The 57,671-nt window shown below is 44.0% G+C and carries 48 protein-coding genes (2 of these 48 cut by a window edge); 18 read left to right on the top strand and 30 right to left on the bottom strand.

Going from position 1 to position 57,671, the window contains the following annotated elements:
- The 8 genes from mutS to BN3912_RS12155 all read right to left on the bottom strand — a co-directional run.
- On the bottom strand, positions 1-2,452 hold the 5' portion of the coding sequence (mutS, locus tag BN3912_RS03800; protein WP_023984172.1) for a DNA mismatch repair protein MutS. It extends 212 nt beyond the left edge of the window; the window shows 2,452 of its 2,664 coding nt (coding positions 1-2,452); the start codon lies at positions 2,450-2,452; the stop codon falls past the left edge of the window.
- Positions 2,453-2,780: 328 nt separating this feature from the next.
- Positions 2,781-3,605 (bottom strand): DUF4886 domain-containing protein, encoded by an 825-nt coding sequence (locus tag BN3912_RS03795; protein ID WP_023984171.1) that lies wholly within the window; start codon positions 3,603-3,605, stop codon positions 2,781-2,783.
- 38 nt (positions 3,606-3,643) lie between these two features.
- Entirely contained in the window at positions 3,644-5,482 is a 1,839-nt protein-coding gene (locus BN3912_RS03790) for a 4-hydroxy-3-methylbut-2-en-1-yl diphosphate synthase (RefSeq protein ID WP_036859370.1), read from the bottom strand.
- A gap of 36 nt (positions 5,483-5,518) precedes the next feature.
- On the bottom strand, positions 5,519-6,028 hold the full coding sequence (gene purE / locus BN3912_RS03785; protein ID WP_004369148.1) for a 5-(carboxyamino)imidazole ribonucleotide mutase: 510 nt from the start codon (positions 6,026-6,028) through the stop codon (positions 5,519-5,521).
- Between the two features lie 96 nt (positions 6,029-6,124).
- Entirely contained in the window at positions 6,125-6,736 is a 612-nt protein-coding gene (locus BN3912_RS03780; RefSeq protein ID WP_004369147.1) for a phosphatase PAP2 family protein, read from the bottom strand.
- 40 nt (positions 6,737-6,776) lie between these two features.
- The gene (gene rpoN / locus BN3912_RS03775; RefSeq protein ID WP_004369146.1) at positions 6,777-8,276 is read right to left on the bottom strand and encodes an RNA polymerase factor sigma-54; all 1,500 of its coding nucleotides are present in this window, start codon (positions 8,274-8,276) and stop codon (positions 6,777-6,779) included.
- 2 nt (positions 8,277-8,278) lie between these two features.
- A complete protein-coding gene (locus BN3912_RS03770; protein WP_023984169.1) occupies positions 8,279-8,926 on the bottom strand; it encodes a hypothetical protein in 648 nt (215 codons plus the stop codon).
- Between the two features lie 339 nt (positions 8,927-9,265).
- Positions 9,266-9,418 carry a hypothetical protein gene (locus tag BN3912_RS12155; protein WP_004369144.1) on the bottom strand — a complete coding sequence of 51 codons (153 nt, stop codon included), beginning with the start codon at positions 9,416-9,418 and terminating at the stop codon, positions 9,266-9,268.
- 152 nt (positions 9,419-9,570) lie between these two features.
- On the opposite strand from BN3912_RS12155, the gene BN3912_RS03765 reads away from it, so the two are divergent.
- The 9 genes from BN3912_RS03765 (at position 9,571) to BN3912_RS03725 (ending at position 16,962) form a co-directional block, all read left to right on the top strand.
- Entirely contained in the window at positions 9,571-10,857 is a 1,287-nt protein-coding gene (locus BN3912_RS03765) for a histidine-type phosphatase (RefSeq protein WP_023984168.1), read from the top strand.
- A 204-nt stretch (positions 10,858-11,061) separates the two neighbouring features.
- Complete coding sequence (locus tag BN3912_RS03760) at positions 11,062-11,544, top strand: DUF4252 domain-containing protein (RefSeq protein WP_023984167.1); 483 nt, start codon at positions 11,062-11,064, stop codon at positions 11,542-11,544.
- Positions 11,545-11,546: 2 nt separating this feature from the next.
- Positions 11,547-12,011, top strand: a complete 465-nt coding sequence (locus BN3912_RS03755; RefSeq protein ID WP_023984166.1) for a DUF4252 domain-containing protein — start codon at positions 11,547-11,549, stop codon at positions 12,009-12,011.
- 5 nt (positions 12,012-12,016) lie between these two features.
- A complete protein-coding gene (locus BN3912_RS03750) occupies positions 12,017-12,535 on the top strand; it encodes an RNA polymerase sigma factor (protein WP_023984165.1) in 519 nt (172 codons plus the stop codon).
- Positions 12,516-13,004 (top strand): hypothetical protein, encoded by a 489-nt coding sequence (locus BN3912_RS03745; protein ID WP_023984164.1) that lies wholly within the window; start codon positions 12,516-12,518, stop codon positions 13,002-13,004. The genes BN3912_RS03750 and BN3912_RS03745 overlap by 20 nt, the downstream gene beginning before the upstream one ends.
- Positions 13,001-13,450 (top strand): DUF4252 domain-containing protein, encoded by a 450-nt coding sequence (locus BN3912_RS03740; protein WP_004369138.1) that lies wholly within the window; start codon positions 13,001-13,003, stop codon positions 13,448-13,450. Before BN3912_RS03745 ends, BN3912_RS03740 begins: the two co-directional genes overlap by 4 nt.
- A gap of 266 nt (positions 13,451-13,716) precedes the next feature.
- The gene (gene trxA, locus BN3912_RS03735) at positions 13,717-14,142 is read left to right on the top strand and encodes a thioredoxin (protein ID WP_374188044.1); all 426 of its coding nucleotides are present in this window, start codon (positions 13,717-13,719) and stop codon (positions 14,140-14,142) included.
- Positions 14,143-14,156: 14 nt separating this feature from the next.
- Positions 14,157-16,586, top strand: a complete 2,430-nt coding sequence (locus BN3912_RS03730; protein WP_023984163.1) for an FAD-dependent oxidoreductase — start codon at positions 14,157-14,159, stop codon at positions 16,584-16,586.
- Positions 16,587-16,602: 16 nt separating this feature from the next.
- The gene (locus BN3912_RS03725; RefSeq protein ID WP_004369135.1) at positions 16,603-16,962 is read left to right on the top strand and encodes a MarR family winged helix-turn-helix transcriptional regulator; all 360 of its coding nucleotides are present in this window, start codon (positions 16,603-16,605) and stop codon (positions 16,960-16,962) included.
- Between the two features lie 23 nt (positions 16,963-16,985).
- Here the strand turns inward: BN3912_RS03725 and BN3912_RS03720 are convergent, their stop codons facing one another.
- The 8 genes from BN3912_RS03720 to BN3912_RS03685 all read right to left on the bottom strand — a co-directional run bounded on the left by BN3912_RS03720 (position 16,986) and on the right by BN3912_RS03685 (position 27,563).
- Complete coding sequence (locus BN3912_RS03720; protein WP_023984162.1) at positions 16,986-17,798, bottom strand: DUF3108 domain-containing protein; 813 nt, start codon at positions 17,796-17,798, stop codon at positions 16,986-16,988.
- A gap of 50 nt (positions 17,799-17,848) precedes the next feature.
- The gene (locus BN3912_RS03715) at positions 17,849-19,927 is read right to left on the bottom strand and encodes an Ig-like domain-containing protein (protein ID WP_023984161.1); all 2,079 of its coding nucleotides are present in this window, start codon (positions 19,925-19,927) and stop codon (positions 17,849-17,851) included.
- 35 nt (positions 19,928-19,962) lie between these two features.
- A complete protein-coding gene (locus BN3912_RS03710; protein ID WP_023984160.1) occupies positions 19,963-21,477 on the bottom strand; it encodes a GH3 auxin-responsive promoter family protein in 1,515 nt (504 codons plus the stop codon).
- 267 nt (positions 21,478-21,744) lie between these two features.
- A complete protein-coding gene (locus BN3912_RS03705) occupies positions 21,745-23,250 on the bottom strand; it encodes an IPT/TIG domain-containing protein (RefSeq protein WP_023984159.1) in 1,506 nt (501 codons plus the stop codon).
- 48 nt (positions 23,251-23,298) lie between these two features.
- Positions 23,299-24,432, bottom strand: a complete 1,134-nt coding sequence (locus BN3912_RS03700) for an endonuclease/exonuclease/phosphatase family protein (protein WP_023984158.1) — start codon at positions 24,430-24,432, stop codon at positions 23,299-23,301.
- 428 nt (positions 24,433-24,860) lie between these two features.
- Positions 24,861-25,946, bottom strand: coding sequence for a ribonuclease III (rnc, locus tag BN3912_RS03695; protein WP_064972266.1), 1,086 nt, complete (start codon positions 25,944-25,946; stop codon positions 24,861-24,863).
- Positions 25,936-27,198: a beta-ketoacyl-ACP synthase II gene (fabF, locus tag BN3912_RS03690; RefSeq protein ID WP_023984156.1), complete on the bottom strand. Its 1,263-nt coding sequence runs from the start codon at positions 27,196-27,198 to the stop codon at positions 25,936-25,938. The genes rnc and fabF overlap by 11 nt, the downstream gene beginning before the upstream one ends.
- Before the next feature lie 128 nt (positions 27,199-27,326).
- Positions 27,327-27,563, bottom strand: a complete 237-nt coding sequence (locus BN3912_RS03685; RefSeq protein WP_016665433.1) for an acyl carrier protein — start codon at positions 27,561-27,563, stop codon at positions 27,327-27,329.
- Between the two features lie 462 nt (positions 27,564-28,025).
- On the opposite strand from BN3912_RS03685, the gene BN3912_RS03680 reads away from it, so the two are divergent.
- The 4 genes from BN3912_RS03680 (at position 28,026) to nadA (ending at position 31,584) form a co-directional block, all read left to right on the top strand.
- Positions 28,026-28,631 carry a DUF4254 domain-containing protein gene (locus BN3912_RS03680; RefSeq protein WP_004369125.1) on the top strand — a complete coding sequence of 202 codons (606 nt, stop codon included), beginning with the start codon at positions 28,026-28,028 and terminating at the stop codon, positions 28,629-28,631.
- A 44-nt stretch (positions 28,632-28,675) separates the two neighbouring features.
- Positions 28,676-29,731 carry a glycosyltransferase family 9 protein gene (locus BN3912_RS03675; protein ID WP_023984154.1) on the top strand — a complete coding sequence of 352 codons (1,056 nt, stop codon included), beginning with the start codon at positions 28,676-28,678 and terminating at the stop codon, positions 29,729-29,731.
- 36 nt (positions 29,732-29,767) lie between these two features.
- A complete protein-coding gene (rd, locus tag BN3912_RS03670; protein WP_023984153.1) occupies positions 29,768-29,932 on the top strand; it encodes a rubredoxin in 165 nt (54 codons plus the stop codon).
- 662 nt (positions 29,933-30,594) lie between these two features.
- Entirely contained in the window at positions 30,595-31,584 is a 990-nt protein-coding gene (gene nadA, locus BN3912_RS03665; RefSeq protein WP_023984152.1) for a quinolinate synthase NadA, read from the top strand.
- A 14-nt stretch (positions 31,585-31,598) separates the two neighbouring features.
- Here the strand turns inward: nadA and porZ are convergent, their stop codons facing one another.
- From porZ to BN3912_RS03640, 5 genes are all read right to left on the bottom strand, one after another.
- Entirely contained in the window at positions 31,599-33,881 is a 2,283-nt protein-coding gene (gene porZ, locus BN3912_RS03660; RefSeq protein ID WP_023984151.1) for a type IX secretion system anionic LPS delivery protein PorZ, read from the bottom strand.
- Positions 33,878-34,489 carry a non-canonical purine NTP diphosphatase gene (locus tag BN3912_RS03655; protein WP_023984150.1) on the bottom strand — a complete coding sequence of 204 codons (612 nt, stop codon included), beginning with the start codon at positions 34,487-34,489 and terminating at the stop codon, positions 33,878-33,880. The genes porZ and BN3912_RS03655 overlap by 4 nt, the downstream gene beginning before the upstream one ends.
- 70 nt (positions 34,490-34,559) lie before the next feature.
- Positions 34,560-35,510, bottom strand: a complete 951-nt coding sequence (locus BN3912_RS03650) for a YitT family protein (protein WP_023984149.1) — start codon at positions 35,508-35,510, stop codon at positions 34,560-34,562.
- Positions 35,511-35,598: 88 nt separating this feature from the next.
- Positions 35,599-38,451 carry a leucine--tRNA ligase gene (leuS, locus tag BN3912_RS03645; protein ID WP_004369116.1) on the bottom strand — a complete coding sequence of 951 codons (2,853 nt, stop codon included), beginning with the start codon at positions 38,449-38,451 and terminating at the stop codon, positions 35,599-35,601.
- 238 nt (positions 38,452-38,689) lie between these two features.
- Positions 38,690-39,349, bottom strand: a complete 660-nt coding sequence (locus tag BN3912_RS03640) for an HAD family hydrolase (RefSeq protein ID WP_023984148.1) — start codon at positions 39,347-39,349, stop codon at positions 38,690-38,692.
- A 177-nt stretch (positions 39,350-39,526) separates the two neighbouring features.
- On the opposite strand from BN3912_RS03640, the gene BN3912_RS03635 reads away from it, so the two are divergent.
- On the top strand, positions 39,527-40,315 hold the full coding sequence (locus BN3912_RS03635) for a class I SAM-dependent methyltransferase (protein ID WP_023984147.1): 789 nt from the start codon (positions 39,527-39,529) through the stop codon (positions 40,313-40,315).
- A 99-nt stretch (positions 40,316-40,414) separates the two neighbouring features.
- Here the strand turns inward: BN3912_RS03635 and BN3912_RS03630 are convergent, their stop codons facing one another.
- The 9 genes from BN3912_RS03630 to BN3912_RS03590 all read right to left on the bottom strand — a co-directional run bounded on the left by BN3912_RS03630 (position 40,415) and on the right by BN3912_RS03590 (position 52,971).
- On the bottom strand, positions 40,415-41,512 hold the full coding sequence (locus tag BN3912_RS03630; protein ID WP_023984146.1) for a C1 family peptidase: 1,098 nt from the start codon (positions 41,510-41,512) through the stop codon (positions 40,415-40,417).
- A gap of 171 nt (positions 41,513-41,683) precedes the next feature.
- Positions 41,684-42,664: a hypothetical protein gene (locus tag BN3912_RS03625; RefSeq protein ID WP_023984145.1), complete on the bottom strand. Its 981-nt coding sequence runs from the start codon at positions 42,662-42,664 to the stop codon at positions 41,684-41,686.
- 21 nt (positions 42,665-42,685) lie between these two features.
- Positions 42,686-44,056, bottom strand: a complete 1,371-nt coding sequence (locus BN3912_RS03620; RefSeq protein ID WP_023984144.1) for a BT_3987 domain-containing protein — start codon at positions 44,054-44,056, stop codon at positions 42,686-42,688.
- Positions 44,057-44,075: 19 nt separating this feature from the next.
- A complete protein-coding gene (locus BN3912_RS03615; RefSeq protein WP_023984143.1) occupies positions 44,076-45,224 on the bottom strand; it encodes a DUF1735 and LamG domain-containing protein in 1,149 nt (382 codons plus the stop codon).
- A gap of 6 nt (positions 45,225-45,230) precedes the next feature.
- On the bottom strand, positions 45,231-46,274 hold the full coding sequence (locus tag BN3912_RS03610; RefSeq protein WP_064972265.1) for a glycoside hydrolase family 18: 1,044 nt from the start codon (positions 46,272-46,274) through the stop codon (positions 45,231-45,233).
- 46 nt (positions 46,275-46,320) lie between these two features.
- The gene (locus BN3912_RS03605) at positions 46,321-47,886 is read right to left on the bottom strand and encodes a RagB/SusD family nutrient uptake outer membrane protein (RefSeq protein WP_023984141.1); all 1,566 of its coding nucleotides are present in this window, start codon (positions 47,884-47,886) and stop codon (positions 46,321-46,323) included.
- An 11-nt stretch (positions 47,887-47,897) separates the two neighbouring features.
- Entirely contained in the window at positions 47,898-51,254 is a 3,357-nt protein-coding gene (locus BN3912_RS03600; protein ID WP_023984140.1) for a SusC/RagA family TonB-linked outer membrane protein, read from the bottom strand.
- A gap of 89 nt (positions 51,255-51,343) precedes the next feature.
- A complete protein-coding gene (locus BN3912_RS03595) occupies positions 51,344-52,351 on the bottom strand; it encodes a FecR family protein (RefSeq protein WP_023984139.1) in 1,008 nt (335 codons plus the stop codon).
- A 50-nt stretch (positions 52,352-52,401) separates the two neighbouring features.
- Positions 52,402-52,971 carry an RNA polymerase sigma-70 factor gene (locus BN3912_RS03590; RefSeq protein WP_023984138.1) on the bottom strand — a complete coding sequence of 190 codons (570 nt, stop codon included), beginning with the start codon at positions 52,969-52,971 and terminating at the stop codon, positions 52,402-52,404.
- 364 nt (positions 52,972-53,335) lie between these two features.
- Here BN3912_RS03590 and BN3912_RS03585 point away from each other — a divergent pair, with 364 nt between their 5' ends.
- From BN3912_RS03585 to BN3912_RS03570, 4 genes are all read left to right on the top strand, one after another.
- Positions 53,336-54,598 carry a peptidase U32 family protein gene (locus BN3912_RS03585; RefSeq protein WP_023984137.1) on the top strand — a complete coding sequence of 421 codons (1,263 nt, stop codon included), beginning with the start codon at positions 53,336-53,338 and terminating at the stop codon, positions 54,596-54,598.
- A gap of 89 nt (positions 54,599-54,687) precedes the next feature.
- Positions 54,688-55,125, top strand: coding sequence for a SufE family protein (locus BN3912_RS03580; protein WP_016665425.1), 438 nt, complete (start codon positions 54,688-54,690; stop codon positions 55,123-55,125).
- Positions 55,126-55,134: 9 nt separating this feature from the next.
- Positions 55,135-55,665: an RNA methyltransferase gene (locus BN3912_RS03575; protein WP_023984136.1), complete on the top strand. Its 531-nt coding sequence runs from the start codon at positions 55,135-55,137 to the stop codon at positions 55,663-55,665.
- 758 nt (positions 55,666-56,423) lie between these two features.
- A protein-coding gene (locus BN3912_RS03570) for a hypothetical protein (RefSeq protein WP_051403442.1) crosses the window boundary here: on the top strand, positions 56,424-57,671 show its 5' portion. It continues 849 nt past the right edge of the window; only the first 1,248 of its 2,097 coding nucleotides appear in the window; its start codon is at positions 56,424-56,426; its stop codon lies off the right edge, out of view.

Raw genomic sequence — 57,671 nt, 5'->3', positions numbered from 1 at the left:
CCTCCAATTCCTTTAATACCGTATTGGCACGCTTCACGATGCTTTTGGGCATGCCCGCTATATCGGCCACATGAATACCGAAGGAGTGCTCGCTACCGCCTTTCTCCAGCTTTCTGAGGAAGATAACCTTTCCGTCTATCTCCTTTACAGATACGTTGTAATTCTTTATTCTGGCGAAATTCTTCTCCATTTCGTTCAGTTCATGGTAATGAGTTGCAAAGAGTGTCCGCGCTCGAGCCTTGGGTTGTTCGTGCAAGAACTCCACTATAGCCCAAGCAATTGAAATTCCATCGTAGGTAGACGTACCGCGTCCCAGCTCATCGAACAGCACCAACGAGCGCTGCGACACGTTGTTAAGGATGCTGGCTGCCTCGGTCATCTCTACCATAAACGTAGATTCGCCCAGCGAGATGTTATCGCTGGCGCCGACACGAGTAAACACTTTGTCTACTAAACCCACCTTTGCACGCTCCGCAGGCACATAGCTACCCATCTGAGCCAGCAGCACTATCAGCGCCGTCTGGCGCAGCAAAGCCGATTTACCGGCCATGTTCGGTCCGGTAATTATCACGATCTGCTGCTTTTCCGTATCAAGATAAATGTCGTTGGGCACGTATGTTTCGCCCACAGGCAACTGGTTTTCAATCACCGGATGGCGCCCTTGTTTGATATCGAGCACATCGCTATCGTCGACAACCGGCCTCACATAACGATTTTCTTCTGCCGTCTTGGCGAACGAGAGCAGGCAATCGAGGTTCGCAACCACATTGGCATCCGTCTGTATATATGGTATGTAAGCCTGCATGTCGGCAATCAGCTCGCCGAAGAGACGCTCTTCAAGCGACTGAATTTTCTCGTCTGCGCCGAGTATCTTTTCCTCATATTCCTTCAATTCCTGCGTTATATACCGCTCAGCTTGCGCTAAAGTCTGCTTACGTATCCACTCTACCGGCACTTTATCCTTGTAAGTGTTGCGTACTTCCAAGTAATAACCGAACACATTATTAAAGCCTACCTTCAACGAAGCGATACCCGTCTGCGCTATCTCGCGCTCCTGTATCTCGAGCAAGAAGTCTTTACCGCTGCGAGAGATATGGCGCAACTCATCCAGATCGGCGTTATATCCGTCGGCAATTACATCGCCTTTGCTCAACAACTGCGGTGGATCGGGCTGTATTTCCTTAGCTATACGATCGCTAAGCTCCTCGCACAAGTTCAACTGACTGCCCAAACGTTTCAGACTCTCGTTATCTGTTTCGAGACAAGCCACCTTGATCGGCACCAATGCCTGCAGTGCATTCTTCAACTGCACCACCTCTCTGGGCGACACTCTCCCTGCGGCCACCCTCGATATAATGCGTTCGAGATCGCCTATGTTATGGAACTTCTCATCGATAAGTTGCCTGAACTGCGGCTCTCGGAAGAAGAAATCCACCACATTCAGACGACGTTCGATGGCTTTCTCATCACGCAACGGAAACACTACCCACCGCCTCAACATGCGCCCTCCCATAGGTGTAGAGGTGCGATCTATCACGCTCAGCAGCGACGAACCTCCCTCCTGCATCGGCTGTATCAACTCGAGAGAGCGGATAGTGAACTTGTCTAAGCGCACATAACGTTCTTCCTCGATGCGCGATAACGAGGTGATATGCCCAATCTGTGTATGCTGTGTAATCTCCAAATACTGCATGATAGCGCCCGAGGCGATAATACCGTTATGCAAATGCTCAACGCCGAAGCCTTTCAGAGACTTGGTTTCGAAATGACGGAGCAACTTCTGACGGGCCGTTTGCTCGGTAAATACCCAGTCTTCAAGTTCGAAAATGCAGTAACGGGTACCGAAGAAACGTTCGAAATCTGCCTTGTGTTCCCTATCGTAAAGCACCTCCTTGGGCGAGAAGTTGCCCAGAAGTTTCTCCACATAGTCATAACTTCCCTCGCCTGTAAGGAACTCCCCCGTGGATATATCGAGGAAAGAAACGCCGCAAGAGCTCTTGCCGAAGTGCACTGCAGCAAGGAAATTATTCTCTTTGTAGTTCAGTACGTTATCGGTCATTGCCACGCCCGGCGTTACTAACTCTGTAATACCGCGCTTCACCATCTTATCCATTTCGGTAAGACCTTTCATGCCTTTAATGGCTTCACGCTTCTTCTTGGGATCTTCCAGCTGGTCGCAAATGGCGACACGCATACCGGCTCGTATCAGTTTAGGTAAGTAAGTATCGAGCGCATGATGGGGAAAACCGGCCATCTCCGTACTTCCCGACAGTCCTCCATTGTTGCGTTTAGTGAGCGTTATGCCGAGAACACCTGCGGAACGCACGGCATCTTCGCCATACGTTTCGTAGAAGTCGCCGCAACGAAACAGCAGCAAAGCATCGGGATGTTTTGCCTTCATCGAAAAAAACTGTTTCATCATCGGTGTCTGCCCGTTATCTTTCGCAGCCATAGAGTTTGCTTGTTTATGAATTAGCAAAGGTAACGAAAAATGACAGACCGCCCAAATAATTAATTTATTTTAAGGGCATGTCATAAACGCGCAATACCTTTGTCCGGCGAGACCGACGGATGTGTTTGCAACAGGCTGCTTTCCTATCGGCAATAGGGATATGGTCTACGGTCGTTTGGCGGTATTCCTACCGGCAATAAACAGTATATGTAAGGACAGAAACACAAACAGATAGAAACGATAACAGCCCTCAGGCAGCAAATCAGGTATGCGATATAACATAACAGTCTGCTGCCTGAAGGCTGATTGCAGCGTATCTCCAAATGTGCTATTTAAATAGTCTGCGGCTCATTTTCATGGCCTTATGCGCTGCTTCCTGCGCCAGTCGCGCCATATGGTCATCGATAGTGTCGGGCTTATACGGATTGCCTACCACGTTTTTGCCCGTAAGAAATTCGCACCATGTGCAGGCTGCAGTATAGCGACCATAGGTAAGTTGCAGATGAAAACCATCGCGATTAAGCACGTCGCCCATCGTTTCACGGGCGTTCTGAATAGCAACTCCCGAAGGTATCACCCGCTTTATGCCTGTCTGTTCGATGGCTTTGTTCACGGCAGAGAGTATCATTCGGTACATTTGTTGCTGGTCGTTACCGTAGTTTTTGAAGCCTCCGTGGCTGGAATCTTTAGCATATGCCCACGTCATGTGGAACACAATCTCTACATTCTTGTTGGTTGCCGTGGCCATAACGTAGCGTTTCAGGTCCGCCAAATGGCCATACGTTTCGGGCAGACCGGAGAAATGACTGGCCTGTTGCAAGCTGATAATATCCCAATCATCGTCCTTTATCGCCCGTTCGAGTGTAACGTGCGGCTGCGTAACCATCTTTCCGTCAACGATCTTCCGGTAACCATAGTCGGCTTTACCCGTCTGCGAATTGTCCCAGTGGCGGTCTATAGAGCAGCCGCCTATATAGGCATTGCCTATTATAAGGCTGTCTCCCTGCGCTAAAGCAAGCTCATAAAGGTATTGTTCTACGGCATCTTCCGAGAAACTATTACCGATTGCGAGTACTCGAATTACCCTTCCTGCCTCGCACACCACGCTGACAAACAGCATCAGCGCAATAAGTAGTAATGATTTTCGTTTCATATTCTTTTTATTTATATAAGAGTTATCGGGAGTCTGTCTTATAAAATCCCGTTCTCCCTATCTTCTCTTATCAGCTTCAGAAGTCGTTCTACGGCATCTTCTTCGGGGATATTCTTCTCCACACACTGCTGTTTACGGTAAAGAGACACACGCTTCGGGCCTGCTCCCACATAACCGTAATCAGCGTCGGCCATCTCTCCCGGACCGTTGACGATACACCCCATGATACCAATCTTGAGCCCCTTCATCTCTTCAGTAGCCTCTTTAATCTTGGCAATGGTTTCGCGTAAATCGTACAGCGTGCGCCCACAGCCCGGACAACTGATATATTCGGTCTTGGAAGTCCGTAGACGTGCCGCCTGCAGAACGCCGAATGCCGTCTCTTCTACTACACTCTGCGGCAGGTCTCCATTGTTCATAAGCCAGATACCATCGGCAAGTCCGTCGATCATCAGTGCTCCCATATCGGCCGAGGCATCAAGCTGAAAGCAGCTCTTATCGCTATGTCGGTACATTTGAGCGAACACCAACGGGTTACAGATGCCGTGGATCATCATCTCGTGTGCCAAAGCCCGCTGGTCTGCAAGGCGGTTTTGGTGGTTGCTTACGCACACTACAACGATCTCAGGATGCTGCTTTAAGCATGCCAGATACTCTTCCGAGGGCGTTCCGAACTGCAAAACGAGGAATTTCAGATCGGCTTCAACGGCCGTAATAAAGGGCATTGCCGATGACGGGAATATGGGATAAAGATGCAAGGCAGGATGTTCGGCAGCGACAGACGCATGCACGTTGTAGTCTACAATATAGTTCTTCCGCTCGTCAATGTCCTTCGGAAGCTCCGATCCTATATATATATAATCGGATTTCGCACCCTCTTTCGAGGTTATCACCACCGGAACATTGCCGCCGCCTATATTCCTAACAGGCACGGTTCGTCTGCGTTCGGGGCGCAGATAGTCGAAATTGGCGTATCGTTCGGCAGGAACAACGAGATGACCTTGCCGTTTTGTAACGTATTCCACTAAGTGTTGTGCCACCGGTATCTCCATTTCAGGCTCTTCAGAGAGCGATACTCTTACGGTATCTCCTATGCCATCGGCCAACAGAGCGCCTATGCCTACGGCACTCTTGATACGTCCGTCTTCGCCCTCTCCGGCCTCTGTAACGCCGAGATGCAAAGGGTAATGCATGTCTTCCTTATCCATACGGTCTACAAGCAGGCGCACCGAGCGCACCATTATTACCGTATTCGAAGCCTTTACCGATATGACAACGTCGCTGAACCGCTCTTTCTTACAGATACGCAGAAACTCCATGCAGCTTTCCACAATGCCCTCGGGCGTGTCTCCATAGCGGTTACGGATTCTATCCGATAGTGAACCGTGGTTTACACCTATACGGATGGCCGTATGGTTTTGCTTGCAAATATTGATAAACGGTACAAATCGGGCTTCTATCTTATGCAATTCCTGCGCGTATTCCTCATCCGAATACTCTTGTTTGATGAACCTACGGGCGGGATCCACGTAGTTTCCCGGATTAATGCGCACCTTTTCGGCATACAAGGCCGCCACATCGGCAACGTTAGGATTGAAGTGCACGTCGGCCACAAGCGGCGTATCATAACCGCGGGCACGCAGTCCGGCATTGATATTTTTCAGGTTTTCCGCCTCTCTGATGCCCTGCGTAGTCAGTCGAACGAGCTCTCCGCCAGCCTTAATAATACGTTCTGCTTGCGCTATACAGCCCTCCGTGTCGTTCGTATCGGTGGTTGTCATCGACTGAACACGGATGGCATTATCGCCACCCATATCGATTGCTCCTATATGGACTACCGAAGACGGGCGCCGTTGATATTGAAATAAATCGATCATAATATTGTATGTGGGCGCAAGAGCCGCCCTATTCCTTTAGTTCGTCTTATACCGATAAGTCTTGATGGCGGCCAGTTCGGCATTCGCCTTCTCTATCTTGGCTCCTAAACCGGCCTTCCAAGCCGACATTTTTGCTGCGACCGTCTCGTCTGAAAGCGCTATTATCCGGGCTGCGAGTATAGCTGCATTCTGCGCACCGTTTACGCCCACCGTTGCAACAGGTATGCCCGGCGGCATCTGAACAATGCTCAAAAGAGCATCGAGCCCGTCGAGCATGCCCTTTACAGGTACTCCGATCACCGGTAAGGTGGTATTTGCAGCGATAACACCCGGCAATGCAGCAGCCATACCTGCAGCGGCTATAATCACTTTAATGCCGCGGTTGCGGGCGTTCTTGGCAAAACTTTCCACGGCATCCGGCGTGCGATGAGCCGACAGAGCGTTCACCTCGAAGGGTATTTCGTTATCGTCGAGCCATTTACAGGCCTTTTCCATCACCGGCAGATCGCTCGTACTGCCCATGATAATGCTTACTATTGGTTTCATATCGATATGCTTTAATGATGATACATTTATATTCTAACGACCACAGACCTACGCTCTATCGGCCATACACCTACGGTTCAATTGCGACATTCGTATCTAAATAACGATGAAGAAAGCGGTTATCAGCCCGACGAGAAAACCGGTTACCACCTGCGACAGCGTATGTTGTCGCAAGATCATGCGACTTGTACCTACCATACCTCCCAATATAAGAACGATACACAGCCACCATATCGGGTTAAAAGCAAATATTACGGCGAACGCCAGCAATGCTCCAGCCACCCCACCTATGGCAGCCGTGTGCGTTGAAACCTTCCACCACACGTTGATGAAAGCACAGATAATCTGAATAACAAGCGCTGCGACGAGAATACTTCCCATGAAATGCGGAATATGACGGGCATTCATGATGTAATAACAAGTAAAGTAACAAGCGATAGAAATAATGTATGGCACCATTCTACGTTCCTTTGTGCCAAGTTCTATCAATGTCCATCCCTGATATCTGCGGTATATATGTATGAGAAGCGTAGGAAGTAAGATGGTAAAAGCGTAGACCAAAGCCAGTACTTTGAGCTTGTAACCCCAGTCAAGCAGATGGAGATAGCTGAATAGAAACAAGGCTATCAAGCCTACCAACGGCAGGTAAAAAGGCGTAAAGACCATACTCATCACCCTTGCAGCCAATATGATACTCTTTTCTTTCATACGAATATTACAACAACTTTCTACCTATTGCAGCGTTCCTCTACCTGCGCAGCCGTGCCACAGGTATGCCCAACTGCTCACGATACTTGGCTATAGTGCGACGAGCCACGGGGAATCCCTTTGCTTTCATTAATAAAGACAAGGCGTCGTCGCTATATGGTTTTGTCTTATTTTCCTTACCTATAATTTCTTTCAGTACCAACTTGATCTTACGGGTAGACAGTTCTTCGCCGCTATCCGTAGTGTATGAGTCTGTAAAAAAGAAACGTAACGGAAACGTACCCCACTTGGTCTGGGCATACTTTACATTGCTAACGCGCGAAATCGTAGAGATATCGAGCCCTGTCTTATCTGCAATATCCTTCAAGATCATCGGTTTAAGATCGGCCTCATCACCGTCTAAGAAGAATTTACGTTGCCATTCGATGATGGCTTTCATAGTTATATAGAGCGTATGGCGGCGTTGTTTCACGGCTTCGATGAAACCCTGTGCCTTCTCTACCTTCTCTTTGGCATAGAGAAGCGCCTCTTTTGCCTGCCGTGTCATGCCCTCCTTGTTGTTACGATAGGTATCTACCATCTCGCTGAACGACGGCGACACCTTCAGTTCCGGTATATTTCCGCGGTTGAGAGAGAAAGATATAACGCCGTCGTCCGATGTATCTACAATGAAATCGGGAGTAATCTGTTGAATGTTTCTACCCTCTGTCTCGCCCAAAGAGGCCCCGGGTTTCGGGTTCAACTTACGTATCTCGTCCTGCAAGAGGTGCAACCAAGCATCGGTAAGATGCATGCCTATCTGTATTTTATGCCAATGCTTCTTGGTAAATTCATCGAAATAACCGTCGATCAATCGCAACATAGCAGCCTTTACCGGGCTCTCCGCCCGCCGTTCAACCTGTAAGCGAAGACATTCTTGCAGACTTCTTGCACCGATACCCGCAGGATCGAACGCCTGTAGAAGTCGCAATACCTGTTCTATTTCTTCGGTATCGGCATCGATATTGTGATAAACGGCAAGCTCATCGCTAATGCTTTCGAGGTCTTTACGCAGCAATCCGTCGTCGTCGAGCGAACCTATAATGTACTCCATGATATCCTGTTGACGGTCTGTGAGCACCGTTTCGCCCATCTGTTCTTTCAATTTATCGTAGAAAGACACGGTGTCTCCGTAGACTACTTCTTCGTAATCGGCATTATTATCGTTATCCGTATAGCCGTAAGACTCGGGCATTCGGTCGTCTCTTCCTATGTTTTCGAGCGCATTTTCGAGCGCTTCTTCACGATCGTCGTGCTCGTTTTGTTCCTCTTCACTCATCTCCTCGCGCTCCTCTTCGATACTTTCGAAGCCGCTATCTGCCATGGCATCTTCCGACGAAGACGCCTCCAAGGCCGGATTATCGTCGAGTTCAGCATTGACACTTTCCTCAAGTTCCGTCAACGGCATCTCCAACAACCGCACTTGCAGCATCTGTTGTTGCGACAAACGTTGTACCTGCAATTGCTTTTGAACTTGTGTCTGTACGAGCTTCTGGTCCATTCTTACCTAAAATATTCTTTCAGTTGTGCAGCGAGGGCTGCCAGTTTTTCGGGATTACCACTACCATATCGTTGCCATATATCTCTACATGGCGCCAACAGGGGGTGTATTATCAGGTCGTCGCGGTTAAGATAAGGATCGCAAAACCTAAAAACATCCATCACTTCGGCAACCGTCTGTGGCGCCGTTTTGAGCAACTTAGCCAACTCAACCACTTCGGGTGTTTGGGCTACCATGGTAATAGGAGTAAGACGGAAGTACAGGTCGAGAATCATAATCAGCGAAACCGGCTTTAACGAAGTATCGGTATCGAGCGGCTTGAAGTCGCGTTCGAACGACTCGTTTATAGCTACTCCCTCGTAAAACTTCTTAGGTTGTCCGAACCCGTTCATACGTCTGAGCAGGTCGGCCTCGCGCTGCAGCTTCTTCGGACTTTTGCCGTATGTTTGCCAGAGATGCTCTATTTGAGGCGTATCCAGTTGTCTTAACCGGAACATTTGCCCATACAGAAACTGCGGAGGCAGGTGCAATTCAAGACTCAAGTCCACCATACCGCGCGAATACAGCGGTTTCAATCCCACCGGTTTCTTCAGATAGAGCTGCATGAGCAGCAGCCAATATTCGTCAGACCATAAATGATGTTTCGGCATAGCTGCAATCCGTTTGTTGTTCTTATTATTTCTGTTTCAACCGAACGGTTTCACAAAACCCGTAACATAGTTGCTATTCTGATGCAAAAATAGTATTTTTTCAGCGTGAGACCAAAAGAATAGGCGGTATTTTCATAGGAAATATAACGGGTGCGGCGGGAACATACTTCCGACAAACGGCATATCTACGGCGGTTAGATACACTGTTTGTCGGCAATAGACATACGGTCTGCGGGCCACAGACGGGCATTCTATCCGGAAAAGACTTACCGCACGGCTCCGCAACAGGCACAAAAAAGCCCTGCCATCCGCCACGGAAAGCAAGGCTTGCAGGTTCTGTTAAAAAAGAGATTTTGCCCGTTTGGCAGGATCGTCTATGCTGTTCGGCACTTCTTCTTCGGCCGTTTTCATTTCTTGTTTGGCTGCAACGTGCTTCTCGATACGCTCGGCCGAGACGAGTGTTTGCTTTATGCGAGGCTTCAGAACAGCCAAATCATCGATACGTTTTACTGTTTGTAATCATATAACTTCCCTCGTATCGGACAGTCAGTTGTGACACAAAAATACGGAAATATTTATGGGTAAACTTGATTTTATGGGTAAAAACAACTAATTTTGCCATATCTTACCAATAACACAACATCATGAAACGAACTCTAATTATCGTCTTTTCACTCGCCGTTGCATTCAACTTGCAAGCACAACAGGCACGAAAAGATTTGAAGAACAACAAACGTATGTCGGCTAACAACTACTTTGCGTACCCGGGACCTATACAAACAAAGCTGACACCAGCACCGAAAGGTTACGCTCCATTCTACATCAGTCATTACGGGAGGCACGGTTCAAGATACCTGATCGGTAAAAACGATTACGACAAACCTTGCGAAATCTTGCAACAGGCCGACTCCTTGGGCAAATTGACAGCCTTCGGAAAAGACGTACTTCGGCGACTTATCATGATCAGGGATGAGGCAAAAGAACGCGACGGCGAACTTACATTGCTCGGAGCCCAACAACATAAGGGCATTGCCCGTCGCATGTACGAACGGTTTCCGCAGGTTTTTGCCGGCCCGACCAATATAGATGCCAAGAGTACAGTAGTCATTCGTTGCATCTTATCAATGGAAAATGCCCTGCAAGAACTCCTTCTGTTGAACCCGCAACTACACATCAGCCACGATGCAAGCTATCATGATATGTATTACATGAACCAGACGGATAAGAAACTCGAAGCATCCAAGATGCCCGAAGAGGCCAAAAAGGCATTCAATACATTCTCTAAAAAGCACGAAAACTACCGGCGCGTGATGCACGAACTGTTCAACGACGACGATTACTGGCAACACCAAGTGAACGCAAACGACCTGAATAACAAGCTTTTTAAGCTTTGCAGCAATGTTCAAAGTACCGAATTACGCCATCAGATATCCCTTTACGATCTCTTCAACGATGAAGAGATTTACGATAACTGGCTGAGATCGAACGCTTGGTGGTACATTAATTACGGCCCAAGTCCGCTGAATGGCGGTACTCAACCTTACTCACAGCGCAATTTGTTGCGCAAGATTATCAGCGAAGCCGACAGCTGTATCGCCCTTAAACACCCGGGAGCAACGCTTCGTTACGGCCATGATACGATGGTAATGCCGCTGACTTGCTTGCTCGACCTTAACGGATACGGCAAACAAATCAGAGACTTGGAGCAGTTAGACGATGAAAACTGGTGCGATTACCGTATCTTCCCGATGGCTTGCAACCTGCAATTTGTGTTCTATCGCAAGGCATTCGGCGACCATGATATTATCTTCAAAGTGTTACAGAACGAGAATGAAGCCACCCTACCCATACCTACCGACATGGCTCCCTACTATCACTGGAAGGACTTTAAAGCCTATTTCTTAAAGAAATTAGATAATTATAAGGAGTAAATACCTGTCTTGAAACGACGCTATCAGACGGTTATACCGACCATAAAAATATGGTATAACCGTCTTATTTATAACACCTATCACCTTTACTCGGTACATTTTCAGAAAATATTCCCTATTTTTTGTAACACAATTTGTAGCTTTGCGTCTGTATAAATGTAAGCGCTTCTCAAAATAAGTATCAACATTTAAACACCCAAAGCAATGAAAAAGTTAATTTTCGCGCTATTCCTATTATGCGTAGCACATACATCTTTCGCACAAAAAGCCCACGATATCTTCGAACAGTTCAAAGATAAACCCAAGGTAGAGTATGTACATATCCCCAGAATAATGCTGAATATGGCCCGTAAGTTTATGAAGAACGATGAAGACAAGGATGCCATAAGAATTATAAAACATATAGATTCCATCAGAGTTCTCGACTTGGAAGAGTGTTCAGCAGACGTTAAAACAGAGTTCTACAACGAAACCAAGAACTTCAGCGCCAAAGGATACGACGAACTGATAAGCACTGTAGAAGACGGAGACAAAACGTTTATCCTCACTAAAGGTAAGGGCGATACCATTACGGAACTGCTGATATTGGAGACAGGCAAGGAGGATTGTGAGCTTGTACAGATAAAAGGAAAGATTACGCAGGCCGAAATAGAACAGATAGTCAAGGAACATCAAAAAGACAAATAATAATGAAAAAAGTATTATTCACACTCGCCATGGTGCTTATGGGTACCATGGCCCATGCACAGAGCATCGACAAATTCATCTCGCAGTTCGAAGGCAACAACGACGCACAGGTAGTCCGTATGGACAAGAATATGATCAAAAAGGAATTGGGCAATGATAGCAACGATGAAGAAGACCGTAAATTGGCCGAAAAGGCAGACTCCATGAACGTGCTTGTCATCAGCTCTAACAAAGATAAAACGACCGAACTGTTCGACAACACCTTGCCTGATCTCGAAAAAGAGGGCTATGAAAAGATGATTAACGTTAACCAAGACGCCTCGAAGGTAAAGATTTTATCGAAAACAAACGAAACGTCTATCAAAGAAATCATTATCATAGTAAGCGACAACAAGCAACGTGTGTTCGTGCAAATCTTCGGAGATATAAAGCCCGAAGAGGTAGAAAAGATGGTTCAGATAAACTAAAAAGGATGGATGCATCGGTATTCAAACAGACGTTTCTGCCCCACAGCAGGCGCATGTATGCCGCTGCTTGGCGGCTCACAGCCGATGCCCAAGCCGCCGAAGACTTGGTTCAAGAGGCTTTCCTTAAGCTATGGATGAAGCGCGACTCGCTGAACAAGGTAACGAATATCGAGGCTTTTTGCGTGACGATCGTCAAGAACATATTCTTCGACCGGTACAGGAAGAATGGCAACAAGTTCGTGGAACGCCCGCCGGAAGAACTGAACATCGCTGCCGACAGCAACATCTCGGAGCGATTGGAGCAACGCGAAGACGCCGCAAAAATTATGAATATCATCGCCCATCTGCCCGAACAGCAACGACTCATCATCACCCTGAGAGACATAGAAGACCGCAGTTACGACGAAATAGCTGCCCAGACAGGCCTACAGGCAATAAACATCAGAGTATTGTTGAGCCGTGCAAGAAAACAAATAAGAGAACAATTCAACAAACAAACGGAATATGAACGTAAACGAGATTAAAACCCTGATCGGCAAATATTACGAAGGAACGACTACCGAAAGCGAGGAACACCAACTAAAGGCGTTCTTCGCAAGCGAAGAAGTGCCCGCAGAATTGCTCGACGAAAAGGCATTCTTCGATGCGTTCCTTATGCCGGAACCCGCGATACCCGTTCATCTCGAAAAGCGTATAGAGCACCAGATAGACGGCTGGAACACGGTGGAAAAAACCGTAAACCGCCGTGCCCGCACCGTTAGCATGCGCTGGATATCGGGCATTGCGGCATCGATAGTACTCGTAGTTTCCGTGGCTATCTTCGTCAATACCCGTGCCGACCGACGCGAATACGCCATTCAAGAAGATACATACGACAATCCTAAGGATGCTTATGCCGAAACTCAACGGGCATTGAAGCTTTTTTCGTCGAAAATGAACAAAGGGCTCGCCCAAATCAGCAATAACAAACATCAAAACAAAAACAAAGAATGAAACGAATTATATTTATCATATTCATGGCGTTGACCTGCCATCTAAGCTACTCACAAGACGCTCTATTCAAGAAATACGAAGATGTTAAGGGCATTAGCACGGCATTTATCTCCAAGAGTATGCTCGGTTTAATGCCGAAGGTAGAGGCTGGAGACGTGGATATAAGTAGGATTGCTTCCAAATTAGACCGCATTCAAGTGCTCGAATGCGAACGCCCGTCGCTCATACCTGCCATTAAGAAAGAAGCTGTTGCGTACTACAAGAAGTACCGATACGAACAGATTATGCGCATGAACGACGGCAATGAGCACATTACCATCTACCAGAAGTCGCTCGGGAAAGGCAAAAATGAGTTCGTATTGCTTAACGAAGAGAGCGACGAACTGCAGATTATCCACCTTTCGGGCAGCGTTTCGTTGAACGATATCAAGGCATTGAGCAAGTAAATAAGATAGCTGTATCAGGTATTCAACCGCCCTAATTAACAAATAAAAATTCCCCGTATTTAGCTTACATCCGTAATCTAACTGCCACAGGCCGTACACCTATTAGCGATAGACGTACCGTTTGATAAACACACATGGTGCATCTATCGCATACGTTTCTTTACATTCGTATTCATGAAAGTTATCTCCGTGAGCGATAAACAGTTAATATTTGTTGAATAGATAAATATTTTCCATTGGAAATTTGTTTCGTATTCTACAAATATATACCTTTGCAATGTTTTCCAAAGGAAAATAATATTCACAGTATAACAATAGAAAAGAAGAATATGAAAGCAATTCAACTTACGAAAGAAGAGTTCATCAACAAGGTTTTCGATTACGAACACAATGCAAACAAATGGCAGTTTAAAGGCCAACATCCGGCAATCATCGACTTTTATGCCACATGGTGCGGCCCGTGCAAGGCCACAGCACCCGTATTGGAAGAGATTGCCAACGACTACGACGGTAAGATAGATGTGTATAAAGTAGACGTAGACCAGCAACAAGAACTGGCAAGCGTGTTCAACATACGCACGGTGCCATCGCTCCTGTTCATACCTTTAGAGGGCGAGCCCAGCATGGCTACCGGTGCCATGAACTACGGAAACTTCAAGGATGCCATAGAAAATGTGCTGCATATAAAGTAAAATACCGACAAAGCATGAAGCACATAATAATAGGAGGTGTGGCAGGCGGCGCCACTGCAGCGGCAAGAATACGGCGGTTGGACGAGCATGCAGAGGTCGTACTCATCGAGAAAGGCAAATACATATCTTACGCCAACTGCGGATTACCGTACTACATAGGCGGCACGATAGCCGAACGCGATAAGCTTTTCGTGCAGACTCCGGAGGGTTTCGGCAGGCGTTTTAATATCGATGTAAGGGTAGAAAACGAGGCTACATCTATAGATATCGCCTCAAAGACGGTGAAGATACGGCGCACAGATGGTACCGAATACACCGAAAGCTACGATAAACTGTTGCTTTCGACGGGGGCTGTACCTGTGAAACCGCCGCTTCCCGGCATCGACGAAAAGGGAATCTTTACGCTCAGAAACGTAGAAGACACCGATCGTATCAAGGCTTTTATGGCGCAAGAGAGTACGAACAGCGCCGTTATAGTGGGCGGAGGTTTCATCGGTTTGGAGATGGCAGAGAACCTACACCGTGCAGGTATCGGTGTAAGTATCGTAGAAATGGCCGACCAAGTAATGGCACCTGTCGACTTCAGCATAGCCTCTTATGTGCATCGCGAACTGATGGATAAAGGCATAAAACTATACCTCGGCAAAGGTGTAGAGCGTTTCTGTCGGCAGAATGGGCGGCTTAGCGTACACCTGAACAATGGCGAAAGCATCGATACCGATCTCGTATTGTTGTCGATAGGCGTACGCCCGTCTATCCAACTTGCCGCAGAAGCAGGCATCGGAATAGGGGAGTGCGGCATTTGCGTGAACAGTTATCTGGAAACATCAGTAAAAGATGTCTATGCTGTAGGCGATGCCATCGAGTTCAATCACCCCCTTACGGGCAAGCCATGGCTTAACTATCTTGCCGGTCCGGCCAACAGACAAGGCAGGATTGCGGCCGATAATATGGTGAAAGGCAATATATCCGAATACGAAGGAGCCATAGGAACAGCCATCGCAAAAGTATTCGATGTGACCGTAGGAACGGCAGGTTTGCCGGCCAAGAAGTTACGGCAAATGGGAATAGACTACAAAAGTTCCACCACCGTATCGTCTTCTCACGCGGGCTATTATCCGGGTGCATTCCAGCTGACCACCAAACTTACCTTCGATCCTGCGAACGGAAAGCTGTTCGGGGCACAATGTGTAGGCCACGATGGTGTAGATAAACGCATAGATCAACTGGCACTTATCATCAAACAGGGAGGCACTGTGTACGACCTGACCAAGTTGGAACAAGCCTATGCACCGCCCTTTTCGTCGGCTAAGGATGCCATTGCCATAGCGGGATATGTGGCAAGCAACATCATAAATCATACCATGCCTGTAATCTATTGGCGCGAAATAAAAGACATGAACCGTGCCGACGTGTCGCTTATAGATGTGCGCACACGCGGAGAATTTGTCCTTGGAACTATCGAAGGAGCCGTGAATATTCCGCTTGATGACCTGCGGGAACGCATGAACGAGATACCTAAAGATAAGCCGGTAGTGCTGTTTTGTGCAGTAGGACTGCGCGGCTATCTGGCACAACGCATTCTTTTAGGCCACGGATACGGACATGTAGTGAACTTATCGGGCGGATATAAGACTTATTCGCTCGCCACCCAACAGATCAGCAACGATACTGAAATGCCGGCAGACGGCGATATGCCTGTTATGGAACCTATAAAAACAATGAATAAAATAAAAATAGATGCCTGCGGACTGCAATGTCCGGGGCCGATAATGAAACTGAAAGAGACGGTGGACTGTACCGGAGAAGGCCAACTGATAGAGATAACAGCCACGGATGCAGGCTTTCCTCTCGATGCTAAAGCATGGTGCAACAGCACGGGCAACCGCTTTCTATCGCATACGGCCGATAAAGGTTATCATACCGTAGTTATAGAAAAGCGGTCGTGCAATGCCCCGGCAGCAATGGCAGGCGGCAACAACAAAACACTTATTATGTTCAGCGACGACCTCGACCGTGCCATAGCAACGTTCGTACTGGCCAACGGTGCCGCGGCTACAGGTAAGAAAGTATCGATATTCTTTACCTTTTGGGGACTGAATGTTATTAAGAGAAAGCATAAAACAAAGGTAAAGAAAGACCTGTTCAGCAGGATGTTTGCATGGATGTTGCCATCGGATTCTACCCGTCTGAAGCTCTCGCAAATGAGCATGATGGGCTTTGGAGACAAAATGATGCGCTATATTATGCGTCGTAAAAATATCGATTCGCTGGAAGAATTGCGCCGAAAAGCGATGCTAAACGGTGTGGAATTCATTGCTTGTCAGATGACCATGGACATGATGGGGATAAGGAAAGAAGAACTGTTAGACGGTATCAGCATCGGCGGAGTGGCCACTTATATGGAACGTGCCGAACGGGCAAACGTAAATCTCTTTATATAAAGCGGAGGAAAATTATATGGAAAGCAACAAAATATGCAGACTCCGCGATATATATCGTGCCATTGCAGCACTTGAAAACGAATTCGAAAAGGCTTTCGGATTGAACATTAACGAGGCTATGTTGCTCTGTACGCTCAACGAAAGGGTACGAATGACGTCGGGAGAAATAGCGGAAACCTTAGGTCTTTCGTGCTCCAATGCCTCGAAGGTGATAAGTTCGGTAGAAAAAAGAACACTCGTCAGGCGCCGATTAGGTAAGGAAGACAAGCGACAGATGTACTTTTCGTTGACGGAAAAGGGTAATAACATGCTCGGTAAAATTAAATGCGACAGCATCGAATTGCCCGAACTATTGCAGAAAATTATAGAAAATTAGGAAGAAAAAGACCGCAAATCCCGTTACTTCACCATGGAAGTAATGGGATTACGGAGACCTTTCATGCTTACAAGAAAGGCTTTTGCCGAGCCAAAACGTAGGAACATATCAAGACGTACGGGGATATGATTATCGTCATCCGTTACGTAGAAGTCTACTATTCGCTTGTACTTTTCGTCTTCTTTCTCCAAATACGACAGTTGGAGGCAACGATATTTCACGCCATTGTCTGCCTTTATCGTTGTTCTACCGTTGAACTTGAGCTGAGCAGGCACTGTTTCATGCCCGCCGGCTATCATGAAATCCACTTGATAACCTTTCTTCCAATTGGCCGGATCGAACGATCTGGCACGAAGAAAGATATTGAGCATGTCGAACACACAATTCTCATAAGTATGGTTTTCCCATAGATTTTCGGCAGAACTCGTAAGCTGATGCTGCTTAATATGGCATTTACCGTTGGGATAGGAATAAAAAACTTCGTCTACATAATAACGCTTTCCCTCGCGTGCACCCTTACGGTAATAGAGCGGCGACATGCTTGTAGACGTGTAACACAGCAGGGTATCGCGCAATACAAACATATTATCAACCCTCTGACTGCCACGGGTAACGAGCGAAGACCGGTAGGCCGGCTGTCCGTTGTAGCTGCTCTGTACGGTATACATAGACGCCGTACCGGCCTTTATCCATACAAATTTCCAGTTAAAATACAGGTTATAAGAAAGAAACTCACCCGACTTGAAAGCCGTATTCCTAAAAGTGCATTGGGCTCCGGCCGATGTGTAAGAAGCCAACATCAGCATGACAACCATGATAAACTTATAATGTCTCATCTTCGTTTTGTTGTTAAATCATTACCGGATACTGTAAAGAAATCCGACAACTACATCAAACTCGGCAAATACTTTATACCGAGATCTTTGGCACGTTGTATGTTTCGGCTTTTTATCTTCTTGTCTTTGTCCGGTTTCTGCTTAGTTATTTTCCCGGGTTTCTGCCTGTTAAGCGGGGTAGAAGTAGGGTTCCACGACAATGTAATGTCCTGCTTGGCGCGACATTCTATAGGTTCGGTATAATAATAGGTATCCTCTGGCTGAAGCATTTTGGCATAATCGCCCGTATCCCAACGCCCGTTATTGTTGCTATCTACATACAATCGCATGTAATAAGTCTTAGGATCGACGTAATAGAACTCCGCTATACCGTTGTCGGTATGTACTTCTTTCACCGTTTTATCCTGCTCATTTAAGAGCTGAACGACCAAATGTTTGCCTTGCATACCCGATATATTCATCATAATGGAAGCATATTCGTCGGTCGGTTTTACGCTGAAACCCTGTTTGATCTTCCTTGAAACGCGGCCATACATATCTACAAACGCCGCACTGTCAATCTCCAAACTGTATTCTATGCCCGGTCTCCATTCGCCAAGTAGTTCGTATTTACGCTTATTTTCATGCGGGAAATTGCCTAAGAAGGCTGCTGAAGTATCGTTACGTTCCACAAATCGGAAGCGCGAAACGTACCAAAGTGTATCGTGTTTGGCATAGAGATGTATCTTAGACGTATCGGCTACGGCCAACGGAGTAGGGAAGTCGAACGGTATATTACGGTCGGGATCGAGCGTAGACGATAGCTGTATCTTCGGTCTAAGTTCATCCGGCGGCATTACAGTCTCATACTTGTCGCCACGTTTCTTAGCTCTATCTTGCTTTTTCTGCCATTCTTCGCGTGCTTTTTCTCTTTCTTTCATGCGTTTTGCATAGGTCTGTTTAGATAAGAACAGCAATGTATCGGTTTGATTTATAAGAACTCCCGTCGAATCATCCGTCATCCGATACTGCACTTCGGCCAGTAAAGAATCCTTATTCACAAGGGCTGTATCGCGCAGCCAATAGGTAATGGAGTCGTTGAGGGCATTGCTTTCAACGAGAAAAGCATTCTTTTCATCGAAATTAAGGCCCCTAATAATGGGTAATCTATCATCCCCATAGCTGAAATACAGTGAGAAATGGTCGGCTTCATTGCGTTCCGACTTCAGGAAATAGCGATCGGTAAGTTTCTCGGTAAAGGCACGCATCACGATATCATCGGGTATGAAACGGGTATAACCTATGCGTTCGATATTCTTGATATGCAGAGAGTCTGCCCACAGAGTATCCTGACGCACGTCCGAAACGAACGACGGAACGATTATATCTTGCGAGAATGCCAGCTTTTCACTCTTCTGATTAAAGAAATAGTTGCCGTCGGCATCCTGCAAAGCATATATATGATACTTGCCCGGAGCTACGCCCTTGATGACGAAGTGCCCACGACTATCGGTCTTAGACACACGTAACATGGGCTTTTTACAGAAAGCTGAGTCCGATAGATCGTTATAGAGACCTACCAAAATGCCCTTGATAGGCTCCAAATTCTCGGCTTCCAACACCGTTCCCGACACTTCCAACGTGTCGATTTCGGCACCTGTAGAGAAAGTATATGTATAATTTCCGAGCGGATTTTGCTCGTTATTGTCGGATATGGCACTACTGAAATCGATGGTATACGTAGTGTTTGGCTTCAATGAATCCTTAAGTTCTATGGCTATACGCTTACCCTGTGCCTTGATTTCGGGCGCTTCGAGCTGCGGAGGCGATACCACTACGTTCTCTGTAGGGTTGTCTATCTTGATAAATTCGCTGAAATTAATGTAAATCTTACGACCGGTCACGCCCGTTGCTTTATCGGAAGGTGAGGCTCCGACAACACGCGGAGGCGTCTCATCATACCAACCTCCGTCGGGATTTCCCATGCGTGCACAAGAATAGAACAACAATAAAAAGGCAGAAGACAGCAACAACAGAAAGGCGGAATGGTGAATAGAACGGCAGAAAACACGGCGAACGGCACCCACGCCACCGGCCTTTTCGACCGACAAACGCATCACATGCCTGAGATTTACAATATTTCTATTCATGCTTCTTGTCTTTTACATACGCTCTTTCCTGCCTATCATAAGCGAGCATTTATTGCGAGAAGCTCTTCTATGTTCTTACGACTGTTAGAGAGTCTCGGTATTTTATGCTGTCCACCCAGCTTGCCTTTCTCCTTTAACCATTCGTTGAAAAGCCCTTGTTTGGCCTTTACAACCTCGAGATGTTGCAATGTAACGTTGTGAAACCGCTTGGCTTCGTAGTCGCTGTTTACCTCCTGTAGACGGTTGTCGAGCAGAGTAGCAAATTCATCCAGCCGTTCCGGCTCATGCAAGAACTCTATCAGCCACTGATGACGGCACTTGGCATCGCTGTTCATATATACAGGTGCAGCCGTATATTCAGATACCTCGGCACCCGTTTTGGCACATGCATAGGCAATACCTTGTTCGGCATTGTCCATTATCAATTCCTCTCCGAAGGCATTGATGAAGTATTTAGTACGACCAGTTATAATGAATTTATACGGATTTTTGCGAACGAAGCGCACTGTATCGCCGATCAGATAGCGCCAGAGACCGCACGAAGTTGTGATAAGCATGGCGTAATTCGTACCTGTTTCTATCCCCCAGAGGGGCACAACGGTAGGATTGTCGCTGCCCAACTCGTCCATTGGGATAAATTCATAGAACACATCGTAGTCGAGCATGAGTAACATAGACTTGTCGTTCGGATCGTCTTGTATGCCGAAAAAGCCCTCGCTGGCGTTATAGGTCTCCATATAACTCATCTTAGGCGATGCGATGAGCTTTTCGTACTGGCCCCGATAAGGGGTAAAGGCAATACCTCCATGGAAGAAAACCTCAAGGTTCGGCCACACTTCTTCCAAGTATTGTTTGCCACTGAGCTCCATTACACGCACTAAAACCGATAGCATCCACGAGGGTACACCCGATAGGTTGGTTACGTTCTTGTGCATGGTTTCGCGGGCAATACGGTCGCGTTTCACCTCAAAGTCGGACAACAATGCGGTTTGTTTGCACGGTACACGTGCGATATTTGCCAATGGATTGATGTTTTCTATAAGGATTGCCGATAAATCTCCTACCAAACTGCCCGGCAAGTTATAGTTCGGAGCATGGCTACCCCCAAGGATCAGGCTCTTTCCATCGAACAAACGACTGTGGGGACGGTTACGTAAATAAAGCGCAACCACATCTTTTCCTCCTTGATAATGAATGCGTTGTAAGCCTTCATGGCTCACTGGAATGAACTTACTCTTATCGTTCGTCGTCCCCGAAGATTTGGCGTACCACCTCACGCCGCCCTGCCAAAGCACGTTATGTTCGCCATGTCGCATACGATCGATATCCGTTTTCAGTTCTTCGTAGGTATTTACAGGAACGTTACGAGTAAAGTCTTCGTAGCTTTTAACTTGGTTCAGTAAATGATTTCTGCCGTATTCAGTGCCTTTCCCCCTTTCGATAAGACGCTTTAATACCGACTGTTGTAGCGCTTCAGCCTCATTGTTATAACGCTCAAGCATCCGTTGTCGGGGCAGAAAAAGCTTACCTACTATACTCGTTAAACTCATTTACACGCAATTTATCGATTGAATTGCAAATTTACCCTAAACTTTTGTAACTGTGAAACAATTTACTTATTTTAAGTATTAAATTGCCGTAGCTGTGATAGATTGCCCATAGATTGCCGTTACATGTACCATATAAGGGCGGCAGACGATATATGTAAGCGGCGTAGAAAGTATATGTATCGACGGCCGAAAAGGCATAAAAAAGGCCCGACACCGTGCCATATTTACGACAGTGCACGGTATCGGGCAAAACAAACGGCCAAGTGGTTACTTACCGATGGTACGTATAGAGCGGTACCACATATCCAATACGTAGAACGTACCTGTTCTTTCGTCGTACGCAATGCCCGTAGGACTGCCGAAACGAGCCGTCTCTTTCAGGTCTCCATCTTCCGGTCCCCACGCTTTGTTATCCTTCATAGAAGAAACAGCCCCACGACCTGCATAGGTTTTAACATATCCATCGGGGGTGAGATACCTAATGCAATAGTTGTCGTAATCACAGAAGTAGAAGTCGTAAACGTCTTCACGTCCCTGCTCTACATACTCTTTGTTCTTTACGAACACGCCCTGATAGGGGTAATTCATTTGTATCCCGTCGCCTTTCCCATCAGCCCAAGCCTTGATACCCCGTTGCCCTGCAACAAGATAAGGTTCGGAGAACTGTTTCTTATCGGTATCGTAATCCATACGATAGATACAGTGTTGGTTCAATACAATAACGTATGCGTACTTACCGGAGGGATGGATAGTGATGTTGAAGTTCCATCCTGTTTCAGGAAACATGAACCATCTTTCGTAGTTCTTGTCTGCCCAATCAGGCTTCCAAGTTTCTCCTGCCGCTACCGTATCGTAGTATTTGTTCATATCCATGCGGAACATAGCACTGCGATTATAGCTGTTGAAGTACAGTTCTCCGCCAATCGGGTGGATTACAGCGGTATTGCACTGCTTATAGGCAGCCAGTATTTCGCGGGTAGAACTATCTGTAAACGAACCGTCAGCACCTCTTTTAACGATCCAAACGCTCGGACTCTTCAATTGTTTGTCATCTCTATCCGTGGCAACCACCATGTCTCCCTTCAATGTGAAGTCGATGCTACGCAGACGTTTGCCATCGAAATTGCTGCCATGTATTACAGTCTTCACGGTTTTTTCTTTCAGATCGATGAGTTGGATGCCGTAACCGTTGTTATCGAAGTCTTCGTATGCCACGTATAGATGGTCTGGATTTTGCGGATCGAACTTCAAATATCCGGCTTGCCTGAAGCCTGTAGCAGAACCGTCGGCATCGCCTGTGCCGAACGTACCGTCTTTCCATCCCTGACTGTCGTTGCTGTTACGATGCCCAACCAGTGTACGTACCACCAAAGAACTGATATATGTAAACCTTGCATTTGCAACAACCGATTTCGTTCCCAAGTCCTTGTCACCCATCGTAACCTGCACGTTATAATGACCAGACTCTGCCTTATAAGGCACCAGACAGCAGATACTGTCGCTCTTGGCATACACAAGTTTTGCTTTTCTACCGCCGATCGTTACACTTATTTTGGTAGTATCGATACCGAAGTTGCTACCATAAATTACCATTTCCTGTGCGTATGTTCCTTCTATAGGTTCAAAACAGGTAACCGACACGGGCAATTCGGGATTATATTTGGTATTGGTTTCCTCGTTGTCTTTATCACTGCAAGCAACGAAGAAACAACACAAAACAGCCATAAAAATGTTATACAGACCGCTTGTTTTCGCTATATAATTCTTTTTCATCGTATGTTGTTTAAGAATAAATTATTGATAAAGCTATGCATCGCAAGCCTATTTTTTCACACGGAGCTTAAAGGTGGTAAGGTTACCCTTATGGTCTGTGGGCCATACACCTTTAGGTTCGATGAATACATCCTTGGAATCGTTCTCTGCTTTCTTACCGAAATAAACGGAACCCGATGGACCTACAAGCTCTGCTTTGAGAAGTTGAATGGGTTGAGAACGGTGATAATAAACGAAATCGATACGGTCTCGCTCATCATATTCGGGGCAGAAAGAGAGCTGACCGATGGTTGCAGAGGGATTGGCTGCTGGGAACGTAAAGCCCGGATAGTCTACCGGATCGGGATATTTCTCTCGATAAGTGTCTACATAACCTGCATTTTTCAACATTAGGGAGCAGTCCCAATTGGCCACAACGCCGTTATGACTGTGCAAATCTTTAGTGTTTTCCTGCCAATCCAAATATGAAGGTTCGTTGAAATCGCCACCCATAACGACGACACGACACCTGTCCATCTCGCTTTTAGCATCATCCAAGAAAACCGACAATGCCTCATCTCTTGTGCCGAGTCGGTTGTCTTTCATCACTACAGCACTATCCTTGACCGGTTCGGACAGCTTTGACCAGTCGGGACCACTATTGTATCCGCGTGGTAGATAGCATGCATAATGCTTATAATCCAAATGGAGAGAATAGAATGTAACCTCCTGTCCGCGAATGTCTACGGTTACTTTAATCATGTAGTTATCCGTAGGCGTGGGCAGTACTTTATAATTCTTGATTTCGTATTTCGAGAGAATACCGATCACAGTGCCGTTGTTAATGCCGTAATAAGTTTTGCCCTTGTCCTTCAACGACCTGCATAGACGAGCGGTAAACTCCTTCTCTCCATCGTGTAGGATATTGAGTAACAAGTCGTTTCTGAGTTCACAAAGCAACACGATATCGGCATCTACCTGATCTATAATGTCTACCAATCCGCTATAGGCATTGGCAACTTGCGATGCACCGAACCATGTATTCAGTTGGAATACCTTAAACTCTTGGTACACTTCTTCGGGTTTTACGGGTTCTTCATCTGCCAAATCGTTCTTGCTGCTGCATGCTATAGAGCAACAACAGAATACAATCAGCAGAATACTATACAGAAAACAGTGTTTCGAAACATAATTCTTTTTCATTGTACGTTGTTTTAAGAAAAATATTAATTAGGTTTATCAGTACAAAAAGAACAAATCGACAATGGTTCGCAATTTATCTTCTAAACAGACAAAACTTATCCGAAACGTGCGTTGTTTATGTATTACGGTATTAACGGATATTCCGGAAACGATGGTTAATCGGGACGGAGAATAGTCGATAGTCTTTGTGTTAGTATCTCAATTGTTTTACATTACTTTCGCAAAAATATATATTTTTTTCGAATAAACCAAAGGTTATTCCCTATTTTTCGGATAAAGTCTTTTGGATAAGATGGCACAATTGCTGTAACAAAGGTATCTGGAACAGTCGAAAAAATAATCCGCTTAGAACGACAGAACACCATTCTAAGCGGATTATACAGGTTATTTATTAACGATACACGGCACAGATATCGGCCGTATATGCATCATTTATCAGAGAAAGCTGCCGCTTCTGCCGCAGCAATGATTTCCTCACGACTTTTTTCTTTGGCGCTGATATCGCTCAAATCAAATTCGTCTTCATCACTCGGATCGGCAGTCTCAGTCTCCTCATCAATAGCTTCATATCTGTCTGTCACGGCAGATTCCTGCTCTGTAAATACCTCTTCTTTGAACACATTCTCGTGTTTTTCTTCTTCAGAGCTACGTTCATCGGCCGGTGAATGACTGATAATGAAGTCGTTCGCTGCATCTGTTTCGGAAACATTTTCCACGGGTTCCTCTTCCATTTTGGTACGATCGGCCTTCGAAGCGAACACTTCGTCGATGAATTGCGGTGCTTTTTTCAAACGTTCTAAGGTAAGTTTAGAGGCCAACTGCTGGCTTTCTTTCTTACTGTATCCCGTTCCGGAACAGCCGTCTACGCCTTCTAAGCACACCATATACTGGAACATCGGACTTCCATTCTTATCTTTTTTCTGGTCAAGCATCTTGAATTCCATCCTTACCCTGTTCTTCTGGCTCCATTCGATGAGCTTACTTTTGAAATTAACCTCCTTATAAGCCACCTTATCTATATTGATCATTTGTGCCAGAATGCGCTTGTTCATGAAACGCATGCATGCATCGTAGCCGCGATCCAAATAGATTGCTCCTACCAGAGCTTCGAAAGCATTTCCTCCCATATAACTGTTATGAGAAGAACTGCGTCCGTTCGAAAGGATAAGCCGGTTAATGCCCATCTCTTGTGCGAGTTTGTTAAGCGTGTCGCGCTGTACGAGTTTCGAACGCGTATTTGTAAGGAAACCCTCGCGTTTACCCGGAAAATGATCGTAAACAATATGTCCTACGATAGCATCAAGGATGGCATCGCCAAGAAATTCGAGTCGTTCGTTATTCACAGGTTTCCCTTTACTGTTCCTACGCATAATGCTTTTATGCATCAGGGCCAGCTTATAATAACCGATGTTGCGCGGATAAAAACCGATAATCCGGTATAAAGACGAATAAAGCTCCTTCTCCTTGCGGAAAGGGAGCCTTATTTTATCAATAATATTAATATTATTCAGCATATTTCTTGAATACTACACAAGCATTATGACCACCAAAACCAAACGTATTGCTTAGAGCTGCACGCACGATACGTTTCTGTGCTGTGTTGAACGTAAAGTTCAGATTGTAATCCAATTCGGGATCTTTATCTTCTTCGGCATGGTTGATAGTCGGGGGTACGATATCGTTCTTTACGGACAATACGCACACCATGGCCTCGACAGCACCTGCAGCACCCAGCAGATGTCCGGTCATTGATTTGGTCGAACTGATATTCAAATCATAAGCATGCTTACCGAATACCTCTTTTATAGCTTTTGCTTCCGAGATATCACCCACATGTGTAGATGTACCATGCACATTAATATAGTCGATATCTTCGGGCAAAAGACCTGCATCTTCCAATGCATTCGTCATCACAAGTTTAGCACCTAAACCTTCCGGATGCGATGCCGTGATGTGATGGGCATCGGCACTCATGCCTTCACCTATCATCTCTGCATAGATTTTAGCACCACGTGCTTTGGCATGTTCAAGTTCTTCAAGAATTAAACAGCCCGCACCTTCACCCATTACGAAGCCGTCACGACTTGCACTGAACGGGCGCGAAGCATGTTCAGGATCATCATTTCGCGTAGAAAGAGCATGCATTGCGTTAAATCCTCCTACGCCGCAACCGCAGATAGCTGCCTCTGCACCGCCGCTAACAATAATGTTTGCTTTTCCTAAACGAATAAGATTGAAAGCATCTACAAGGGCATTGGTCGACGAAGCGCATGCACTTGTCGTCGTATAATTGGGCCCATGGAAACCGAAGTGAATAGAAATCTGTCCTGAAGCGATATCGGCAATCATCTTAGGAATAAAGAATGGACTGAACTTAGGGCCATCCTCAATGTGCTGTCCGTAGTAAGTAACCTCTTCTTCAAAGGTTTTTATGCCACCGATACCTACGCCATAAACAACGCCAATGCGATTTTTATCTTCTTTTTCCAAGTCTATACCGGCATCTTTTACACCCTGTATGGCACTTATCATGGCCAACTGCGTGTAACGGTCTATCTTGCGAGCCTCTTTACGATCAATATAATCGGCAATATTAAGGCCTTTTACTTCGCACGCAAATGTGGTCTTAAACTTAGAAGCATCGAATTGAGTAATAGGAGCCGCACCGCTTTTCCCTGCCAAAAGGTTCTTCCATGTTTCTTCAGGAGTATTTCCGACAGGAGTAACCGCACCAAGTCCTGTTACTACTACTCTTTTTAATTCCATTATTTGGTTTATGGTTTAATGGTTATAGTTCATGACTAATGGATTATGGTCATAATAATAAATCAATAACATGCCTGCATGTCAGGCATACAACCATAAACCATTAGCCATTTAACTATAAACAGAAATTAATTTTTGTTTTCTTCGATATAGCTGATAGCATCGCCTACGGTAGCTATCTTCTCAGCTTTATCGTCGGGAATTGATATACCGAATTCTTTTTCGAATTCCATAATAAGCTCTACAGTATCCAAAGAATCTGCACCAAGATCATTAGTGAAGCTTGCTTCAGGCTTAACTTCTGCCTCATCTACACCGAGTTTGTCTACGATAATAGCCTTTACTTTGCTTTCAATTTCTGACATAATACTTTCTTTTTTAAATTGTTTATAAATAATTTCTAATAGAAAATCGGGTGCAAAGGAACAAATTTTTATCCATATTAGCAAATATTTTATTGAAAAAAGCGATTTGTATTGCACAAACACCCCATCATTGTGCATATTTAATCCCAAAATTACGTATCTTATTGGTTACAAACCAGATAAAAATATATGTATTGTCTATCGTATTCGGATATCCACCATAATTCGACATGGATATAGCACTTTAAATCGATTATTGTGCATACATATCCGACAATTCGATATAATTAGCAAAGAAAATATAAAAAATATTTCGCTTAAACGATTACCTTATTATATATAAGCATATCGTTTAAATCGGTTATTCGGCACATCTATCCGAAACAAAAGCATGTTTTTATTTTGAACTTCCTACAAAAAGACTTATCTTTGTCACATTAATAATAAATCAATATACAAATCATGTCATTTACAGAACAGTGCAATAAGATCTTTAATCAAGCCATCAGAGACTATCACATGAAAGATGATGTAGACACGCCCATCAACAATCCTTACGATAGAGACTCTATAGATAACAGGCTTTATCTAAAATGTTGGATCGATACAGTGCAGTGGCATCTCGAGGATATCATAAGAGATCCGCACATAGATCCCATTGAAGCCTTGCAACTTAAGCGGAGAATAGACCGTTCGAACCAAGACCGAACCGATTTGGTAGAACAAATAGACTCGTATTTCAGGCAGAAATACTCCGACATAAGTGTGATGCAAGATGCACGAATCAATACTGAAAGTCCGGCATGGGCAATAGACAGGCTCTCTATATTGGCACTCAAGATATACCACATGCGCGAACAAGCCGAACGCAACGACGCTTCACAGGAGCATATCCAAAAGTGTAAGGCAAAACTCAATATCTTGTTGGAGCAACAAACAGATCTCAGTACTGCCATAGACCAATTGCTCGAAGACATAGAAACGGGCCGAAAATACATGAAGGTGTATCGACAAATGAAGATGTATAACGATCCGGCCACAAATCCTGTACTCTATAAAAACAAATAAACTACCGCTATACACGTATTCCTTACTACAACAAGAACCCTTGAATGAAAACAGAACATATCTTAATTATAAGATTTTCTGCTATAGGAGATGTAGCAATGACGGTACCGGTGGTATATTCGTTGGCAACACAATACCCGAACATTCGCATTACAGTGCTGAGTAAACCGTTCGCAAAGGCTTTTTTCGAAGATTTAGCATCCAATGTAAGCTTCATGGAAGCCGATATAAAAAAGGAATACAGTAATATCAAAGGACTTAATGCGCTGTACAGACGGCTCGTGGCTAAGAACTTTACGGCAATAGCCGACTTTCATAGCATTCTTAGATCGCACTATTTGCGCATAAGATTTAACATCGACCGCTACAAGGTGGCCCATATAGACAAGCATCGTGCAGGGAAACGCAGGCTTATCTCTAATAATAATAAGGTGTTAATACAACAGCCGACATCGTTCCAAAACTATGCCGACGTGCTTGCAAAACTGGGTTATCCGGTGAATTTAGACTTCACATCGCTCTTTATCGATAAGTATGGCCGCACTACAGTGCGATTACCCGAAGCTATAGGTACTAAAAATTCTTTACAGCAATGGATAGGAATAGCTCCGTTTGCAGCACACAAGGGTAAAATATATCCTACGGAATCGATGGAAAAGGTAATTCAAATTGTCGTAAACAGGCATCCTTCGTGCAGAATATTTCTTTTTGGCGGCGGTGAAAAGGAAAAAAAAACATTCGATAAGTGGACTGCAAGATATCCGAAATGTACCGATGCATCAGCTATATCAAACGGATTGCACGATGAACTCGTTATAATGAAATATCTCGATGTAATGGTTTCCATGGATAGTGCCAACATGCACCTTGCCTCGTTAGTAGCTGTACCGGTAGTAAGCGTATGGGGCGCCACACATCCTTTTGCCGGCTTCATGGGATGGCACCAGAGTATAGAAAATGCAGTACAGCTCGATATGTCGTGCAGACCATGTTCCATCTATGGCAACAAACCGTGCATGCGAGGCGATTATGCATGTCTGAACAACATTACACCAGAAACAATAGCAAACAAAATAGATAAGATATTACTGAAAAAGTAATAGTATATTATTATTAATTTTAAAACAAAAACAATTATGAAAAAGTATGTATGTGACACATGTGGATACATTTATGATCCTGAAGTAGGCGATCCGGACGGTGGCATAGCTCCCGGAACAGCATTTGAAGATATTCCCGATGATTGGGTTTGTCCGCTCTGCGGGGTGGGAAAAGACGACTTTTCGCCCGTAGACGAGTAAAACGAAAATTAAATTGTAAAGAGTTAAGGAGTTAAGACAGTAGTATTTTAATTTATATAATCAATGTCTTAGTACCTTAACCGCACGGCTTTCCAATAGAATAAAGACGACATTCTTTTAAACGGAATGCCGTCTTTATTATTTACCGACTGTTTTCAGCAATCATATTTGTATTGTTTATTCGGCTTATATTACATACGTATTACTCTTATACTATAGACATAACACAACTATATCATACTCACAGCTTTACTACTTCCGACAAGCCATGTGGATAAAACTGTGTATAAGTGTGTGCATAACCGGTGTATAACGCTGTTTATAACTCCAAACATATCCACTGCTTTTCGTTTCTGTCTGTAAAATTGTGAATATCTACAGCTTATTAACGGCCGTTTTCACAAGTTTTCCATAACTTTTACGCGGAAAAAAATATAAACTTATTAACTTTGCATTATGAAGGGTATAATTGTGGATAACCCGTTTATCTTACTGAAAACCATAAAGAAGATGTAACGTTTGGCTGTTGATAGCAAGAGTTAATAGGTTTAAATCGAAATAAACAAATATTCTAACAGAAAGTTATGCACTTTTCCACAGCACATCATACACAACATATTCTTTTTAAAAAGAAAGAAAAAATAAAATATAATAATAAGGTAATGTTGAAAAGCGAATGGATTGAGAAAGGATATATCGATGAACCGATAGATCGTTCGGTAGATGTAAAAGCGGAAATACGCCGTATGTGCGAAGAAAAACATGCCATTATTCTTGCACATTACTATACACAAGGCGAAATACAAGATATTGCCGACTTTATCGGAGACTCGTTGGCGCTGGCACAAAAGGCCGCCAAAACCGATGCAAGGATTATCGTTATGTGCGGTGTACACTTCATGGCCGAGACTAATAAGATACTCTGTCCCGACAAGACAGTACTTGTACCCGACTTAAATGCAGGATGTTCGCTTGCTGATTCGTGTTCTGCCGATGATCTTCGTAGGTTTAAAGAAGAACATCCGGACTGTCAAGTGGTGAGTTACGTAAATACTACGGCTGCTGTAAAGGCACTTACCGACGTGGTGGTGACCAGTGGAAATGCAAAAAAGATAATAGATACTTTTCCTAAAGATGCCAAACTGATCTTCGGGCCCGACTATAATCTGGGTTCGTATATCAATTCTATCACAGGCAGAAACATGCTTTTGTGGAACGGCGGATGCCATGTACATGAGAAATTCTCGGTAGAAGAGATCGTTAAACTGCGCCGAGAGCATCCTAAGGCCATAGTTTTGGCACATCCGGAATGTAAAGGTTCTGTGCTTGTAATGGCCGATGTAGTGGGTTCTACCGCCGTGTTATTGAAACATTGTATTAATAGCAATGACAAAGAGTTTATCGTTGCAACGGAGGCAGGAATACTGCATGAGATGCAAAGACATTGCCCTGATAAGACGTTTTACCCTGTTCCACCCGAAATAAGCGAGGGCAGTATGGGTTGTTCTTGTAACGAATGTGAGTTTATGAAGATGAACTCTTTAGAGAAAATATATAACTGTTTAAAGTACGAGTGGCCTTTTGTAGATGTGCCGGAAGATGTATCTAAAGAAGCTATAAAGCCTATCGAGCGCATGCTTGAGTTAAGCTGATCGGCCTTCAATGGTTATTTTACAACTGCTATTTTGCACACTGTTCCCTTGTTTCCATCGGCGGTAGCGGTTTCAACCATATATACTCCCGATGCTACACGGTTGCCGTAACGGTCTTTCCCATCCCAAACGAAGGTTCCGCCGTTACTTCTTCCTTGCTTTACAAGTACGCCATTCACCGTTACAATCTTTACATCGGCATTCAAAGAAAGCCCTACAACGGTGATAGGTCTGTTATAATCCGGCCGTACAGGGTTTGGATATGCGTATACGTTATCCTTTGTCATTTCGTCGGAAGGAACTGTTGCGTCGCTTATATATGAGCAAAGTCCCTTGTCGGTGCCGAAAAAAACCTCACCGGTTGTATGGTCTATTGCAATATCTTCTATATTATTCGAGAGTAACCGGCTATTTGTAGCAAGGAAATGATGTACTTGTGTCATGTTATCTTCGCTAATTAAGTAGGCTCCATTGCCGTTCGTGCCGAACCATTTGCGCCCTGCACCGTCTACGGCAATGCAGGTTATGTCTACTCCCGATAGCAGATAGTCGGCAAAGTTGGTACCATCGTTGCGCGGAATTTTTACTTGTGTGAATATTACACCGGCTCCCTTATAAAATTGAGAAGGCTCTAACATGAGAGGACCTATATCGGTTCCTATCCATATATTGCCGTTAATGTCTTCGGTAACGCATCTTACACGTTCTAAAGACAGTGTGGTTCCGTCTTGATTAACAAACGATTTAAAGGAATTTAGCGTATCTTTATCGGTTTGAAAAAAATAAACTGATGGTGTTACCCAATGATTATTGACGAACCAAAGCAATCCTCTGCTGTCGAAAAATAAGTCTTGCATTGCTCCTAAACTTCGTTTTGTGTTCATCATCAGTTCCGCATTGTGATGAGAAATCCACTTTCCGTCTTTGGTATATTCCATCAGTGAGTTCGACGGAGCCTGACTGTTGAGTAACCAGAGATTGCCTTTTTTATCGAATTTTACACTCTCTATGAGCACGTAATTCTTGTTATTGTCGTCTAATGCCGACTGCAGAGGACTGTTGTCTATATTGTAGTGCTTGATTAGAGTGCCGTTCTGAAACTCATAGAGGCCCGTTTTACCGCCCATAAACACATGGTTTATGTCGGATGGATCTATATCCAATGAAATGTTGTCCTCGTACCTGTGTCCGACGATTTGTGCAAGATTGTCTTGATAAATTACCCAATTCCTGTCTTTGAGTACTTGTATACAACCGTTTCTTAGGTTTTCTCCTCCTTTTCCATATCCTCCGCTGCACGAATAAAGCATACCGTTGGCGAATTTAAGAAAGCCGAAATAGTTGTACAGAGGGCCTTCGGGTTTCACGCCGGAAGATTGTATATTAATTTGATTGTTACTGTCTATCGTAAACGACTGAAGTTTATTTTCGGCATTCTTCTGCCAAAAACATTGGGCGGAAGGATCGTAGGCGATGGCTGTAAACTTGGTATTAATGGTTTTAAAGTCGGTAATACTGTTGACAATTGCCGTACTTTCGCCGCCGAAACAAATGATTTTTCCGTTCGAGAATATTGCTTTTCGATTAAAAATAGATAGGAATTCTGTTGTCGAACCATTGTTTTCATCAAGACGGTATGCCGCTACGTTATTGAGACATATTAGTTTTCCGCCTATATTAAATATTGCATCGAAACCGTTATCGTTTATTTTATTCCAGTTGTTTTTATCGAGCAGGTTCTTTGTTACATTACCTTTCATGGTACCTGTAGGCGTTACGAGATACATATAGCCGTTGGATACGGCCATATTGTTTACTTTATAGCCTAAATTGTAGGTATCGCTGATTTCGGCATTTTTTACGTTTATTTTCAGTATGCCGAACGAAGTGGTAAGGTAGGCGTAATTGCCGTCGACGAAAATACTGTTTACTGTTTTGTCTTCTGTCATCGACTTGTTGTAATAATCCGGTATATTGGTTACGTTTCCTTTGCTGTCTAACAAATCGATATTATAGTTTTTATAAAGAATAAGCAGGCGTTTGGCAGCCTTACAGTAAGCTATACGGGCAATAGAGCAGTCGTTTAGCACCGTTGTTTTGTCGTAAGTCTGCAGACTGTTGTCGTTTTTATTATACGAGTAAAGACCTTCCGATGCCAGTACATATACGAGATTTCCGGCAGGTTCTATCTCTGTAATGTCGCTATAGGCGGGATATGCGTTCCACGTGTTTATGGCTTTTGCTTTGCAAGCTGTTGCAATAATCGCCATTGCAAGCAGAAGTGTGATCTTTTTCATATGTGTAAGTTGTTACTTTTCAGATATTCCGAAAGTTTTAATACGGCACGCGAACGGTGCGATATCTTATTTTTAACATCCATACCCAGTTCTGCAAACGACTTTTCATAACCTTCCGGAACAAATAATGGATCGTATCCGAAACCCTCGTTGCCATGCTTTTCTCGGGCTATGTGTCCCTTTATTTCGCCTTCGAAGAACAAAACTCGACTGCCGTTTGCAGCCTGTTCGTCTTTTATTATTAACGCAATAACGGTACGAAATCGTGCCCTTCGATTGTTATTTTCTCCTAATTCGTGCAGCAGTTTGGCCATATTGGCCTCGCTGTTGTGGTCGGTACCTTCGGCATATCGTGCGCTATGCACGCCCGGATCGCCGTTCAAGGCGTCTACTTCTAAACCTGTATCGTCGGCAAAACAGCTTACACCGTAGTTATCGAATACATATTGTGCTTTTAAAAGGGCATTCTCGTCGAGTGTGTTGCCGGTTTCGGGTATATCGGCAGTGCATCCTATGTCTTTCAGCGACATGATTTCGAACCCATGACCGAGTATTTCGCGTATCTCGTCGAGCTTGTTTTTATTGTTTGTAGCGAATACTATTTTCATTTGTTTTTAAGGATAAAGCATGAAAGGATTTAAATCAAAGATAAACGATCAGAGGATAGAAAGTTGTCGGTTATGGTTTCTTATCGGCTTTTTCCTTCTTATCTTGCTTGGGTAACTTTACTTTCATTTCATCGAAACCCTCTCCATAAACGCCGATAACAGAACTTTGACTGACAAAAGCATTGGGATCTATCATCTTTATGAGGCGGAAAATGTTCACACTCTCATACTTTTTGGCGAGAATACAGAGTACTTTTACCTCCTGTCCGGTGTACCATCCGTGGCCGTCGAGTATCGTTACACCGTGATCCATCTCGGTACCTATCGCATCTGCAATCTCCTGATATTTGCGAGAGAATATCATGAATTGTACCGATTCTCGGCGCCTGTTCATGATATAATCGAGTACGAAATTCTCGATGACCATAGTGCATAAGCCGAATACAACTTTATGGGAGCGCTCTATATAGGTACCGAATTGCGGGAAAAAGAAACATGTACCGATGATAAACAGGTCTACGAAGATCAATACTTGTCCCAAAGAGAGGTTATGATACTTGTTTACACAGGCGGCAATGATATCGGTTCCGCCTGTTGAACCGTTGTGAAGAAACACGATGGCAAGCGTTGTTCCGGTGAAACAGCAGCCGATTATAAGCGACATGAAGTCTTGCCCTTCGCCCAATATCTTTACCGGATGGCCTAAATCATCAAAGGGCATGAGGTATTGGGCTATCTTCAGCAGGAAATAGAGCATGAAGATGGCATAGATAGTCTTCATCATGAACTTGAATCCAAGTATCTTCAATGCTACGACGAGTAGGCTTACGTTGATGATGATGTAAGAGTTTTCTATCTTAAAACCTGTAGCATAATAGATGATGGCCGACATTCCGGTAACACCACCCGTAACGATTTGGTAGGGTAGGAGGAACACGGTAAAGGCAAAGGCATACAATGCGAGTCCGAAAGTAATCCAGACATAGTCTCTTATTTCATTCCAAATAGGTTGTTTCTCCATGATTTCGTTCGATAGTTTTATAAGTGGTATTATCTTTTCGGCAATCATCTGTCTGTAGCAGACGAGATGATTGTCGGCAGAATAATTATTATTTAAGAACGATATTAACGATCTTTTTCGGTACTATAATGACTTTTACGACCGTTTTTCCTTCTATGTATTTCAGGCTTTTCTCATCGGTAAGCACGGCTTTCTGTATATCTTCGTTGCTTGCATCGATGGGGAAAGTCTTCTGATAGCGTGCTTTACCGTTGAAAGAAACGGTGAGTTGCATTTCGTTTTCTACAAGGTATTGCTCGTCCCATGCCGGCCATTCGGCATCGCATACACTGGTTGAAGTATTTCCGAGTATTTCCCAAAGCTCTTCGGCAATGTGTGGAGCGAAGGGAGCGATGAGCACTACCAGCTTTTGAAGCAGCTCGCGGGAGTGACAGTTCTGCTGTGCGAGTTCGTTGACGCAGATCATGAACGCCGATACAGCTGTGTTGTAAGAGAAATTCTCTATATCGCTGCTTACCTTCTTTATCAATTTATGAACGCTCTTCAGTGCATCTTTCGTCGGTACATCGCCATTTACGAGGAATACACCTGTGCGATTGTCGTAGAAAAGGGCCCAAAACTTCTTCAAGAAGCGATGACAACCGTCGATACCATTGGTATCCCACGGCTTACTTTGCTCTATCGGACCGAGGAACATCTCATAGAGACGGAGCGTATCTGCACCATATTTCTCTACAATCATATCGGGATTGACCACGTTGAACATAGACTTAGACATCTTTTCTATCGCCCAACCGCACGTATATTTACCGTCTTGGAGTACGAAACCGGCATTATTGTACTCCGGTCTCCATGCTTTAAAGGCATCAATATCAAGAACATCGCCGTGTACAATGTTCACATCGACGTGGATGGGCGTAGTTTCGTATTTATCCTTTAGTGCAAGCGATACGAATACAGGCGCTGCATTGTGGTCGTCGTTGTTTATTCTGTATACGAAGTTCGACCGTCCTTGTATCATTCCCTGATTGATCAGTTTCTTGAAAGGCTCCTCTTTACACGACACACCATAATCATATAGGAACTTATTCCAGAACCGCGAATAGATCAAGTGGCCCGTTGCATGCTCGGTACCTCCCACATACAAATCTACATTCTGCCAATACTCGTCGATATCTTTGGCTACAAGAGCATCATTATCATGCGGGTCCATGTAGCGTAGATAGTAAGCCGACGAGCCTGCAAAGCCCGGCATGGTGCAGAGTTCTATAGGGAAAACGGTCTTGTTGTCTATGAGCGTTTTCTCTACAACTTTGTTGTTCACCGCATCCCAAGCCCATTTTTTGGCGTGTCCCAATGGAGGTTCGCCCGTTTCGGTGGGTTCATATTTGTCTATTTCGGGCAATTCGAGCGGCAAACATGCCTCGGGTATCATATATGGCATGCCGTCTTTGTAGTACACGGGGAACGGTTCACCCCAATAACGTTGGCGGGAGAAGATGGCATCGCGCAGTCGATAATTCACTTTTACACGACCTATACCCTTCTCGGCAACATATTTTTTGGTGGCTGCAATAGCCTCTTTCACACTCAATCCGTTGAGAGAAAACTCGGTGTTTTTACCTTCTGCCGGACTGTTACATACTGTTCCTTCCTTGGCATCGTAGCTTTCTTCGCTCACATCTGCACCTTCTATCAGCGGTACAATGGGAAGATGGAAGTGTTTGGCAAAGGCATAGTCGCGCGAGTCGTGCGCCGGAACGGCCATAATTGCACCGGTTCCGTAGCCTGCGAGTACGTATTCGCTTATCCAGATAGGTATTCTGTCGCCCGTAAAGGGATTGATGGCGTAGCTACCCGTAAAGACTCCCGTTACTTTACGGTCTGATATACGTTCCAATTCGGTACGTTTTTTCACGTAATCCAGATAATCTAAGACTGCTATTTCTTGTTCTGCGGTCGTTACTTGTGCCACATATTCGCTTTCGGGGGCCAAAACCATGAATGTAACGCCGAACATAGTATCGGCACGCGTGGTAAATATCGTAAGAACAGTATCGTTGTCGGCCACTTTGAAGGTAACTTCAGCACCTTCAGATCGCCCTATCCAGTTGCGTTGTGTTTCCTTTAACGAGTCTGTCCAGTCGATATATTCGAGTCCGTCTAACAGTCTTTGTGCGTAAGCCGACACACGCAGGCACCATTGACGCATCTTCTTTTGCACCACAGGATAGCCTCCACGCACGCTAACACCATCTACTACCTCATCATTAGCCAGCACCGTGCCCAGTCCCGGGCACCAGTTAACCATCGTTTCACCAAGGTATGCTATCCGATAATTCATCAACAATTGCTGCTGTTCCACCTCGTTCATGGCTTTCCATGCTTCGGGCGTTACATCTATTTCTTCGGAACAAGCCGCGTGGAGAGCTTTCGTACCTTTGGCGGTTATCTCTTCTATGAGCCTTGCAATGGGCATGGCTTTCTGTTCTGCGGTATCGTAATACGATTCGAACATCTTGCGGAATGCCCATTGAGTCCATTTGTAATATGCCGGATCGCAGGTTTTAACCTCGCGGTCCCAGTCGAAACAGAAGCCTATCTTATCCAATTGTTCGCGATAGCGGGCTATATTTTTGGCAGTAGTAACGGCAGGATGTTGCCCTGTCTGTATGGCGTACTGTTCGGCGGGCAGCCCGTAAGCATCGTAACCCATCGGGTTCAGCACGTTGAAACCTTTCTGCCGTTTGTAACGGGCATAGATATCAGTAGCGATATAACCCAACGGATGGCCCACATGAAGGCCTGCTCCAGAGGGGTAGGGAAACATGTTGAGTACGTAGAACTTCTTTTTTGTCTTGTCTTCAACAACCTTGTAGGTCTTGTTTTCTACCCATCTGTGTTGCCATTTCTTCTCGATTTCTCTGAAATTATATTCCATATATCGTGCTGTTTTCTATGTTTCTTCGTGTGTATAAATAAAATATGTAGTTGCAAAGTTAAGAAAAAAGTGGAATATTTTCTTTATTCTGTCTGTAATTTTTGGCAGAAGCAACTACGTTATAGGCTACAAAATATTTTTCCGTGTGATTATTACAGTAGCGATAAAGCATACATCTGTAGACGGCAGATGTATGCTTTATCCGTTATAGGTAGTATATGTAAGGCGCATAGACGGGCTATCCGATTATTTCGAGCAACTGATCGAAGTCGTCTACGATGTATTCTGACCGAGTCGAAATCATATCTTTTCGGGTTCCGTTGCCGTAGGTTACGCCGCACGTATGTACTTCAGCACCTTGTCCCATCTTAATGTCGTAAACGGTATCTCCCACGACTAATGCCTCTTCGGGGGTAAAGTGCAGCTCTTGCAGCGTCTTCAGTACAGGTTCGGGATGAGGCTTTGCATGCGTTACATCGTCTGCTCCCAAGATATAGGTAATGAATTTTTCGATGCCAAAGCGCTCGACGAAGTCTATAAGAGACCATCTGTGGCGGCTCGAAGCGATGGTGAGAACGGTTCCGTGTGCATGGAGTTTCTCTAACGTTTCGTAGACATGGGGGAACAATGTCACCGCTCCGAGGGTATTCTTCTCGCGGTATATACGCTCGTAAGCCTCTGCACAGCGTCGGTTCATCTCGTCGCTCATCGGGATAAGTGTAGAAAACGTCTTCTCAAGAGGTAATCCGATCATGGCTGCGCACTGCGCTCTTGTACGCTTCTCTAAACCGAGTTCTTCGATTACCCCCTGCATAGTATCTACGATAAGTGTTTGTGTATCGGCAATGGTACCGTCGAAATCGAGTATTCCCAGCCTGATCTTTGTATCTGTTACCATAGGTTTTGTTATTTTAGAAGATGCAAAGGTATGAAAAAAGCGGCGTATCCGAAAATCCTAACTTTTAAGTATTGTGAACATACAGATTATAGATTATCTTTGCACAGAAATTACTTGTCGGTTGTATTTTATGGATTTTCAGAACGGGCGGGTTATCTATAATGTAATTAAATGGTCATGAAACAGCAGAAAATCAGTTATGGCAATTGGGTTCCAAATACTCTCTTGCGCATTCTTTATTCGGTTTCGGGAGCGGTGCTCCTATTGTTTTTTATCTCTATCTTATGGTTCAAGGTACTCATTTTATCCGTTGTATTGGGCGTATTGTCGGTGGCGGCATTGGCAATATCTGCCTATATGTACCTCTGTCATTGGCAGTTTTCTTTCGAAGGTGGCGGACTTATGGCCAAGATACATGCCTTTTTGGTGGATCATCTCGACTGGGACGGGCACGGACGTCTGCTCGATATCGGCTGTGGAGCTGCTGCCTTGACCGTGAGATGTGCCAAGAAATTCCCCGAAGCCGATATTACCGGCATCGATTACTGGGGCTTCGGATGGGATTATGCCAAAAGTCAATGCGAAAATAATGCAGCACTCGAAGGCGTAGGAGCGCATACGCATTTCCAAAAGGGCGATGCTTCGAAGCTCGACTTTGCCGACGGTACGTTCGATGCAGCCGTGAGCAATTTCGTTTTCCATGAAGTTAAAACGCAGCCAGACAAACGCCTTGTGGTGCGTGAAGCATTGCGTGTGGTCAAGAAGGGCGGCAGTTTTGCTTTCCAAGACCTATTCGGTTGGAAGAGTCTTTATGGGGATATGCAGGAGTTTATCGATGATCTGAAAGCGGAAGGCATCAGCGAAATCAACTATATAGCGAATGCAGAACGGCAGTGGATGATGCCTAAATTCATGCAGGTACGCGGAATGATGACCGGTGTAGGACTGATTTACGGCAAGAAGTAAAGCAGACCGATGAACCTAATCGGCGTATTTAGCTTTCTAAAGCGTATGAAATCGTTGTAAAAGGTGGTATATATACGGTGCTGACAAGATAGGGTAGAGTTAATTCTTCTTTGTGTTTTTTAAAGATAGAATATAGTTCTTTCGACGGTCGAAGGCGTTTTTGGAGAGAAATACAGCAATGGTTTTGAGCTTTACATAGTTATACGACAGGTATATAAGTCCGCCATAAGGATTATTGGTGCCCCAACTGTTCTTGGCAATGAAGTACTTTCGGCCCGTTTTATCGTGCGCCATGCCGACGAGTTCCATAGCATGATCGTCGGTAGTCTGTAGGGTTTCGAAAGCTCGTTGCCGTATTTGTTGCGTTACTTGCCTGCTTTCGTTCGGCAAAACAGCGATGCCTCTATCGAACGAAAAGCCCTTTTCGCTGATATCCCCTTCCCAACAAACAGGATGACCTCGGTGCAACGATTGTTCTATCGTGTGCATCAACGAGTCTATGGGTAGGTTCATAAAGGCATCGTTCAGCCGGTTGTCGGGCACTTCGAGCACGAAACTGCGGTAGAAAGGATGGTGCGTAAAGCTCGTAAACGCAAGGTATTCGTTTGGCAGACACACGCTATGGGCGAATTCCACAGGCGTATATTCAGCACCGAACATGAATACCGTGCGGGGCAGATATCCCATATTATCGTCCAATACCTTATCTATACGTGCGTTCAAATGCTGTAAACCGCTGCGTATCGCTATGTTTAAATCGGCTTCACGCATCAGCTTTCGGCAGAGCACACGGTAGTTAATCCCGTTATTATCCTCGAATGCGTCGAATGCCTCTATGCCATGTTTCTCCAATAAAGCCGGAAGCATGGAACACATGCCCCGCATAACGATGTTTCCTTTTCCTTTCGAGAAGTAATATTTTACCGCTTCGTCGCGGAGCATCATACGAATGACATAAGCAGACGAAAGATTTATCGAGTCGCCCTGCATAATGTGTTCGCTCTCTATAGTGGCAAGCATGGCGTAAACCCAGCAATATTCGCTGTTTCCTTGGTTCTTTATCGGTGTATGTTTGAGCATGGCGTCGCAGGTAAACGGCATGTCTGCCGGCGATACACGTACAGTCTGTCGGCAACAGACCAACAGTGTAACGGCGATAGACATGCCGAATAAGAATATAAGAACATTCCTTTTCATTTGACGATAACCGTTTTTTCGGTTTACAATGTGCATGCAAAGATACGCAATTATCTGTAAGAACCTTACATGTTTTTATCGAAATCGGGGAAAAAGTGTGGGAGCAATCTCTTGAAAGACTGCCCCCTATAATGTGAGTTTGTTTTTAATTGCGATTGTTCAATATGTATCTTATGGGATAGGTTGACAGAAGTAGCCGTAGTGGAGATAGTTGTTTTTGATTACAGACATGATGCCCCAAACGTACAAACCGTCATTCTTGATGATCTCAACCTCTACATCTTCATACTCGTTCTCGGGTTTCGAATAGCCTAACTTTGCGCTTATTTTGCCATTAGTTTTCTTGCCTACGGTCAGATCACCGGTAAAATAAACGTAGGCCCAGTAATATTTATAGGATTCCCATCCATAATCCCAGCCCATTTTATGCTGCCCGTTCTCCATGGTGTTTACCTGTGTTTCGCTCTTAGTTGTGCCATCCCAGCAAAGTCGATACTCTCTATTATTCATGATTTCCTTCTTTTCTTCTTCGGTATAGGGTATGGTTGTCGTCTCTACAGTTACGTTTACCGTCTTCGAGAGGCCCATCATGTCTGTAACAGTTACAGTTGTAGAGCCTGTAGCCACACCTTGTATTACGATTACCGAATCGTTCTCGATCCTTGAAACCTTGGCAATATTCTCGTCGGCACTTGATGCTGTGTAGCCTCCATTGCCTTTTTTCACGATTACTTTGTCCTTTCCGTCGTCATGACCGAGCTTCATTCCTACAGATACATTTTCTTTATTGAGGGCAAGAACGGTATACATAGACTTAACCGTTAGCCGTTTATAGTTGCCATCTGCATCGGATATGATAATTGCGGTAAGCCCTTTATCGGAACAGGTAATGGTGACAATGCTTCCGTTTACAGTACCTTGCGCTATTTTAGGGTTCTCGCTGATGACTTTATAGTCGCCTCCACCCGCTGTTATATTAAAGGTTGCCGGCTCTCCAACGCTTACTTTCAAGGTATCTGTGTCGAAGGTAAGCTTGCTTTTCTCCTTGGCTTCCGGAATCGGATTTGCAAGATCGTCGTCGTTGCTGCATCCGGTAAAACCGAATGCAAGCACGAGAGACATTGCTATTGCATATAAATATTTTGTTTTCATTGTTGTTTTCTGTATTTTGTTTTACCAATCTTTCTTATATGTTCCTATGCGAACAACGTCTTCACCATAGAATGCATGGGCAACTCTATTTAGTACATTCATAGGTGTACGGTCGGGTGATAAACCGAAAACCATAGTTCCACCGTATTTATTGTTCTTTATGTTTTCATAAACACTTGCAGATGAAGCGTAACCTCGAGCACATTCAATAGAGCCCAATATCATTCCTGTTTTAGGCATCCCGGGGTAATTACTGCTCAAGTCGCTGGTGCCTCCGTAATCATGTATACCGTAATCGACGAAAGTTCCGGATGTCTGTCCATCTACAGAGGGCAGTGATCTCGTACGGTTGTATACATATACCTCTACTAATTTGTCGGGCATTGCTTTCTTTGTTTCATAACAAAGGCGGGAAGCTGCCGCATTTGACGGACTTACAAAGCCCGGATAGCTGCCATAGGAGGAATATTCATCATCGAAAAACACACCGTCTAAATTATATGCATCGCATACCGATTTAAGTTCGGCGGCAAATGCTTTGGCGCCTTCTTTACTGAGATTTGCCACTCCGGAGCGATCATGATTGCCTAAGATACCAAGAATAACTTTCATACCTTTTTGTTGCAAAGGTGCAAGATATTTCTCCTTGAAATTGAGGCACTGCGAGATGTTTTCGTTGTTGTAGTTGTATACTTCGCCCGTCTCGGCATTGTAGTTGATATTTCCGGAAAAGAGAATTACCTGATCAAAGAAGTATTTGCCACTTTCTTTTAATGTAAAGCAAAGATTATACAATGGGTTAGCATCGTTAATCTCCATACAACTGATTACTTGCAGGCCGTTTTCTTTGTGGCAATTCGGCATTTTAGTGATGTCTTTTACCAAAAGTACGAATTCTCCTTTGTCTGCGGAAGCTTGTGCACCGCTACCTTTAACGGTCAGAGGAATGGCATATGTGCCATTTTTCTCTAACTGATTGGCAGAAGTGTAAGCCACTTTAACGGCAGAAGATTTCGTTTCACCGGCCTTGACGGTGGCAACTCCGTCGATTGTTACCAACTCTTCGGGCAGCGGTTTGATATCTGTTCCATGGGCAAGATTATACTTATTAAGTGATGTAGCATCGTAAACGATGGCATATTCCTGCGAAGTTTGAGGCGCATTGTTCAGGTTTACGTAAAAATCAGTGGCCCCTTTGTCGGAGAAGATAAGCGAATCGAGATTGCTGGCACCATACTTATCGGTAATAAATGCCAATGTTTTGTCGGCAGACTGATACGGGTTTTCGCTGACCTTCGGTACATCAATGCTGTCTGAACAGGAGGTAATAAGGCTTCCTGTGCAAAGAATAAGCCCTAAAACCTTTATCTTATTTAAATTTATATACTTCATAATTTATCGATTTTCTTAGTTAATTAGTGGCCGGCAACGATACATTTTGCCATTTAAGTGCCGATTTTATGGCCTTTATATCATTCCCATTGCCAGAATAGTCTTTAACGATGAACGAAGATTGATCATCGAATTTCCAGTATGCAACGAGGCCCTGAGAGGTCGGTTCCACCGTATAAATACTGTTGGCAATCTCCTCTTGCGTACGTACAACGTCCCATATGCGGGCTTCGGAGATGCATCCGTTAAGGTCGCGGCTATCGTCATATGAGCGTCCGATATCGAAGTTACGGTCTCCACCGTTGCCTACAATGTTTATATATGCACGGAAATTGTTATCCGAAGCCATCAACTTTCCGTTGATATACACACAGATAGTTTTTGCACTTTCATCGTATGTCATTGCTACATGCGACCACACACCCGGCGTGAGCTTTAGATTACTATTGGTAAAGTTACCTTCCGATGTGGCTATCTGGATTTGATTGTCGGGAATACCGGAATCTCCGATACGCATAAGAAAACTTCCTTCTATACCCATCACTGTAGAAATAAGCTGTCCGAACTCACGCGGAAAGATCAAAGCCTCCATGGTTATCTTGTGCATATTGGCTACACGACTTTCGTTCTTCCACGGATAAATCTCCAAATAGTTATCTTGTATGTCTGCTACAACGTTAATCAGCGCGCCTGCACGGAATACATAATAATACTGTTTGGCAGAGGCGAGAAGGTCGATATCGCTCGTTTGTACCGTTACGGGCAAGACATAAGTCTTACTCCGGTCAAGACTACCGAGCTTAGAGAAATCGATCGAGGCTTCAGTACTCTTCACACTTCCCTTGTTGATCGTCATTTTACTTACCTTAACCTTATAACAAGTATCGGGAAGCAGCTCTGCATTGGCATAATAGACCTTGTTGTAAGTGCCGACCATCGACTTTTCTACCGTTATTTGAGCATTGATCTCGTTCTCTGCGGGGCGCGATGTAGCGATGGTCAAAGTCTTTGTTATGGTGCCTACATTCCTTTTGATAACTGTTTCAGAGGTCATCTCAGCAGCATCGATGTATGCTTTGTTTGCGAAATTCTCTTCATTGTTATCTTGACATGATGCCATGAAAAGGGTAATAAAAGCCAAAGGCAAATATTTTAGTATATTCTTCATATCGCTTTATTTTTTAACGGTTGGATTGATAATAGAAATGGTTTTCCGGACTGTGGGGTAGGTGAAGTTCGCATGATAGTAGTCTGTGTTGACGTTATCGATAGCAAGTCCTGCTATTTGATAGCCTGTATGATCGCTTGCAACCCACTTGGCAGCACCCAATACTGCAACCACATTGTTCACCCAATAGCCTGTTTTCAGGTCTGTAGCATCGAGAGAAGTCGTGGAAACCATCGGTATGAATTTATCGGTAGGTACACCTTCGACAGCCGCCTTACCCATATTATAGGCGAGTTTGCCCTCTGTTGTGGCGCTCTGACAAGGAATAATGATGTAAGAAGCCATGGTAAAGATCTCTTGATTCGTAATGTTTTGCGGCTTACCTGCCAATATTAACGTTTTATTTGTATGGCGCTCTTTCCAGTCTTTGGCAATTCCGATGAAAACATTCTCCTGTTCGAGCATTTTTGTTTTTTCGGCCTCGGTCATATAAATTGTTACCTTACCTTCGAAAGACATTACCACTCCGTCGTAGTTATACCGGTCGCAAAGGGCGAGTTTTACCTGAACAGAGTCGATTAACCAACTGTTGAAAGCTGTAAAAGCCTTTCCTTGATTGGCCGGGTTCTCATTGAAAGCCTTCAAAGCTTTGTCGTATGTGCTTTTTATAGTTTCGAAACTGATATCGTACATTACCTTTGTTCCCTTTTGCTGTCGTAGGTTTGTGATCTCTTTGTATTCCCTTTCGTTAAGATCTGCCGGATATTTAAGTACAATATAGTCCAGACTATCGGGCACGGAATGTATATTCTGCCCCTGCGATGCAGGCATTTTTGCACTGTTATCGAACCATCCCAACACTACTTTATGCTTGCTGTTCTTGTAAGCCTTTAGCGAAGTAAGGTATTTGGCATACAGTTCCGGGTTTTGTTTATCTATCCCCGGTTCGTTGATGTCTACGGGTTCGATATCCGTATTGCAACTTCCCATAAGTAATATCATGGCAAGGCAAGTCATCGAGTATGCAATATTCTTAATGATATATTTCATAACTGTGTTTTTATCTTATTTTGTTTTTCTGTAATATAATAGCTATCTATCGTGCCCACCATACATCTGTAGCCATGTTATCTGTACCTCCTAAGAGACTTAGAGCTGCATTGTAATTCTCGTAGTTGTTGGTGCGCTCTTCCTGAGGGTAGGCAAGTCGGCGTGCTCCACGGTTGGAGTTAACGATTCCACCGCTATTGTTAACAACGACAGGCATAAATTTCGGATACCCTGTGCGACGGTATTCAGACCAAGATTCTTGCCCTAATGGGAAGTTAGCCAGCCATTTTTGTGTGATAATACGCTCTAAATTGGTACTCATAGAAGCAGCATCATCCCAAGCAATCGTGATGGTCGACGGCTGTCCGTTATAGGAATTGGTGCCCATAGGATCGGTGTATTGTGCCGGTGTTGCCGTGGTATTGGCTATATAGGTGTCGGCACCAGACACGCCCCATTGTTCGAACGAAAGGCGTATGCCCTGCTCATAGAAGTGCTTGGCAGTATTGCCCATGTTCCATCCGCGCAATGCCCCTTCGGCACAGAGGAACGAAACTTCGGCGGCATTCATCCAAAGTATCTTCGTATCAGTATTTACATTGTAGTTAGAATAGGCATGTGCAGTGGCTCCGTCGGGTATCTGAATACCGTTGCGTATGCCGAAATACCCATTAGTGATACCGCTTCTTGTAAAGGTAGATTTTGTGAATATCGCATCTCTTCGCGGATCGTTGTAACCGTTCATATAAGTAGTGATATCTGCACTGATACGGGAGTCGCCCCCGTTGTACTCATACATAATCACCCTAAACGGATTGGTACTCGAAAGTGTAAGTGTTGCATTATCTGCATTGGAAGTCATCACACCGATTTCATGCCTCACAGCTTCTTCTGCCATTTGTTGTGCCTTGGCGGGTGCAACCTTTGAGATGCGCATGGCCAAGCGTAGTTTCAATGAGTTTGCGAACTTGATCCAATGCTCCACATTGCCGTTATATACCTTGTCGGCTTTGGCACTGAAGTCTGCTGTACGATTGGAAGTCAATGCAGTAATGGCATTGTTGAGTTGTTCGAACATTAGATTATAGACATCTTCTTGCGAGTCGTAAGGAGCCGTTATCTCCCCGTTAAGACCGACTTTAGAATAAGGTATAGGTCCGTAAGCATCTGTTACGCGATGCATGCCTGCCACTTTAATGATTTTAGCCACGGCACGCGGAACAGCTTCATTCGTTACTTTGTCTACCTCGTTGCTGTAAATGAACATTTTAGGAATGATATCTTTGAACAATACACGGCTCCATCCGTTCTCCGGACTGTACTGTGCGAAGTTCTTACCCGAGAAACCTGAATTAGAATCAGCTATGTATCCGCCATACGAACCGCCACACAAACATTCGGTAAACTGGTTGGTATTGACATCTGTAGGTATTACCCAGCCCTCGAGGTTCAGCATGGCAGAGCTCAAAGAGTAAGCATCTCGCTGCATTTCTTCTCTGCTTACGGCATATTCGTCTTGGTTATATTGCTCATAACTGTTGGTACAACTCGTAACTCCTAATAGAAGTCCGGCTGATACTGTTGACAATATAATGTTTTTATACTGTTTCATAGATTTCGAATTTAGAATTTAAGTTTGATATTGAAACCAAGATTTCTGGTACTTGGTGTCATAAATCTGTCTATTCCCTGATAGTAGTTACCTGTGGTAGCTGTGGTTTCAGGATCGAAAGGAGCTTTACAATAAATCATCCAAAGGTTACGTCCGATGAGCGAAACCGTGAGGTCTCCTATGCCGAAAAATAAGTTCTTTTTGAACGTATAGCCAATGGTAGCCTCCTGTAAGCGTATGTTTGTTGCACTATATGTGTAGAATTGCGGAATACCGTCGCTTGCTCCAATTGTAGAATACCATACTTCCGGGTTTACATAATTGTCGCCTCCGTTGATAGAAACATATCCTAAATCGCGAGCTTTTGCAGTGGCTTTCGATACTCCATAGTTATCAAGATGGGCTTGTGTTGCCGAATAAGCAATACCACCAAAGCGTGCCGACAATAGGAAACCAAAGTTCAAACCCTTCCATGCAAAATCGTTACGTAGCGCCATATTACACTTCGGGAATACTGAGCCTAACTTAATGTCTTTTACATTCGTATTCTTATACACTTTTCCTTGGCTGTCTACGTATATTTTTCCTTGGCTGTCGCGCATTACATCTACCAATGAATAAAGGTCGCCCAGTGAGCCTCCTTCTTTTAAAATGAAGTGAGCTGAGCCTAATCCACCTACATCAAGACGGTCTTTATTGATAATTGCGCCCGTTTCCGGGTGTACATAATTGCGTACCAATTCATTGATTTTATTCTTGTTGGCACTGAACGTATAGTTGGAAGACCATGATAAGTCGCCCCATGTATTGTTGTAACCGAGTGCCAGTTCAATGCCTTTGTTGCTTACGTTACCCGTTTGTATATATATAGCACTATAACCTGAAGATACTGAAATATCGGGGTTGAAGGTTTGATTATACGTCTTTGTAGAATATAGAGTAACATCTAAGTTGAAATGTTTGAACAGACGTGTTTGCAAACCTACCTCCCAAGAGTCTGTGCGTTCGGGTTTTAAAGTATACATGGGATAGAGAGTCTGCGAACTCCATTGCTTTAGATTGCTGTTCCATGGGTATTTCGGGTTGGCAATATTGCGCGGAAATGAGAGACCGACTGATGCAAAAGAGCCGCGTACCTTTAGGTAATTTATCGCTTTAGGTAATTTGAAAGTTTCCGAGATAATCCATGAAGCACCCACCGAAGGATAGAAAAATGAAGATTTATCCGAGTGAGGACCGGCCAACATAGAAGGCCAATCGTTGCGAGCTGTTAGCGTTAGATAGTATTGACTTGCCCAACCTAACTCCAAACTCCCAAAAATAGACTTCGTTTGTTCATGATATCCTGACTGTCCGGGCTTCAAACGTGCTGCATCGATCTGTGTCGTAGTAAAGACATTTGGAATTAAATCTTCGCGTATAGGACCCGAATCTCCCAATGAGTTCGACTTAAGATCAGAGAGAGAAGCGCCTATATTGGCATTCAGAGAGAGGCGTTCATCAAAGAAATTTTTATGAACTGTTGCCAATACATCACCGTAAGTTTGCTTGTCATTGGTTTTACTTATGCCGTAATAGCCGTTTAGTGAGCCGTCTGTCAGGGTTGTATTGGTTGTTCCGTAATACTTCTGTTCGTAAGTATTGTTGGCATTATCGATACGAATACGTGCAGCCACGTTTAACCAATCCGTTACTTTATAGCTTAATCCAGCATTCATCATGTAGCGATATTTCTTATTTGTACGTTGGTTACGATAATTGATCCAGTAAGGATTTTGCCCAACAAGTTCGCTGATCAAGTCGTTCCAATTCTGTACATATATACGACGTTGTGTGTTCCAACGCTCGAACATCGCCATGTCATTATAGTCATTACCGCGTGGATATAGGTAAGCTGTCACCAAAGGATTGGCATATACGCCCTGATTGGTCATATTGCGATCGTTCTGAATAATATAACTTGCTCCTATATCAAGTGTCATACGATCATTCAACATGCTTGTTGTATTGCGTACAGTGAAGTTATATCGGTTGTATTTATTATTGGGAATAATGCCTCCGGAGTTCAGTGCACTTGCAGAAAAGAATGTCTGGTTTTTCTCTGTTCCGGTAGAAAGAGTGAAAGATTCTGTAGTCATAATACCAGTCTTCAGATAGTTTTTAGCCGGATCATATCCTCTGTAGTTGGCTTCGTTTAGTGGTTTTCCCCAACTATACGAGTCTGCTCCTGTATTTCGGAGCATAGAACCTGTGCCGTATCTGTTCTGAAATTCGGGCATACGAAATGCTGTTGAGAATTCTGTTGATTGTGATATCGTGAATACGGTGCGCCCTATACTACCTTTTTTAGTAGTGATAACAATGGCTCCATTGGACGCCTTTTCACCATAGAGTGCCGCTGCCGCTGCACCGGTCAGTACGGACATCGACTCAATATCTTCGGGATTGATATCGGCAATGCCTTCCGAAGTACCGTTAGAACCGAACTCGGAGTCACCTTCACCGCCGGTATTGTACATTGGGACGCCATCAATAACATAAAGAACATTACTTGATTGGCCTATTGAACGGGCACCACGCATCACTACTTTGGATGCTCCACCGGCACCAGATGAGGAAGCGTTGATGTTAACACCTGCAACTTTACCGTTTAAAGAGTTGATAAAGTTGGCGTCTTTATTGGTAGAAAGATCGTCACCTTTTATTTGTTGCACATTGTAACTTAATGCCTTCTGCTCGCGTTTGATACCGAGAGCCGTCACAACAACCTCTGTCAATTCTTTCGAATCTTCACTCATCGATACATCAATATTATTGCTGTTTGCTTTAACCTCTTTCGGAGTGAAACCTACATAAGAGAACTCCAGCACATCGTTGCCATTGGCATTGATTGAATAATTGCCATCGATATCGGTTACTGTAGCATTGTTAGTACCTTTCACTTTTACACTTACGCCGATCAAAGGCTCGCCCGATGCATCTACAACACGGCCTTTAACTTCTTTTTTATGAGTATTATTGCCTTGTTGCGCTTTATTTACGTTGTGAGTAATGATGATGTGGCGATTCGAGATGTTGTAATTGAGTCCTGTACCCCGCAACATCTGTGCAAGTAGGTTTTGCAATGAGAGTGAATTGGAACTTACATTTACGGTTTTATTTAGGTCGATTGTATTTTGACTATAGTCCACCGACATGTTCGTCTGCTTCTCTATAGCCTGTATCAAGGTATGCATTGTTGCCTTGGTACTTGTCAGTTTGATTGTCTGTGCAGGCACTGTCACAGATACCAACAGTGCAATGACAACGATTGTTATGCCCCTTTTGCACATGATGGTATTATAAAATGTTGTTAGATATTGTTTCATGAGTAGATTTTAATGATTTACATGATTGCTTAGTGGGGTGTAGGTTGGTAGAATAGATTTTCGATTTCAGATGCGTAGGCATCCTTTTTTCAGTGTGACAACTCCTTTCTCTCTTGATAGAGTTTAATGATTTGACCTTGTTTGTAATATCTTAATCCTTTAGATAACTTGGATATAACCTTGAGTACATCATCTATAGTTTCGGTATATTTAAAGTTCATTGTATAACGATGTTCTAAGTCTACGGATGGATCTATGCGGAACTTCACATTATATTTGTGCTCCAAATCAGTGAGAATTTCCTCAAGTTTCTGTTGATCGAAGAACAAATTGCCGGCTGTCCAACTATTAAATCTTGCTGCATCTACATGGTTTTTTGTTAGTAACCCGCTCACTTTGTCATAGTCTGCCTGCTCGTTAGGAGCGAGAGTTGTGGCCGATTTAGAGTCATAAACGCTTACCTGTCCTTCCTCGAGGGTAGTAATAATGTGTCTGTTGTTGGGATATGCTTTTACATTGAATTGCGTGCCGTGTACTTGCACTTTCAGTTTTCCTATATTAACAATAAAAGGTTTGTCGGTATCTTTGGCTACATTGAAGTGCGCTTCGCCTTGCAAATATACGTTACGATAGCCGTTTTTACGATTAAATTCCCGTGGATAAAGAAATGTGGAACCTCCATTAGCGGTTACAATCGTACCGTCTGAAAGCACCAGACTGTCGGTTTTGCCTTCGGGCACATAAAGTTCAACCATCTCGCTTGCTATATAATAATGTGAAGAAGTATAGTGCCAAACCAATGCTCCCGTAAGGAGTGGCAATGCGAGTATGGCAGCATAGCGTAAAATCATGCGTATTGTACGTTTGTACCTCAGGCTGTCTTCATAGTCATCACGGTTGCATCGAAACGTAATAAGCGATTTGTTAACCGCCGAATTATCACCTTCCGTCTGTTCCCATATTGTCTTCATAGCGGCGTCTTTTTCCTCCATATTCCGGTCAGATGCAATCCATCGTGCTACTACATTGCGATATCGGATGGGAATGATGCCGTCAATAAAGTCGCGTATAATTCTATATGCAGTTTTGTTATTCATGATCTTTTCCTTTTCATATAATAGAGTAGAAAAAGAAAAGATACACGTAATCACATCTTGTTAAAAAGAATTAAAAGGATAATTGTAGGTAATATTTTGCGTAAATCTGCCAAGGCGAGCGATATATGCGTCTCAACGGTCCGTTTACTGATATCGAGTTTCTTCGCAATATCCGTATTCGAGAGTCCTTCCATGCGGCTCATCTCAAAAATACGGCGCCGTTGTTCCGGCATTTTTTCCATCTCCTGTTGAATCATTTTTTCGAGTTCATCGCGATAAAGAATATCTATTGCTGATGCCGACTCATCCTTTATGTGCTCGTCGAAGGCTGTAGTATGGCTATACCTTACCGTATTTTGCAGGTAATGATAGGCAGCATTGCGGGCAATGGCAAACATGTAAGACTTCAAGTTCTCTATCTCTACCAGCGTTTCCCGTTTAATCCAAAGGTTCATGAACAAGTCTTGAGCAATATTCTCTGCCACATCTTCATCGCCACAAAATGCGGTTACGAAATTTTTGATCTTTGGGAAATAGTTTACAAAGACCATGTCGAACGCTTGTTCATCGCCGTTGATAAGTGCCGATATCAAGAGTTTTTCTGTATCAACGTTCAGCATTATCAGAAGAATAATGTATGAATATACTTTGCAAATTTACAAAAAAATACAAATAGAATTTAAGGTTTCCGGAATATTTTTAAATGAATAATCAATTCTTCAGCAAGGAATGGTACAGTTATCTATAGTCTTTTCCAGCCTAAAAATTTTGCATTTATCTTAATTTGCAGTATCTTTGCAACCGTTGAAATGACGGTTATCCGGCCTTGCAAGTTGCATTGAATGCGTGTAGTTACCATTCTTAAAAATATTATCTGCGGATAATTCCGGCTCGTCGTCGCCTTTATATATTCGTTCAAATCAAGTTTTTCCGAGGTTATCCATCATTTACATTGATCGATTTCTTGAAAAATAAACAGTTTTAATGATAGAACAAAACATCAATGAATACGAGATTATGGCGCCTGTAGGCTCACGCGAGAGTCTTTCGGCAGCCATACAAGCCGGTGCAAATTCTGTGTATTTCGGCATCGGACAGCTTAATATGCGTTCTCATTCGGCCAATCATTTCACGATAGACGACCTGCGCGAAATAGCTCTTACGTGCAAGGAGCACGGCATAAAGACATATCTCACTGTGAATACCGTAATCTATGGCGAGGATATTGATACGATGCACCGCATTGTGGAGGCTGCGAAAGAGGCCGAAATTACGGCGGTTATCGCTTCGGATGTGGCGGTAATGACCTATTGCAACAGCATAGGAGTGGAAGTACACCTTAGCACTCAGCTCAATATATCGAATATTGATGCGCTTAAATTTTATGCCCGTTTTGCCGATGTAGTAGTGCTGGCGCGCGAACTCAATATGGATCAGGTGGCTGAAATATACCGACAAATCGTAGAGCAGCACATTGTAGGGCCGAAAGGCGGCCTTATCCGCATTGAAATGTTCTGCCACGGAGCCCTTTGTATGGCCGTTTCGGGCAAGTGTTACCTAAGTCTCGACAATACGGCCCGTTCGGCCAACCGCGGCGAATGCATGCAGCTCTGTCGCCGTTCGTATATCGTAACCGACAAAGAGACGGGTACCGAACTCGAAGTAGACAATAAATATATTATGAGTCCGAAAGACCTGAAAACGGTGCGTTTCATCGATAAGATGATGAAAGCAGGCGTGCGGGTGTTCAAGATAGAGGGTAGAGCGCGTGGCCCCGAATATGTTTACACCGTTGTCAGATGCTATCGTGAGGCAATAAAGAGTGTTCTTGAAGGCACGTTTACCGAAGATAAGAAAGATGGATGGGATGAACGATTGGCCAAGGTATTCAACCGAGGCTTTTGGGATGGCTATTATCAGGGGCAGAAGCTGGGCGAATGGAACAAACATTATGGCTCTGTAGCCACCGAAAAGAAGGTGCTTGTAGGCAAAGTAGTGAAGTTCTTTTCTAAATTGAGCGTAGCTGAAATTGCAGTAGAAGCCTCTGAAATAAACTTAGGCGAACATCTTTTAATCACCGGACCTACTACCGGCGTGATGTATCTCGATGCTGAAGAGATACGATACGACCTGCATACCGTAGACAGAGCTCAAAAGGGCTGGCGTATATCGCTGCCCGTGCCTGCAAAGGTAAGGCCTAACGATAAGGTATTCAAACTGGTGAAAACCGCCGCCGCCGGTTCTTAGCGAAAATATTCAGGCACTCTGTCGGGCATAGGCAGTGCATTTATGGCTGGCAGAGTGGCATTATGATTCAGATAAACCAATCACCTATTATGACAATAAACGAACTGCAAGACGAGATAATAGAAGAGTTTTCGGAGTTTACCGACTGGATGGACAAATATCAAATGCTCATCGATTTGGGTAATGAGCTCGATGTATTGAATGAAAAGTATAAAACCGAGTCTAATCTTATTGACGGATGTCAGAGTCGGGTGTGGCTCCAGTGCGATTATATAGACGGTAAACTCGTGTTTACTGCCGATAGTGATGCCCTTATAGTAAAAGGTATCATTGCTTTGCTTATACGGGTAATCAACAATCATACACCACAGGAAATCCTCGATGCCGACCTCTATTTCATCGATAAGATAGGATTGAAAGACCATCTTTCGCCTACTCGCAGCAACGGATTGCTTGCTATGGTGAAACAGGTACGCTTGTATGCGCTGGCATACAAGACGAAAGAAAGCGAACAGGATGTTGAATAAGCTGCTGATATGCGCAAACTGAAGACCATAGAGATGCACCGCCTCACGGTGGAAGAGTTCAAAGAAGCCCCGAAGTTGCCGCTCGTTGTTGTGCTCGATGATGTGCGTTCGCTTCATAATGTAGGCTCTGTGTTCCGCTCCTGCGATGCTTTTCGCGTGGAAGCCGTATATCTTTGCGGCATTACGGCCACGCCTCCCAGTGCCGAAATACATAAAACAGCACTTGGAGGTGAAAACAGTGTAGAGTGGAAATACTTTGCGCAGACCGAAAAGGCAATACGGCAACTAAGACTGGAGGGCTATTTTTGTTATGCCGTAGAGCAAGCCGAAGGCTCCGTTAAGTTACAGACACTACGGTTAAACCGTGCGAAGAAATACGCCGTAGTGTTCGGTAATGAGGTAAAAGGCGTGAAACAAACGGTGATAGATTGCTGCGACAGCTGCCTTGAAATACCCCAATTAGGCACTAAACACTCACTAAATGTATCGGTAACTGCGGGTGTTGTTGTTTGGGAATTTGCCAAACAACTGCTGTTATAACAACTCTTGATCGAAGTATATTTTTCTATTGTTATAACTATTTGGTGCACCTTATTTTATAACATGTATAAAATAAGAGAGATACATGTAGTTTGTATCTACTTTATACGGATGTGTTATTGTACTTAAGTTATATGCTTGATAATTGTCGTTGTGGCAATCTGCTGCGATATATTGAATAAATACGATTATTTTATTGCCGCTTTTATTTCTTTTAGTTTACGAAAGCAGGCTTACGGCAGTACATGCCGTTTTGTTCCGATTGTTTGAGATGCCGCGATACCGGTCGGTAAATGAACTAATGATTTGCCCAATTACGGTAATAATTGGATATCAACAATAGAATAATAGAACGAGGGCAGGCCAATAGTATTGTAAATAGAAACGGAACAATTACAGCGAATAATCTATATAGGTTTCTTTGTTTATTTTCTGAAACAGTATATAATTCAGTCTTAAATTAGAACTCTTCAATCCTAACAGTAAATTTTTGTTTATTTTACAAAGTGATTATATAATAAACAATAAATTATGTTAGTTTTATGAGAACTTTTGGAAACAATACGACTTTTTATATAAAAAAGAATTAATTTTGCACGGCAAATGCTTAAAACGTTAGTTTACATATAAAATGCAGTGATATAACAAACATCATAGAGAGTTATTAAAATTACATTTATTTTTGCGATATGAGAGGAATACGTTTATTCTGTTATCCAATTCTTATAGTGTTAGGATTGGTACAATCGCTTGCACTTATGGCGCAAGGACAAGATTCTAAATTCAAATGGATTGGTAATACTGTTAGTACAGTGATGACAAGTACCGATCACGATGTGAAAACTTTTTATTTGTATAATGTAGGTTCAGGCAAATACTTGAATACAGGTAGTTATTGGGGAACGAGTATTTCTGCTTTCAAAGTGGGGATGCCGCTCGTTATAACTAAGAATGCTAATGGAACTTATAAGATACAAGGTCCTATTAGTACCGAAAGTGGAAAGTACTTAGGTTTCCCTTCTCTCGGTGCAAGCGATGGTGAAAAACAGTTCGATTGGGATCGTATTTATTGTGATCGCGGTGTAAAAACCCCTGATCAAGACCATTGCGATTGGGTTATTACGGATGTTAGTCGTGACGGAAAAACCTATTATACTCTTTATATCGATAATGGCACAAATAGTGTTATTGGGGGTAAACGTTATTTAAGCGTTACAACAAATGCTGATACAAAACGTAATGAAATAAATTATCCTACATCTGTAAATACTACAGATGAAAACTGTTTATGGCAGATTGTTACATTAAAAGACCTAAAAGATGCTTTTAAAGAGCAGTTTGCATCTAATGAGACTCCTGCTGATGCTACTTTCTTAATTGCCGATCAGAACTTTGATATCAGCAATGCAGATGTTGTAAAATGGGTACGCACCGGACTTACAAGCAAAGAAAATGTGGGAGCTTATGCCCATGCCTTCTCACCTGAAGCCTCTTACTCATTCTTTGTCGGTAACAGAGGAATTATGGCTGATAAATACCAAAGGCATTACGGCAAGTATTGGATTGGCTCTATTCGTAACGTAGGACATGACGAGAATGCAAACGGTACGATGACACAGTCGGTTAAGACGCTGAAGAAAGGTTGGTATAGAGTATCATGCGATGGTTTTTATAATGCCGACAACGGTAGCGATATCTCTGCAAGTCTATTTGCAAAAGTGCAAAATAGTAATGATGGAAAGTCGAATGTATCTACCACATTGAATTATTTATATGGCGAAATAAGCTATTCTGTTGACGATCTTACTAAAACATCGACAAAACACAATGGTTTGGACATTAATGATATTAGTCCTTATATCAAGGCAGCACAATTGTTTGAGAAGAATACTTATAACAATTCTATCTTGGTATATGTTCCTAACGATGGAGATATTCTTGATATCGGCATTAAAGTAGAGAACTCTACAGGTGATTTGGACTGGACGGCTTTCGATAATTTCCAA

The organism is Prevotella phocaeensis (genome assembly GCF_900065875.1).
Taxonomy (GTDB): Bacteria; Bacteroidota; Bacteroidia; order Bacteroidales; family Bacteroidaceae; genus Prevotella; species Prevotella phocaeensis.
This window is presented reverse-complemented; position numbering and strand designations above follow the sequence as displayed.

Bases quoted from the DNA above. Each gene is read 5' to 3' on its own strand.
- BN3912_RS03795 (WP_023984171.1), bottom strand. From the start codon at position 3,605: ATGAAACGAAAATCATTACTACTTATTGCGCTGATGCTGTTTGTCAGC.
- BN3912_RS03790 (WP_036859370.1), bottom strand. From the start codon at position 5,482: ATGATCGATTTATTTCAATATCAACGGCGCCCGTCTTCGGTAGTCCAT.
- purE (WP_004369148.1), bottom strand. From the start codon at position 6,028: ATGAAACCAATAGTAAGCATTATCATGGGCAGTACGAGCGATCTGCCG.
- BN3912_RS03780 (WP_004369147.1), bottom strand. From the start codon at position 6,736: ATGAAAGAAAAGAGTATCATATTGGCTGCAAGGGTGATGAGTATGGTC.
- rpoN (WP_004369146.1), bottom strand. From the start codon at position 8,276: ATGGACCAGAAGCTCGTACAGACACAAGTTCAAAAGCAATTGCAGGTA.
- BN3912_RS03770 (WP_023984169.1), bottom strand. From the start codon at position 8,926: ATGCCGAAACATCATTTATGGTCTGACGAATATTGGCTGCTGCTCATG.
- BN3912_RS03765 (WP_023984168.1), top strand. From the start codon at position 9,571: ATGAAACGAACTCTAATTATCGTCTTTTCACTCGCCGTTGCATTCAAC.
- BN3912_RS03760 (WP_023984167.1), top strand. From the start codon at position 11,062: ATGAAAAAGTTAATTTTCGCGCTATTCCTATTATGCGTAGCACATACA.
- BN3912_RS03755 (WP_023984166.1), top strand. From the start codon at position 11,547: ATGAAAAAAGTATTATTCACACTCGCCATGGTGCTTATGGGTACCATG.
- BN3912_RS03750 (WP_023984165.1), top strand. From the start codon at position 12,017: ATGGATGCATCGGTATTCAAACAGACGTTTCTGCCCCACAGCAGGCGC.
- BN3912_RS03745 (WP_023984164.1), top strand. From the start codon at position 12,516: ATGAACGTAAACGAGATTAAAACCCTGATCGGCAAATATTACGAAGGA.
- BN3912_RS03740 (WP_004369138.1), top strand. From the start codon at position 13,001: ATGAAACGAATTATATTTATCATATTCATGGCGTTGACCTGCCATCTA.
- BN3912_RS03730 (WP_023984163.1), top strand. From the start codon at position 14,157: ATGAAGCACATAATAATAGGAGGTGTGGCAGGCGGCGCCACTGCAGCG.
- BN3912_RS03725 (WP_004369135.1), top strand. From the start codon at position 16,603: ATGGAAAGCAACAAAATATGCAGACTCCGCGATATATATCGTGCCATT.
- BN3912_RS03720 (WP_023984162.1), bottom strand. From the start codon at position 17,798: ATGAGACATTATAAGTTTATCATGGTTGTCATGCTGATGTTGGCTTCT.
- BN3912_RS03715 (WP_023984161.1), bottom strand. From the start codon at position 19,927: ATGAATAGAAATATTGTAAATCTCAGGCATGTGATGCGTTTGTCGGTC.
- BN3912_RS03710 (WP_023984160.1), bottom strand. From the start codon at position 21,477: ATGAGTTTAACGAGTATAGTAGGTAAGCTTTTTCTGCCCCGACAACGG.
- BN3912_RS03705 (WP_023984159.1), bottom strand. From the start codon at position 23,250: ATGAAAAAGAATTATATAGCGAAAACAAGCGGTCTGTATAACATTTTT.
- BN3912_RS03700 (WP_023984158.1), bottom strand. From the start codon at position 24,432: ATGAAAAAGAATTATGTTTCGAAACACTGTTTTCTGTATAGTATTCTG.
- rnc (WP_064972266.1), bottom strand. From the start codon at position 25,946: ATGCTGAATAATATTAATATTATTGATAAAATAAGGCTCCCTTTCCGC.
- fabF (WP_023984156.1), bottom strand. From the start codon at position 27,198: ATGGAATTAAAAAGAGTAGTAGTAACAGGACTTGGTGCGGTTACTCCT.
- BN3912_RS03685 (WP_016665433.1), bottom strand. From the start codon at position 27,563: ATGTCAGAAATTGAAAGCAAAGTAAAGGCTATTATCGTAGACAAACTC.
- BN3912_RS03680 (WP_004369125.1), top strand. From the start codon at position 28,026: ATGTCATTTACAGAACAGTGCAATAAGATCTTTAATCAAGCCATCAGA.
- BN3912_RS03675 (WP_023984154.1), top strand. From the start codon at position 28,676: ATGAAAACAGAACATATCTTAATTATAAGATTTTCTGCTATAGGAGAT.
- rd (WP_023984153.1), top strand. From the start codon at position 29,768: ATGAAAAAGTATGTATGTGACACATGTGGATACATTTATGATCCTGAA.
- nadA (WP_023984152.1), top strand. From the start codon at position 30,595: ATGTTGAAAAGCGAATGGATTGAGAAAGGATATATCGATGAACCGATA.
- porZ (WP_023984151.1), bottom strand. From the start codon at position 33,881: ATGAAAAAGATCACACTTCTGCTTGCAATGGCGATTATTGCAACAGCT.
- BN3912_RS03655 (WP_023984150.1), bottom strand. From the start codon at position 34,489: ATGAAAATAGTATTCGCTACAAACAATAAAAACAAGCTCGACGAGATA.
- BN3912_RS03650 (WP_023984149.1), bottom strand. From the start codon at position 35,510: ATGGAGAAACAACCTATTTGGAATGAAATAAGAGACTATGTCTGGATT.
- leuS (WP_004369116.1), bottom strand. From the start codon at position 38,451: ATGGAATATAATTTCAGAGAAATCGAGAAGAAATGGCAACACAGATGG.
- BN3912_RS03640 (WP_023984148.1), bottom strand. From the start codon at position 39,349: ATGGTAACAGATACAAAGATCAGGCTGGGAATACTCGATTTCGACGGT.
- BN3912_RS03635 (WP_023984147.1), top strand. From the start codon at position 39,527: ATGAAACAGCAGAAAATCAGTTATGGCAATTGGGTTCCAAATACTCTC.
- BN3912_RS03630 (WP_023984146.1), bottom strand. From the start codon at position 41,512: ATGAAAAGGAATGTTCTTATATTCTTATTCGGCATGTCTATCGCCGTT.
- BN3912_RS03625 (WP_023984145.1), bottom strand. From the start codon at position 42,664: ATGAAAACAAAATATTTATATGCAATAGCAATGTCTCTCGTGCTTGCA.
- BN3912_RS03620 (WP_023984144.1), bottom strand. From the start codon at position 44,056: ATGAAGTATATAAATTTAAATAAGATAAAGGTTTTAGGGCTTATTCTT.
- BN3912_RS03615 (WP_023984143.1), bottom strand. From the start codon at position 45,224: ATGAAGAATATACTAAAATATTTGCCTTTGGCTTTTATTACCCTTTTC.
- BN3912_RS03610 (WP_064972265.1), bottom strand. From the start codon at position 46,274: ATGAAATATATCATTAAGAATATTGCATACTCGATGACTTGCCTTGCC.
- BN3912_RS03605 (WP_023984141.1), bottom strand. From the start codon at position 47,886: ATGAAACAGTATAAAAACATTATATTGTCAACAGTATCAGCCGGACTT.
- BN3912_RS03600 (WP_023984140.1), bottom strand. From the start codon at position 51,254: ATGAAACAATATCTAACAACATTTTATAATACCATCATGTGCAAAAGG.
- BN3912_RS03595 (WP_023984139.1), bottom strand. From the start codon at position 52,351: ATGAATAACAAAACTGCATATAGAATTATACGCGACTTTATTGACGGC.
- BN3912_RS03590 (WP_023984138.1), bottom strand. From the start codon at position 52,971: ATGCTGAACGTTGATACAGAAAAACTCTTGATATCGGCACTTATCAAC.
- BN3912_RS03585 (WP_023984137.1), top strand. From the start codon at position 53,336: ATGATAGAACAAAACATCAATGAATACGAGATTATGGCGCCTGTAGGC.
- BN3912_RS03580 (WP_016665425.1), top strand. From the start codon at position 54,688: ATGACAATAAACGAACTGCAAGACGAGATAATAGAAGAGTTTTCGGAG.
- BN3912_RS03575 (WP_023984136.1), top strand. From the start codon at position 55,135: ATGCGCAAACTGAAGACCATAGAGATGCACCGCCTCACGGTGGAAGAG.